The sequence below is a fragment of the Streptosporangium sp. NPDC051023 genome, from assembly GCF_040689595.1.
Lineage (GTDB): Bacteria > Actinomycetota > Actinomycetes > Streptosporangiales > Streptosporangiaceae > Streptosporangium.
This window is the reverse complement of sequence record NZ_JBFBCE010000057.1, coordinates 1-55,029: the sequence shown is the minus strand read 5'-3', so window position 1 is coordinate 55,029 and position 55,029 is coordinate 1. Positions and strand designations below refer to the sequence as shown.

At 70.1% G+C, this 55,029-nt stretch carries 55 protein-coding genes and 1 pseudogene (1 of these 56 only partly in view); 31 read left to right on the top strand and 25 right to left on the bottom strand.

The window, feature by feature from the left end; translation table 11 throughout:
• A protein-coding gene (locus AB0395_RS31100; RefSeq protein ID WP_366287222.1) for an FUSC family protein crosses the window boundary here: on the top strand, positions 1 to 1,610 show its 3' portion. The gene continues 478 nt to the left of window position 1, outside the view; only the last 1,610 of its 2,088 coding nucleotides appear in the window; its start codon lies beyond the left edge, outside the window; it ends in the stop codon at positions 1,608 to 1,610.
• 52 nt (positions 1,611 to 1,662) lie between these two features.
• On the opposite strand, the gene serB is transcribed toward AB0395_RS31100, so the two are convergent.
• Positions 1,663 to 2,889, bottom strand: coding sequence for a phosphoserine phosphatase SerB (gene serB / locus AB0395_RS31095; protein ID WP_366287220.1), 1,227 nt, complete (start codon positions 2,887 to 2,889; stop codon positions 1,663 to 1,665).
• Positions 2,890 to 3,004: 115 nt separating this feature from the next.
• On the opposite strand from serB, the gene AB0395_RS31090 reads away from it, so the two are divergent.
• Both AB0395_RS31090 and AB0395_RS31085 read left to right on the top strand, forming a co-directional pair.
• A complete protein-coding gene (locus tag AB0395_RS31090; protein ID WP_366287218.1) occupies positions 3,005 to 3,727 on the top strand; it encodes a GNAT family N-acyltransferase in 723 nt (240 codons plus the stop codon).
• Positions 3,724 to 4,587 carry a lysophospholipid acyltransferase family protein gene (locus tag AB0395_RS31085; RefSeq protein WP_366287216.1) on the top strand — a complete coding sequence of 288 codons (864 nt, stop codon included), beginning with the start codon at positions 3,724 to 3,726 and terminating at the stop codon, positions 4,585 to 4,587. Before AB0395_RS31090 ends, AB0395_RS31085 begins: the two co-directional genes overlap by 4 nt.
• A gap of 147 nt (positions 4,588 to 4,734) precedes the next feature.
• Here the strand turns inward: AB0395_RS31085 and AB0395_RS31080 are convergent, their stop codons facing one another.
• Entirely contained in the window at positions 4,735 to 5,016 is a 282-nt protein-coding gene (locus AB0395_RS31080; RefSeq protein WP_366287215.1) for a PASTA domain-containing protein, read from the bottom strand.
• 270 nt (positions 5,017 to 5,286) lie between these two features.
• On the opposite strand from AB0395_RS31080, the gene AB0395_RS31075 reads away from it, so the two are divergent.
• Complete coding sequence (locus tag AB0395_RS31075; protein WP_366287213.1) at positions 5,287 to 5,742, top strand: hypothetical protein; 456 nt, start codon at positions 5,287 to 5,289, stop codon at positions 5,740 to 5,742.
• A complete protein-coding gene (locus AB0395_RS31070) occupies positions 5,739 to 6,377 on the top strand; it encodes a TetR/AcrR family transcriptional regulator C-terminal domain-containing protein (protein WP_366287211.1) in 639 nt (212 codons plus the stop codon). The genes AB0395_RS31075 and AB0395_RS31070 overlap by 4 nt, the downstream gene beginning before the upstream one ends.
• Before the next feature lie 61 nt (positions 6,378 to 6,438).
• Here AB0395_RS31070 and AB0395_RS31065 read toward each other — a convergent pair whose 3' ends face one another.
• The 6 genes from AB0395_RS31065 to AB0395_RS31040 form a co-directional block, all read right to left on the bottom strand.
• Positions 6,439 to 8,028, bottom strand: a complete 1,590-nt coding sequence (locus tag AB0395_RS31065) for a hypothetical protein (protein WP_366287209.1) — start codon at positions 8,026 to 8,028, stop codon at positions 6,439 to 6,441.
• Positions 8,029 to 8,261: 233 nt separating this feature from the next.
• Entirely contained in the window at positions 8,262 to 8,942 is a 681-nt protein-coding gene (locus AB0395_RS31060; RefSeq protein ID WP_366287207.1) for a response regulator transcription factor, read from the bottom strand.
• Positions 8,943 to 9,218: 276 nt separating this feature from the next.
• A complete protein-coding gene (locus AB0395_RS31055; protein WP_366287205.1) occupies positions 9,219 to 9,776 on the bottom strand; it encodes a hypothetical protein in 558 nt (185 codons plus the stop codon).
• A 217-nt stretch (positions 9,777 to 9,993) separates the two neighbouring features.
• Positions 9,994 to 10,536, bottom strand: coding sequence for a hypothetical protein (locus AB0395_RS31050; RefSeq protein WP_366287203.1), 543 nt, complete (start codon positions 10,534 to 10,536; stop codon positions 9,994 to 9,996).
• A 91-nt stretch (positions 10,537 to 10,627) separates the two neighbouring features.
• On the bottom strand, positions 10,628 to 11,644 hold the full coding sequence (locus AB0395_RS31045) for an S-adenosylmethionine:tRNA ribosyltransferase-isomerase (protein WP_366287201.1): 1,017 nt from the start codon (positions 11,642 to 11,644) through the stop codon (positions 10,628 to 10,630).
• Positions 11,641 to 12,306 (bottom strand): SDR family NAD(P)-dependent oxidoreductase, encoded by a 666-nt coding sequence (locus AB0395_RS31040; protein ID WP_366287199.1) that lies wholly within the window; start codon positions 12,304 to 12,306, stop codon positions 11,641 to 11,643. The genes AB0395_RS31045 and AB0395_RS31040 overlap by 4 nt, the downstream gene beginning before the upstream one ends.
• Positions 12,307 to 12,711: 405 nt before the next feature.
• On the opposite strand from AB0395_RS31040, the gene AB0395_RS31035 reads away from it, so the two are divergent.
• Complete coding sequence (locus AB0395_RS31035) at positions 12,712 to 13,842, top strand: GAF domain-containing sensor histidine kinase (protein WP_366287197.1); 1,131 nt, start codon at positions 12,712 to 12,714, stop codon at positions 13,840 to 13,842.
• Positions 13,839 to 14,480 (top strand): response regulator transcription factor, encoded by a 642-nt coding sequence (locus AB0395_RS31030; protein WP_366287196.1) that lies wholly within the window; start codon positions 13,839 to 13,841, stop codon positions 14,478 to 14,480. Before AB0395_RS31035 ends, AB0395_RS31030 begins: the two co-directional genes overlap by 4 nt.
• Before the next feature lie 21 nt (positions 14,481 to 14,501).
• Here AB0395_RS31030 and AB0395_RS31025 read toward each other — a convergent pair whose 3' ends face one another.
• Positions 14,502 to 15,221: a hypothetical protein gene (locus AB0395_RS31025; protein ID WP_366287195.1), complete on the bottom strand. Its 720-nt coding sequence runs from the start codon at positions 15,219 to 15,221 to the stop codon at positions 14,502 to 14,504.
• Between the two features lie 66 nt (positions 15,222 to 15,287).
• Here AB0395_RS31025 and AB0395_RS31020 point away from each other — a divergent pair, with 66 nt between their 5' ends.
• From AB0395_RS31020 to AB0395_RS31005, 4 genes are all read left to right on the top strand, one after another.
• A complete protein-coding gene (locus AB0395_RS31020; RefSeq protein ID WP_366287194.1) occupies positions 15,288 to 16,082 on the top strand; it encodes an ABC transporter ATP-binding protein in 795 nt (264 codons plus the stop codon).
• Positions 16,083 to 16,177: 95 nt separating this feature from the next.
• Entirely contained in the window at positions 16,178 to 17,092 is a 915-nt protein-coding gene (locus AB0395_RS31015) for an SPFH domain-containing protein (protein ID WP_366287193.1), read from the top strand.
• A gap of 76 nt (positions 17,093 to 17,168) precedes the next feature.
• Positions 17,169 to 17,924 (top strand): sulfite exporter TauE/SafE family protein, encoded by a 756-nt coding sequence (locus AB0395_RS31010; RefSeq protein WP_366287233.1) that lies wholly within the window; start codon positions 17,169 to 17,171, stop codon positions 17,922 to 17,924.
• Between the two features lie 29 nt (positions 17,925 to 17,953).
• Complete coding sequence (locus AB0395_RS31005; protein WP_366287192.1) at positions 17,954 to 18,181, top strand: hypothetical protein; 228 nt, start codon at positions 17,954 to 17,956, stop codon at positions 18,179 to 18,181.
• Between the two features lie 94 nt (positions 18,182 to 18,275).
• On the opposite strand, the gene AB0395_RS31000 is transcribed toward AB0395_RS31005, so the two are convergent.
• From AB0395_RS31000 to AB0395_RS30985, 4 genes are all read right to left on the bottom strand, one after another.
• Positions 18,276 to 19,097, bottom strand: coding sequence for a Rieske (2Fe-2S) protein (locus AB0395_RS31000; protein WP_366287191.1), 822 nt, complete (start codon positions 19,095 to 19,097; stop codon positions 18,276 to 18,278).
• Positions 19,098 to 19,232: 135 nt separating this feature from the next.
• Positions 19,233 to 19,787 (bottom strand): HD domain-containing protein, encoded by a 555-nt coding sequence (locus AB0395_RS30995; protein WP_366287231.1) that lies wholly within the window; start codon positions 19,785 to 19,787, stop codon positions 19,233 to 19,235.
• 325 nt (positions 19,788 to 20,112) lie between these two features.
• On the bottom strand, positions 20,113 to 21,564 hold the full coding sequence (locus AB0395_RS30990; RefSeq protein WP_366287189.1) for a catalase: 1,452 nt from the start codon (positions 21,562 to 21,564) through the stop codon (positions 20,113 to 20,115).
• A gap of 22 nt (positions 21,565 to 21,586) precedes the next feature.
• Positions 21,587 to 22,006, bottom strand: coding sequence for a Fur family transcriptional regulator (locus AB0395_RS30985; protein WP_366287188.1), 420 nt, complete (start codon positions 22,004 to 22,006; stop codon positions 21,587 to 21,589).
• Between the two features lie 124 nt (positions 22,007 to 22,130).
• Here AB0395_RS30985 and AB0395_RS30980 point away from each other — a divergent pair, with 124 nt between their 5' ends.
• Positions 22,131 to 23,234 carry a CapA family protein gene (locus tag AB0395_RS30980; RefSeq protein ID WP_366287186.1) on the top strand — a complete coding sequence of 368 codons (1,104 nt, stop codon included), beginning with the start codon at positions 22,131 to 22,133 and terminating at the stop codon, positions 23,232 to 23,234.
• A gap of 80 nt (positions 23,235 to 23,314) precedes the next feature.
• On the top strand, positions 23,315 to 23,959 hold the full coding sequence (locus tag AB0395_RS30975) for a TetR family transcriptional regulator (protein ID WP_366287184.1): 645 nt from the start codon (positions 23,315 to 23,317) through the stop codon (positions 23,957 to 23,959).
• On the opposite strand, the gene AB0395_RS30970 is transcribed toward AB0395_RS30975, so the two are convergent.
• Entirely contained in the window at positions 23,935 to 24,507 is a 573-nt protein-coding gene (locus tag AB0395_RS30970; RefSeq protein WP_366287182.1) for a hypothetical protein, read from the bottom strand. The genes AB0395_RS30975 and AB0395_RS30970 overlap by 25 nt on opposite strands.
• 170 nt (positions 24,508 to 24,677) lie before the next feature.
• Here AB0395_RS30970 and AB0395_RS30965 point away from each other — a divergent pair, with 170 nt between their 5' ends.
• Positions 24,678 to 25,217: a hypothetical protein gene (locus AB0395_RS30965; RefSeq protein WP_366287180.1), complete on the top strand. Its 540-nt coding sequence runs from the start codon at positions 24,678 to 24,680 to the stop codon at positions 25,215 to 25,217.
• 158 nt (positions 25,218 to 25,375) lie between these two features.
• Here AB0395_RS30965 and AB0395_RS30960 read toward each other — a convergent pair whose 3' ends face one another.
• The 6 genes and pseudogenes from AB0395_RS30960 to dnaK form a co-directional block, all read right to left on the bottom strand.
• A complete protein-coding gene (locus AB0395_RS30960) occupies positions 25,376 to 26,227 on the bottom strand; it encodes a hypothetical protein (RefSeq protein ID WP_366287179.1) in 852 nt (283 codons plus the stop codon).
• Between the two features lie 88 nt (positions 26,228 to 26,315).
• Positions 26,316 to 28,901 (bottom strand): ATP-dependent chaperone ClpB, encoded by a 2,586-nt coding sequence (gene clpB, locus AB0395_RS30955; RefSeq protein ID WP_366287177.1) that lies wholly within the window; start codon positions 28,899 to 28,901, stop codon positions 26,316 to 26,318.
• Between the two features lie 154 nt (positions 28,902 to 29,055).
• Positions 29,056 to 29,331 (bottom strand): annotated as a pseudogene (locus AB0395_RS30950) (helix-turn-helix transcriptional regulator); the annotation flags it as partial.
• A 3-nt stretch (positions 29,332 to 29,334) separates the two neighbouring features.
• Positions 29,335 to 30,525, bottom strand: coding sequence for a molecular chaperone DnaJ (gene dnaJ, locus AB0395_RS30945; protein ID WP_366287175.1), 1,191 nt, complete (start codon positions 30,523 to 30,525; stop codon positions 29,335 to 29,337).
• 34 nt (positions 30,526 to 30,559) lie between these two features.
• Positions 30,560 to 31,144 (bottom strand): nucleotide exchange factor GrpE, encoded by a 585-nt coding sequence (gene grpE, locus AB0395_RS30940; protein WP_366287173.1) that lies wholly within the window; start codon positions 31,142 to 31,144, stop codon positions 30,560 to 30,562.
• A 28-nt stretch (positions 31,145 to 31,172) separates the two neighbouring features.
• On the bottom strand, positions 31,173 to 33,044 hold the full coding sequence (gene dnaK / locus AB0395_RS30935; RefSeq protein ID WP_366287171.1) for a molecular chaperone DnaK: 1,872 nt from the start codon (positions 33,042 to 33,044) through the stop codon (positions 31,173 to 31,175).
• A 205-nt stretch (positions 33,045 to 33,249) separates the two neighbouring features.
• On the opposite strand from dnaK, the gene AB0395_RS30930 reads away from it, so the two are divergent.
• Together AB0395_RS30930 and AB0395_RS30925 are read left to right on the top strand one after the other, a co-directional pair.
• Positions 33,250 to 33,825, top strand: coding sequence for an RNA polymerase sigma factor (locus AB0395_RS30930; RefSeq protein ID WP_366287169.1), 576 nt, complete (start codon positions 33,250 to 33,252; stop codon positions 33,823 to 33,825).
• Positions 33,818 to 34,954, top strand: a complete 1,137-nt coding sequence (locus AB0395_RS30925; protein ID WP_366287167.1) for a CU044_5270 family protein — start codon at positions 33,818 to 33,820, stop codon at positions 34,952 to 34,954. The genes AB0395_RS30930 and AB0395_RS30925 overlap by 8 nt, the downstream gene beginning before the upstream one ends.
• Positions 34,955 to 35,046: 92 nt before the next feature.
• Here the strand turns inward: AB0395_RS30925 and AB0395_RS30920 are convergent, their stop codons facing one another.
• Positions 35,047 to 35,523: a hypothetical protein gene (locus tag AB0395_RS30920; protein ID WP_366287166.1), complete on the bottom strand. Its 477-nt coding sequence runs from the start codon at positions 35,521 to 35,523 to the stop codon at positions 35,047 to 35,049.
• Positions 35,524 to 35,671: 148 nt separating this feature from the next.
• On the opposite strand from AB0395_RS30920, the gene proC reads away from it, so the two are divergent.
• The 8 genes from proC (at position 35,672) to AB0395_RS30880 (ending at position 43,078) form a co-directional block, all read left to right on the top strand.
• A complete protein-coding gene (gene proC, locus AB0395_RS30915) occupies positions 35,672 to 36,466 on the top strand; it encodes a pyrroline-5-carboxylate reductase (protein WP_366287165.1) in 795 nt (264 codons plus the stop codon).
• A gap of 69 nt (positions 36,467 to 36,535) precedes the next feature.
• The gene (locus tag AB0395_RS30910; RefSeq protein WP_366287163.1) at positions 36,536 to 37,798 is read left to right on the top strand and encodes an MFS transporter; all 1,263 of its coding nucleotides are present in this window, start codon (positions 36,536 to 36,538) and stop codon (positions 37,796 to 37,798) included.
• A gap of 151 nt (positions 37,799 to 37,949) precedes the next feature.
• Complete coding sequence (locus AB0395_RS30905) at positions 37,950 to 39,113, top strand: acetoin utilization protein AcuC (protein WP_366287161.1); 1,164 nt, start codon at positions 37,950 to 37,952, stop codon at positions 39,111 to 39,113.
• 183 nt (positions 39,114 to 39,296) lie between these two features.
• Positions 39,297 to 40,085 carry a phosphatase gene (locus AB0395_RS30900; protein ID WP_366287230.1) on the top strand — a complete coding sequence of 263 codons (789 nt, stop codon included), beginning with the start codon at positions 39,297 to 39,299 and terminating at the stop codon, positions 40,083 to 40,085.
• 322 nt (positions 40,086 to 40,407) lie between these two features.
• Positions 40,408 to 40,611: a helix-turn-helix domain-containing protein gene (locus AB0395_RS30895; RefSeq protein WP_012887307.1), complete on the top strand. Its 204-nt coding sequence runs from the start codon at positions 40,408 to 40,410 to the stop codon at positions 40,609 to 40,611.
• A gap of 294 nt (positions 40,612 to 40,905) precedes the next feature.
• Positions 40,906 to 41,004 carry an AURKAIP1/COX24 domain-containing protein gene (locus AB0395_RS30890; protein ID WP_018654693.1) on the top strand — a complete coding sequence of 33 codons (99 nt, stop codon included), beginning with the start codon at positions 40,906 to 40,908 and terminating at the stop codon, positions 41,002 to 41,004.
• A gap of 23 nt (positions 41,005 to 41,027) precedes the next feature.
• Positions 41,028 to 42,065, top strand: a complete 1,038-nt coding sequence (locus AB0395_RS30885) for an NAD-dependent epimerase/dehydratase family protein (protein ID WP_366287159.1) — start codon at positions 41,028 to 41,030, stop codon at positions 42,063 to 42,065.
• A 5-nt stretch (positions 42,066 to 42,070) separates the two neighbouring features.
• On the top strand, positions 42,071 to 43,078 hold the full coding sequence (locus tag AB0395_RS30880; RefSeq protein ID WP_366287157.1) for a lysophospholipid acyltransferase family protein: 1,008 nt from the start codon (positions 42,071 to 42,073) through the stop codon (positions 43,076 to 43,078).
• Positions 43,079 to 43,129: 51 nt separating this feature from the next.
• On the opposite strand, the gene AB0395_RS30875 is transcribed toward AB0395_RS30880, so the two are convergent.
• From AB0395_RS30875 to AB0395_RS30865, 3 genes are all read right to left on the bottom strand, one after another.
• On the bottom strand, positions 43,130 to 43,996 hold the full coding sequence (locus AB0395_RS30875; RefSeq protein ID WP_366287155.1) for an HAD-IB family hydrolase: 867 nt from the start codon (positions 43,994 to 43,996) through the stop codon (positions 43,130 to 43,132).
• Between the two features lie 49 nt (positions 43,997 to 44,045).
• Positions 44,046 to 44,756, bottom strand: a complete 711-nt coding sequence (locus tag AB0395_RS30870; RefSeq protein WP_366287153.1) for a DUF5667 domain-containing protein — start codon at positions 44,754 to 44,756, stop codon at positions 44,046 to 44,048.
• A gap of 97 nt (positions 44,757 to 44,853) precedes the next feature.
• Positions 44,854 to 45,498 (bottom strand): sigma-70 family RNA polymerase sigma factor, encoded by a 645-nt coding sequence (locus AB0395_RS30865; RefSeq protein WP_366287151.1) that lies wholly within the window; start codon positions 45,496 to 45,498, stop codon positions 44,854 to 44,856.
• Positions 45,499 to 45,702: 204 nt separating this feature from the next.
• On the opposite strand from AB0395_RS30865, the gene AB0395_RS30860 reads away from it, so the two are divergent.
• Positions 45,703 to 47,574 (top strand): antibiotic biosynthesis monooxygenase, encoded by a 1,872-nt coding sequence (locus tag AB0395_RS30860; RefSeq protein ID WP_366287149.1) that lies wholly within the window; start codon positions 45,703 to 45,705, stop codon positions 47,572 to 47,574.
• Between the two features lie 45 nt (positions 47,575 to 47,619).
• Here AB0395_RS30860 and AB0395_RS30855 read toward each other — a convergent pair whose 3' ends face one another.
• Positions 47,620 to 47,868, bottom strand: a complete 249-nt coding sequence (locus AB0395_RS30855; protein WP_366287147.1) for a glutaredoxin family protein — start codon at positions 47,866 to 47,868, stop codon at positions 47,620 to 47,622.
• A 294-nt stretch (positions 47,869 to 48,162) separates the two neighbouring features.
• On the opposite strand from AB0395_RS30855, the gene AB0395_RS30850 reads away from it, so the two are divergent.
• From AB0395_RS30850 to AB0395_RS30825, 6 genes are all read left to right on the top strand, one after another.
• Positions 48,163 to 48,870 carry a redox-sensing transcriptional repressor Rex gene (locus AB0395_RS30850; RefSeq protein ID WP_366287145.1) on the top strand — a complete coding sequence of 236 codons (708 nt, stop codon included), beginning with the start codon at positions 48,163 to 48,165 and terminating at the stop codon, positions 48,868 to 48,870.
• A gap of 133 nt (positions 48,871 to 49,003) precedes the next feature.
• The gene (locus AB0395_RS30845) at positions 49,004 to 50,326 is read left to right on the top strand and encodes a glutamyl-tRNA reductase (RefSeq protein WP_366287143.1); all 1,323 of its coding nucleotides are present in this window, start codon (positions 49,004 to 49,006) and stop codon (positions 50,324 to 50,326) included.
• Positions 50,323 to 51,243, top strand: coding sequence for a hydroxymethylbilane synthase (hemC, locus tag AB0395_RS30840; protein ID WP_366287142.1), 921 nt, complete (start codon positions 50,323 to 50,325; stop codon positions 51,241 to 51,243). The genes AB0395_RS30845 and hemC overlap by 4 nt, the downstream gene beginning before the upstream one ends.
• Positions 51,240 to 52,820: a uroporphyrinogen-III synthase gene (locus tag AB0395_RS30835; RefSeq protein ID WP_366287140.1), complete on the top strand. Its 1,581-nt coding sequence runs from the start codon at positions 51,240 to 51,242 to the stop codon at positions 52,818 to 52,820. The genes hemC and AB0395_RS30835 overlap by 4 nt, the downstream gene beginning before the upstream one ends.
• A 134-nt stretch (positions 52,821 to 52,954) precedes the next feature.
• Positions 52,955 to 53,941, top strand: coding sequence for a porphobilinogen synthase (gene hemB, locus AB0395_RS30830; protein ID WP_366287138.1), 987 nt, complete (start codon positions 52,955 to 52,957; stop codon positions 53,939 to 53,941).
• A 354-nt stretch (positions 53,942 to 54,295) separates the two neighbouring features.
• Positions 54,296 to 54,934, top strand: coding sequence for a bifunctional DNA primase/polymerase (locus tag AB0395_RS30825; protein WP_366287136.1), 639 nt, complete (start codon positions 54,296 to 54,298; stop codon positions 54,932 to 54,934).
• The last annotated feature ends 95 nt before the right edge of the window (positions 54,935 to 55,029 follow it).

The window sequence follows — 55,029 nt, the reverse complement described above, 5'->3', positions numbered from 1 at the left end:
GTCTCCAGCCGCTCCGCGAGGCCTTCGAAGAGGTCGGTGCGGCGCTCGCCGACCTGCTCGTCGCCGCGGGCCGTGCCCCGCTCTCCGACGAGAGCTGGGAGTCGCTACGACGGCGGGTCGTCACGGCCAAGGACCACGCGGCCAGGGCGTTCTCCCTCTACCGGGTTTCGCAGGAGGACGACAGGGCCCTGGAACGGTTGCTGGCCACGCTGGACCGCGTCTTCACCGAGACCGTCGCGCTGCGGGTGCTGCGGGCGGCAGCCGTGCAGGCGGATCTGGACACCGGGTGGACGGAGGAGCTGGACGGGGCGGTCGAGGCTTTGGCCCGGGCGTTGCGGGAGGCGGTCGCGCTCGGTGGCTCCGCGGCGGTGCCCGAGGCCATGGACGCCGCCGGACGGTTCGCCGACCGGGCCGAGCTCGCCCGCAGGGCGGCTCACGCGGGGGAGGCGCCGCTGCCCGCGGCCGTACTGCTCGCGCAGGTCCGCCGGTGCCTTGACCGGCTCGGCACGGCCGCGCGGTCGATCTCGCAGCAGGCGGTCGAGGCGGTCGAGGTCGGGCCGCGCCTGCCCAGGTTCGGCAGGCCGCGCAAGCCGATGTTCTCGACCGGCTACCACCCCCTACGGCTCGGCCTGGCGGTGACCCTGGCCATGGCGCTGATGCTGCTGGCCCACGAGCGCTACGCCAAGTGGTTCGTGGTGACCGTGCTTGTCAGCCTCCGCCCCGCCTACCGGGACACGGTCGACCGGGTGACGCTGCGGGTGCTCGGCACCGCGGTCGGCGCCGCGGGGGCGGCCGTCGTGCTGGCGATCGCGCCGGGCCACGTGTACCTGATCGTGTTCATCGGGGCCTGCGCGGTGCTGGGGTTCGCGTTCAAGGGGGCGAGCTACGGCTACTGGATGATCTTCTCAACCCCGCTGTCGCTGATGCTGTCCGACTTCGCCACGCCGCTCGACTGGGGCGCGGCGGCGGCACGGGTGACCCTCACGGTCGCGGGCGGGGCGCTGGCGCTGGCCTTCTCCAGGATGCTCTGGCCGAGGGGGCACCGGGCCCGGCTGACCGCCAGGATCGTCGACACCCTCGAACGGCACGCCGCGCTGGCACGGTCGCTGATCGACCCGGACCCCGCGGAGGTCCGCGCCGGGATCTCCGCCGCGGGCGACGCCGCGGTCAGGCTCTCGAACTCTCTTGACTGGCTGGACAAGGAGCCGGGCGGCAGCGCGCCGCAGCGGCTCAGGGACGCGGTGACGGCCGCCAGGAGGCTGCGGGACAACGCGCGGGTGCTGCTGGCCGTACCGGAACCGGTCGAGGAGTCGGGGCCGGCGGCGACGGTCCTCGACATGGTCGCCGACCGCCTCGAGAACGTCGCGGATGCGGTCAGGACGGGACGGCCGCAGGCGCGGGCGGACGACCTGGACCGGGTGCTCGACGAGCTGGGCGCGCACGTGGACCTGCTGGCCGCGCGGCGTCTTGACGAGGTCGCCGAGGGGGCGGCCGACCAGATGACCGAGGTGCGGCGGGGGATCAGGCACGCCGCCGCCGCGCAACCCGCCCTGAAGGGCCTGAGCGCCGAGGCGCTCAGGCTGGCCTCGCTCACCGCTCCACGCCGCTGAAACCCGCGGATGCCCCGGAACCGGCGCGGTGCCCGGCTTCCCGGCCTCAGGCTCAGCGGCGTTCCACGACCGTGACGCCGTCCTCGGCGTCCGCGGCCTCGACCTCGGCGCGCGGGATGCCGAGCAGATAGAGGATCGCGTCGAGGTAGGGCACGTTGACCGCGGTGTCCGCCGCCTTGCGAACCACCGGCTTGGCATTGAACGCGATGCCCAGACCGGCCGCCGCGATCATGTCGAGGTCGTTGGCGCCGTCGCCGATGGCCACGGTCTGGCTGATCGGTATGCCCGCCTCTCGCGCGAAGCGCTCAAGCGCCCGCGCCTTGCCGGGACGGTCGACGATCTCGCCGACGACCCGCCCGGTGAGCACGCCGTCCACGACCTCCAGGGTGTTGGCCGCGGAGTAGTCGATCCCGAGTTCCTCGACGAGGGCGTCGGTGAGCTGGGTGAACCCGCCGCTGACGATCGCGAAGCGGTAGTCGAGCCGCTTGAGCGTGCGCACCAGCGTGCGGGCGCCCGGGGTGAGCACGAGCTCCTTGCGGACCTTCTCGAAGGTCTCCTCGCTCAGGCCCTTCAGCAGCGCGACCCGGCGGCGCAGCGACTCGGCGAAGTCGAGCTCGCCGCGCATCGCCTCCTCGGTGACCCGGGCGACCTCCTCCAGGCAGCCCGCGTGCGCGGCCAGCAGTTCGATCACTTCGGCCTGGATGAGCGTGGAATCGACGTCCATCACGATCAGCCGCTTGGCCCTGCGGTGCAGGCCGCTGCGCTGCACGGCGACGTCCACCTGCTGGGCGTACGCCTCGGTGGCCAGCTCGGCGCGGAGCGTGTCGGGGTCCGCGCCGGAGACGGCCAGCTCGAAGCAGGTCACCGGGTAGTTGGACAGCCGTTCGATCCGGTCGATGTTGGCGCCCGCCGCCGCGATCCGGCCCGCGATGCCGGCCATCGCGGCGGGCTGCAGGGGCGATCCGAGGACGGTGACGTGCAGTCGTCCGCGTCGCCGCTTCTCCTGCAGGTCCGAGCCGGTGGACAGCTCGACCTCCAGGCCCAGGTCCCCCGCGGTCCGCTCGACGGCGGTCCAGAGGGCGCCGAGGGTGCCGCCGGTCCCGGTCGGGGTGTCGCCCGCGTAGGCGACGAGGACGCCCAGGGTGAGCCTGCCGCGGATGACGACCTGCTCGACGTCGACGACGACGACGGGAAAGCCGGACAGGACGGAGAAAAGCCGCGAGGTAACCCCCGGGCGGTCCGGGCCGGACAATGTGATCAGAAGCGTGCGCTGGTTCATCGGTATCTACGCTACTTGGCCCCGGAAACGATCGTGAATGCGGTTCATCATCCGGACGCCTGAAGTTCGCGGTGACCTCCCGTTCGGCGTCACCTGAACCTGGCTTCATGTGGTCATGACGACCATCCCCGCAGAGCAGCGGGTCGCTCGCTATATCGTCGGGCTGGCCAGTACCGCGGCCGACATGCGGGAGGCCCAGCGCCTGCGTCATCGGGTGTTCGCCGAGGAGATGGGCGCTCGGCTGGACACCCCTATCACCGGCCTCGACGTCGACCCGCTCGACGCCTACTGCGACCACCTCCTCGTACGGCACGGCGAGACGGGCGAGGTCGTCGGCACCTACCGGCTGCTTTCCCCCCGAAGGGCCGACCGCCTCCACGCCGACTCCGGCTTCGACCTCGGCGCGCTGGCCGGGGTCAGGGCGAGCATGGTCGAGGCGGCCAGGGCCTGCGTGCACGCCGACCACCGGTGTGGCGCGGTGATCGGGCTGATGTGGACGGCCATCGCGCGCTACATGGTCGCGGGAGGGTACCGGTGGGTCGCGGGGTGCTGCTCGGTTCCGGCCGCCGACGCCGCCGGAGTCATGGACCGGCTGCCGCTCTCCCCGCCGGAGTACCGCGTCACCCCGCGCCTGCCGTGGCGTGCCGGCCGAGGCTCGGCCGGGAAGGGCCGCAGGCCGATCCCCGCCCCGCTCAGGGGCTACACCCGGCTGGGCGCCTGGGTCTGCGGACCGCCCGCGCACAACCCCGACCTCGGCACCGCGGACTTCTTCGTGCTGCTCTCGATGGCGAACCTGGACCCGCGCTACCTGCGGCACTTCCTGGGAGCCCCGGCATGACCCCGTGGGCCCCCGAGGCGCCGTGCGGGGCCGCCACCTGTCTCACGCCTGCGGGCCCCACGGTCAGCGGACCGCTCAAGGCTCTGCGGCTCGCGGGGATCTCGCTGGTCATCCTCATCGGGGCGATGCTCGCCCTGCTCACCCGCGGGTTCGGTACGGCCGCCCGCCTCCGGCTGGCGAGCACGTGGTCCCGGGTCGCGCTGAGAACCCTCGGCGTCCGGGTCGAGGTACGGCACGGCTTCGCCTTCCTCGGGGGATCCGCCGCCGGACTGCGGGCCCTGCCCGGATCCAAGGCGGCCCCGCTGATCGTGTCCAACCACGTGTCCTGGCTGGACCCGCTCGTCATGATGGCCGTTCTGCCGTGCCGCCCTGTGACCAGGCGCGAGGTGGGGAACTGGCCGCTGATCGGCGCGATGGCCGCGGGCGCGGGCGCGCTGTTCATCGACAGGGACCGGTTGTCGACGCTTCCCGAGGCGGTCGCCGGGATCACCAGGGCGCTCGGCGACGGCGAGGCGGTGGCGGCCTTCCCCGAGGGCATCACCTGGTGCGGCAGGGAGATGGGGGCGTTCAGGCGCGCGGTGTTCCAGTCGGCGCTGGACGCGGGGGCCCCGGTCAGGCCGGTCGCGGTGAGATATCTGGGGCCTGACGGGGTCCCGGCGGCCGAGGCCGCCTACGTCGGTGACGACGCGTTGGTCGCCTCGATCCGCAGGGTCGCCGGGCTCCGGCGGCTGACCGTCGAGGTGACGCTGCTTCCACCCGTCCAGGCCCGCGACCGCAGATCGCTCGCGTGGGCGGCGGAGTCCTCGATCGCCTCCGTGGTGATCGCCCCGAGCGTCCACGGCGCTCGGGTGGCCGCCTGACCCCGGCGGTTCGTGACCCGGCTCCCCGCGTGCGAGTGCCCGAGCGGTGCCACAGGGGGGAGCCGGAAGGGGAGGCCGCGGGGAAACGGCCCGCGGGGGTGCCGGGAGAGGACGTCGAGCGGCGCCCCGGAGTCGTTGGGGCGGGATTTAAGCGGGCTCCCCGGGGAGCTCGGTCCTGAGCGCTCCGAATGGCGGCGCGGGGCGGCGCGGTTCGCGGACACCGCTTCCCCCGCCGTCATGACGGACCCAGACGGTTACCGTTCCCCACCGCTTGACCCGGCTTCCCGGAGGCGGTTCCTGCGCCACCACGATGCCGTTCATGACCGGTTGTGGGCTGTCGGGGTCGGGCCCCTGCAGGAGTACCCCGATGTCATGCCCTGCTAGCCAGGCGTTCAACGCCTGTTTGCCGCAAAAGTTGGGAATTACCACTAGATCAGTCAAGTCGCATCACCGCGTCGATGGTACGTCTGATGCTCTGTCTCGGACATACCTGGTAAGGCGGTTGTATTTCGCGGTTTCACGTCATCCGCCCCGCCGGTGAAGACCGTTCCGGCTGGACCCTCCCGCCGCCCTCGGGTGGGCCGTACCCGATCTGGCGAGCTTGGGTGCCCGGCCATGTCCACTCTTGCACTCAGTTTGCGTACATCGTAAGCTTACGATGTACGCAAACTGAGTGTGCGGAAACCAAGGGAGTGCACCTTGACCACTGTCGCGATCATCGTTCCGCTCGTCTGGCTCGCCTGGCTGATCCTGACCGAATGGGTGCCGATGTTCCCGCTCAACGACCTGACGCCGGGCAACCTCCGTCACCGGGTGATAGCGGCGTCGATGAACTACCCGATCCCCCTGCTCGTCGCCGGAGGCGTCGCCCTGCACCAGACCTGGTCGCTGATCACGGCCACCGCCGTCTGCTGCCTGATCATCGCCGGTCACGTGCAGAGCTGGTGGCTGCCCTACTTCGGCGTCAGCTCCGCCGCCCAGCGGGAGCTGTACCGGACCGACTACGCCCGCACCCTGAAGATCCTGCCGACCGAGGGCCGTGACGTCGTCATCGACGTCCAGCACATGGTGGTCGGGGTCCTGTCCGTGGTGATGCTGGCCACCACGCTGGCCACCACGCTGGCCACCATGCTCGCCGCTACCCTGACCACATGACCCAGCCAGCCCGTCGCCGGAGCCAGGGGAGCGGCCGTGGAGGGAGACCCGCCACGCTCACCCCCGAGCGCATCGTCGCCGCGGCTGTCGAGGTCCTGGACGCCGAGGGACTTGAGGCCCTGACCATGCGCCGCCTCGGCGCGCAACTGGGCGTCGCGGCGATGTCCCTGTACCGGCACATCCCCAACCGTGACGCCCTGCTGGCCGAGGTCGTCACCCATCTCTTCTCCGAGGCCGTGGTCGAGCTTGAGGTGACGGGCCCGTGGCCCGAGGCGCTGCCCCGCTTCGCCGCCGCCTACCGCGGGATGCTGCTCGCCCACCCGCACGCCGTACCGCTGCTGGCGACCCACCCCGTCGACACCGAAACCGGTCTCGCCCTGCTGACCGGGCTGCTGGACCGCTTCGCCGCCTCGGGTGTCTCCCATCAGGACGCCCTGACGGTCATTCAGTCCGTCGCCGTCTACGTCCTCGGTCACGCCCTGGCCCAGGTCGGCACCCCGCCGGGGACGGAGGGGCCCGCACCGGTCGCCGATCCTGACGCGACCGCGTTCTACGACCGGTGGTTCGAGACGGGCCTGCTCGCCATGGTCTCCGGATTCGAGGGACAGCTCGCCGGACAGCGAGCCCGCCACTGACGGCCGGCACCGGCCGGTCGCCGGGAGGCGCGAGGCCACACGCCGACCGGCCGGTCCGGGATCACCCTTCGGCTCGCTGCCCCGTCGGCGGCGTGCAGGCGGCGCACCGATCCGGGGCGCAGCTCCGGCATGGCGGCGGGAGCTTGACACAGACTTCGACGGCGTCCAAGTCGTTCGCCGGGTCAAGATCCTTCTCGGTTCCGCGAACGATCGCGGTGTTGGTCGTCCTGCCGGTCGCCGTGGCCTTGGCGTGGATCGTCAGGGTCGCGGCGGCACCCTTGGGCAGCCCGCCGACCGTCCATATGCCGGTCGCCGGGTCGTAGGCGCCTGCGGAGGGCGTCGCGGAGACGAAGGTCAGCCCTGGCGGCAGCGCGTCCTGGACGGTGACGCCGGTGGCGTCGTTGGGTCCCGCGTTGCGGACGGAGACGCGGTAGGTGACGGTCTGGCCGACGACGGCCCTGATCTGGTCGGCGGACTTGATCACGCTCAGGTCGACGGCGGGGTTGACCTTGGTGGTCGTGTCACCGGAGGTCGAGGTCAGTGGTTCCGGGGTCTCGCCGAGACGGTTCTCGTAGCCGACGCTGCCCCGGTTGATGATCTGGCCACCCGCCGCGGCCCGGTCCACCTTCACCTGGAACTCGACCGTGGTGCCGTTGGGCAGGCCGTCGGTGTTGGGCAGCGTGCCCGGTGCCGAGCCGGTCGCGCCATCGCCCAGCAGGAAGGAGACCTCGTTCGCCGCGGGGTCGAAGCTTCCCTGGTCGTCGCCGGGCTGGTCGGTCTTGTCCCCGGTGTTCGGGCCGTCCACGACGCGCAGCGAGCCGGGGACGTAGGAGGTCCCGGCCGGGACGGCGTCGGTGAGCTTGACGTTCTCCGCGGGCGCGCCCCCCTCGTTCCTGGCGGTCAGCCGGTAGGTGACCACGTCCCCGACGTCGACCGGACCGTCGGGGGACGCGGTCTTGGTGACGACGACGCAGGGCGCGGTGCCGAAGAAGACGTCGTCGAGGAAGTTGCCGATGCCCCGGTTGCCTCCTGCTGCAGAGATGGAGCGGAAGGAGAACCGGGTGATCGTCTGCCCTGCGGGTACCGTGTAGGTGCCGGTGTAGGTGCCCCAGCTCGCGGTGCCGTCGGACACCGTCCGCTGCCGGACCGGCGAACCGGGCGCGCCGATCTCCAGGGCCATCGTGTCGACGCCCAGGCGGCCACGGTGCGAAAGCCGCCAGTACAGCGTCGCCCCCGGCGTGGTCGGATGGTCCTGGTAGAGCGTCGAGACCTGGTTGGCGTTCAGCTCGGCGAACTGCCTGCCCTCGGCGGGCGGGGTGTTGGTCGGGTTGGGCGGTGCCGTCCAGAGCTCGATCTGGTGGTCTGTCGCGGTCGTCAGCCAGCCCGGCACGCCGTTCTGCGAGGCGTCGGGAAAGAACCCGACCGATCCGCCGGTGACGGCCGGCCGCTCGAAACCGCCGTTGACCAGCGCCACCCGCTGGGGGCACGAGGCGGGGGCGGGGTCGGCGAGCGGGAGCGCGCCGAACGGAGCGGCCTGTACGGCACCGCCGTACGCGGCGTCGGCAGGGGTGGCGCTGAGCAAGGTCAGCGGCCCGGTCAGCATCGCGAGTGCGGCGACCGGGTAACACATCCGTCGGATGTGCCTCATCATCGACTTCCTCTCCTGGAGGGGTGAACTGTCCTGGCTCACCGGGCCGCGGAGGCGGCACCGGTGCTGAAGGGCAGATTCGCCTGACGGCCTGGCGGAGAGGGCGCGACACGGGCACCCGTTCCAACGCTTGGCAGGACGTTGACCTGCGCGGCCGTACCGAAGGGAAGATCAGACCGGAAACGGGTCTCGGTCGGCGGAATGAGCCGCCGGCACGGCGTGAGCGCCGCACCGGGTCATCGCGGCCCGAGATAGGCGATGACGGCCGCCACCCTGCGATGGGTGTCGGGGCTGTTCTCCAGCGCCAGCTTCATGAAGATCGAGTTCACGTGTTTCTCGATCGCGGAGACCGACAGATGCAGGGCGCGCGCGATGCCGCCGTTCGACAGGCCGTGCGCCATCTCCCTCAGCACGTCCAGCTCCCGGGGGGTCAGCTCGGCGGGCGGCGGGCTGTCCCTGACCCCACGTTTCGCCAGCAGGCCCTCGACCACCTTGGGGTCGATCACCGACCCGCCCGCGGCCACCGAGCGGATCGCGCCGAGCAGCTCGTCGATGTCGCCGACCCGGTCCTTGAGCAGGTACGCCCGGCCCTCAGTGCCGTCCCTGAACAGGTCCAGCGCGAACAGCGCGTCGGCGAACTGGGAGAGCACGACCACCCCGATGTCCCGCGAGGCCGCCCTGATCCGATGCGCGGCGTCGATGCCCTCCATTCCGGCGCGCACGAGATCGGCGGAGCCGGGCATCCGGATGTCGGTCACCACCACGTCAGGACGCAGCCGCCTGGCGGCGTCCAGCAGTTCGTCGGCGGTTCCCACGGCCGCGACCACGCTGATCTCGCCGGAGGCCTCCAGCAGCCTGCGAGTGCCCTCGCGCACCAGATAGTGGTCCTCGGCCAGGACGACCCTGAGATCAGCCATGGGCCGCACGGTGTCGGGAAACGGTCATGAGGGAAATCCTGCCCGGTGGACGGGCGTGCCGTATATGTGGCTGCCCGCAATCTCTTTACGAATCAAGAAGATCGGATGGCCCCTCTCAAGGGCTCCTCAGGGGCCCTCAGAAGGCTTTGTAGGCCCAGAAGCGGACCTCAAGGGCCGAACTCCGCAGAACGCGGGGAGCCCCCGTCCCTGGGGACGAGGGCTCCTCGTGACGGCCCTCCGCGGATCCTCGCCATGGCGCGGATCCGTGTACGGGTCCTAACGCACGATCTTGGTCTTGACCTTCTTCACGAAGTACCAGCTCTTGATGCCCATGCGCTCGAACTCATCGCGGTTCAGAGTCTCCGCGCCCTGCGGAAGGTCGACCGTGTCCACACCCAGGGTGGCGGTGGCGGTGCCACGGGTCTTCCTGTCCAGCTTCACGACGAGGTCGAGGGTGTCATAGTCGTTGATCTCGAGCGCGTTCGGCGTGATGCACCAGAAGCCGTCATCGTAGACGCCGCACTCGGTGCCCTTGTCGGCGTACACCCGCGTCAGCTTCGAGCCCTTGGGCAGCACACCGCCGATCCAGTACGAGTCGGCGAGGTACGGGCCCTTGTTCGTTGCCTTGATTCTGTAGGTGATCTTTCCGCCAGCCTTGACCTGCTTCGGGGCCACGACCGTGATGGCGAAGGAGGAGTAGGGGTCGTCGGCCTTCTTGACGACCCCCGCCGGTGCCTTTGCGGGAGCCGCCGAAGCCGGTGCGGCGAGCAGCATCGTGCCCGCGAGCGGAGCGACCAGGGCAAGAGATGCGATCTTGGCGATCGGGTGGCGCATTAAACGTCTCCCAGTTGAGGGGCACGAGGACGCTGCGATAGTCCCCGTTAAAGTCCGCAGCGTTTTACCACAGGCAACTAGGAAAGTAAATTTATGCGGATTAAGCGCTATTTAACGGAGCGCCCGGCGCGGTCGCCGTACCGAATGGGCCGGGGTCCCGCACCGACCGGCACATCGGCACCCACCGCCTCCGGGCGCTCCGGGTCCTGGAGGGCGGCTACCGCAGGATGCGGGTCCTGACCTTGACGTACTTCAGGTCGACGCCCGAGTCGATGCCGTGGATGTTCAGGGTGTCGATCCCACCGGCGGGCACGTCGATCGACGCCGTGGCGAACTCGGCCGTCGCGGTGCCCCTGGCGCTGCCCCTGAGCCACACCTTCACCTTGACGGTCGCGGTCCTGCCGGGCTTCAGAGTGTCGAGCAGACAGCCGACCTCGCGCCCGTCGGCCTCGCAGTAGGAGCCGGAGGGACCGGTGATCTGGACCTTGCGGGCCTGCTTGGGGACGTAGCCTCCGACGTAGGCGATGTCGGTCGGCCAGTCGCCCACGTTCCTGCTCTTGAGCGTGTAGACGATCGTGTCACCCGCCCATGCCCTGCGCGGGTAGTAGGCGGTCAGTTTCAGCGGTGAGAGTGGGGGAGTCGCGAGGGCCGCGGTTTGCGGCGCGGTCTGCGGCGCCGTGGCGGCGTTCGCGCTCTGTGGGACAAACAGCAGGCCTCCCGCCATGGCGATGGCGGCGAAGGCGGTCAGATGCCGGCGCATTTCATACTCCAGTCGGAATTTTGTGTTCCCCCGTTAATTGCTGGTATCAGCATGCGGAGGTCCACTTGGAAACTCCTTGTGACTGACTGGGTCAACCGAAAATCAGATGGAGGTCGCCGAACTCGTGCCAGAGATAGCCTTCGCGGAGCGCCTCGGCGTACGACCGTGACAGCAGGTCGCCCCCGGTGATCGCGGACAGCATCAGCAGATGGCTTGAGCGGGGCTCGTGCAGGCCGGTGATCAGGCCGTTCACCACCTTCACCCCGGCGGAGGGGGTGACGATGTGGGAGGTCCAGCCCCGTGCCGCCCTGACCTCGCCGGCGGCAAGCCCGGCCGTCTCCAGCGCTCGCACCACGGTCGTGCCCACCGCGATCACCCGTCCTCCCGACGCGCGGGTGAACGCCACCTGCCGTGCCGTCGCCTCCGACACCTCGAACCGTTCCGGATAGGGCGGCTCGTCCTTCTCCGGGGAGGCGACCCCGGTGTGCAGGGTGATCGGCACGACACCGATCCCGCGCGTCACGAGCCGGGTCACCAGCTCGGCGGTGAACGGCCGTCCCGCGCTGGGCATCTCCGCACTGCCCGGCCGTGCCCCGAACACGGTCTGGTAATGCGACAGCGGCCAGTCGCGGTCCACGTAGGAGTAGCGGATCGGCACGCCGTACCGGCGCAGGTAGGCGGGGACGTCGCGGTCAAGCCTGGCCCGCCAGAGCCGCGGTGTCTCCCGCTCGAGCAGCCGCAGCGTGGCTCCGCCCGGCAGCGGCAGCCACTCCCCGGGAGCGCCGCCCCTGTACGGCTCACCCCGGCGGCGCAGCTCGACCAGCCAGGTCCCGTCCTCGCGCTCGGTCGAGAAGTGCACCGCGAGCCGGTCGAGCCGGACCGCGGCGGGGAGGGTCGCCGAGTCGTTGACCACCAGGAGGTCACCGGGGCTGAGCAGGCCGGGCAGGTCGGCGAACCTGTGATGGCCGATCTCGCCCGTGCCGCCCCGCGAGACCAGAAGACGTACCCCGTCACGAGCCAGCCCCCGTTCCTCCGGTGGCTCGTGCGCCTCAAGCTCCTGCGGGAGCACGAAGTCCGCGGCCATGGCGTTCGTCACCGGTGCGTTCACGGGCGGACCACCCGCCCGCTCGCCGGGCGTTCGTCGATCAGCCGCCGCAATGTGGGGAGGACCGTTTCCGGACCGGGGGCCGCCGCCGCGTCTCCGGTGCCGACCGCCGCGGCGAGCATGGCCGTGTTCATCTCTCCCGGATCGACCCACCAGACCGCGACGGTGGGCTCCTCGACGGCCAGCACGCTGGACAGCAGCTCCAGCGCGGCCTTCGTCGCCCCGTAGCCGCCCCAGCCCTCGTAGGCCTCGGTCGCCGCGTCCGAGGAGATGTTGACGATCGCGCCCCGCCGCTGCCTGAGCCAGGGCAGCGCCGCCTGGATCAGCGCGAGCGGTGCCAGCGTGTTGACTCCGAACAGATCCTTGAGCGCGTCGAGCGGGTAGCCGGCGAGCGGGGGAAGCGGGACGGCGCCCAGCCCGGAGGCGTTGTTGACGAGCAGGTCCAGGCCACCCTCCTCCCGTACGGCGCGCGCCAGCCGTTCCCTGTGGGCCGGATCGGCGACGTCCCCCGCGAGCGCGAGGGCGCCGAGTTCGCCCGCGACGGGTTCGAGCGCGTCCGCGCCCCGCGCGGTGAGGATGAGCCGCCAGCCGTCGGCGGCCAGGGAACGGGCCAGCGCCAGGCCGAGTCCACGGGAGGCGCCGGTGATGAGTGCGGTCTTCGTCATCGAAACTCCTTAAGCGTGGAGACCCGGTCCTTCAGGGCCGGGAGGAAACGCGGCACGACGCCGCAGGTTTCGTTAATGTGTTCGGTGGCGGCGATGACCAAGCCGCCACTCGCACGATCGGTTCCACCCTCGCCGCCGGGCCGGCGGAGAGGTGAAACGCCTGCGGAGCTGGTGTAAGACCCCAACGAAAGATCCTTTTCGGGCGGGCGGCCGGCGGTGAAACAGGAAACCCTGCGGGCGACCGCGGGAATCTCCTCCCCTCGGGGAGGGGAGGAGGTCAAGCCTTGACGCTAGGAAGTGGGCGGCCCGCCCACATCGGTCACAGGACCCGCTCCCGTCTGGGCTGATGGACCTAGGACCGATGGCGTAACGCGGCCACCCACCGCCTGCGCCTAGAGTTTCTCCGTGGGATCCGTTGGGGATGACCGGGACGCCGTCCTGCACGCGGTCAGCTCCGCCGTTCTCGCGGTGACCAGGCACCTGTCCGTCCGGGAGGTGCTCCAGGTCATCGTGCGCTCGGCGCAGCAACTGCTGGACGCTCGCTACGCCGCGCTCGGCGTGCCCGACGACGAGGGGGCGTTCGCCGAGTTCGTCGCCGAGGGCATCTCCGAGGAGGAGTGGGACGCGATCGGTCCGATGCCGCGCCAGCACGGCATGCTCGGCGCGATGCTGCGCGAGGGCACGCCGGTCAGGCTGCCCGACATCCGCAAGGACCACAGGTTCGAGTACTGGCCGAGGGCGCACCCGGTGCTCAAGGACTTCCTCGGCGTGCCGATCCGCGACGGCGATCAGGTGCTCGGCATCATCTTCCTGTCCAACAAGCGGTCGCCGGGTGGTTTCACCGAGGCGGACCAGAGCCTGCTCACCATGTTCGCCGCGCACGCCGCGATCGCCCTGACCAACGCGCGCCTCTACGAGCGCGGCAGGGAGCTGGCGCTGGTCGAGGAACGCACCCGGATGGCCAGGGAGCTGCATGACGCGGTGACCCAGAAGCTGTTCTCGCTCAGGCTCACCGCCCAGGCGGCGTCCTCCCTGGTTCGCCGCGACCCGGAACGGGCGCTGTGCGAGATCGACCGGGTCGAGCGGCTGGCCGGAGAGGCACTGGCCGAGCTGCGCGCGGTGATCGTCGAGCTCCGTCCCGCCGAGCTCGACCGGCACGGCCTGGCGGAGACGCTCCGCAAACACGTCCGCCTGCTGGACCGGCTGCATCCGGCGTCGTTCACGTTCGAGGAGTCGCCGGTGTGCGAGCTGGAGCCGATGACCGAGGTCGCGGTGCTGCGGGTGGCCCAGGAGGCGCTGCACAACGCCTCACGGCACTCGAAGGCGCGCGCCGTCGGTGTACGGCTCGGCTGTGAGGCGGGCAGGGTCGTCCTCGAGGTGCGTGACGACGGGACGGGCTTCGACGTGGCCGCCGCGACGGGCCGGGGCCTCGGCATCGCGTCGATGGAGGACAGGGCGCAGGCCCTGGGAGGAAGCGTGCACGTCAGGTCGGACCCGGGTCTCGGGACGTTGGTGCGGATGGAGGTGCCCGTGTGATCCGGGTGCTCATCGCCGACGACCACCCGGTCGTCAGGCAGGGGCTGCGCACCTTCCTGGACCTGCAGGACGACCTCGTCGTCGTGGGGGAGGCCGCGGACGGCGCGGAGGCCGTCGCGCTGACGGAGTCACTGGATCCGGACGTGCTGCTGCTCGACCTGAAGATGCCCGTCCTGGACGGGCACGGAACGCTGCTCCGGCTCAGGGAGCGAGGACTTTCGCCCCGCGTGCTGGTGCTGACCTCGGTCGCCGACCGGCAGGACGTCGCCCCCGCCATGCGGGCGGGCGCGGCCGGGTTCCTCTACAAGGACGTCGATCCCACGGCGCTCGTCCAGGCCATCCGGGCGGTTCACGGTGGCCAGGTGCTGCTGGCCGCCGAGGCCGCGGAGGCCATGCTGTCGGGTTCCCCCGTCCCCGCCTCCGTGTCCACGACGGCCGGGCAGGTGATGCCGCTCACCGAACGGGAGCGCGAGGTGCTCGCCCTGATCGCCTCGGGCCGGTCGAACCGTGAGATCGCCCGCGAGCTGGCTGTGGCGGAGAAGACCGTGAAGACCCATGTCTCCAACGTGCTGATGAAGCTGGGGGTCCAGGACCGGACCCAGGCGGCCCTCTACGCGGTACGGCACGGCCTGGCCTGAGCCCGGAGGGCTCGTGCCCGGTCAGACCAGTTCTGAGATGGCGTGGTGGGCGGCCACGCGGGCTCGCCGTACGGCGCGGTCCAGGGCGCGCAGGGCCTGGCTCCTAACCGCGACCTGGCCGGAGGTGAGCCCCCGCTCGTCGGCGATCTGGAGCACCGCGGTGAGTCGGGCGGCCAGGGCGGCGACCCGGTGGGCGCGGGCGGGGTAGCCCGGCGCCAGGCCGTCGTCGACGGTTCTCACCCGCTGGTGCCCCTGGGCGGGGCCCTCGACGCCGACCAGGGCGTCCGTGGCCTCGCGCATCGCCAGGGTCAGGGCGTGCTCGGCCTCGGAGAGGGAAGGAATGTCCGGAATGTTCACGCTGGCCGCAAGCACGCTCCAGCGCACCCCGGCGTACGATGATCCGCGGCGGTCCCGAACCGGGACCATGCCCAGGCATCTGCCGGGGAACACGGCTATCGCCGCCTGCCCGGCCTCGATCGCCGCGGAGTTGAAGGAGGGCGGGCCGGTGAGTCCGAGCGGGTCGCCCGCGACGGGAAGCGCCAGGCGCAGCGAACGCATGCCCTCGACCCGCAAATCGGCGAGGAAGCCGCGCAGGGGGACATCGCCCGTCTCATCGGCGACGAGTTGGGGGCCTGCCTGTCGTTCCACGCGGTCGGCGGCCTCGTCGAGGCCGACCTGCCCGGTGAGCCAGGCGTTGCCCCAGCAGACCAAGGTGGCCGAGATCTGTGAATCAGGGTGCACCGATCCACGATATGCGCTTGCCCTGCAATAGGTTTTGTTCCAGCGACTCTCAAGGAGGGGTAAGGGATGGGCGGTCAGGTGCTTCGGCTACAGGACGTCACCGTCCGCAGGGACGGGGCGGCCCTGCTGCGGGACATCGACTGGACCGTTCACGAGGACGAGCGGTGGGTCGTCATCGGTCCCAACGGCGCGGGGAAGACGACGTTGCTGCAGGTCGTCGGGGCGATGCTGTTCCCGACCGAGGGCGTCGTCGAGATCCTGGGCGAACGGCTCGGCCAGAGTGACGTGTTCGACCTGCGTCCCCGCATCGGCCTCGCGAGCGCCGCGCTCGCGGAGAAGGTCCCGCCGGAGGAGAAGGTCATCGACCTGGTGCTCACCGCGTCGTACGCGATCCTCGGGCGCTGGACGGAGGAGTACGACTCCAACGACGTCACCAGGGCCGTCGAGCTGATCGACCAGCTCGGCTGCGCCCACCTGATCCGGCGCCGCTTCAACACCCTGTCCGAGGGGGAGCGCAAGAGGGTGCAGATCGCCAGGGCGCTCATGCCGGATCCCGAGCTGCTGCTGCTCGACGAGCCCGCCGCGGGCCTGGACCTCGGCGGCAGGGAGGACCTGGTCCGCCGCCTGTCGGCGCTCGCCCACGACCCGAAGGCGCCGACGATGGTGCTGGTCACCCATCACGTCGAGGAGGTGCCCAGCGGCTTCACCCACGCGCTGCTGCTGCGGCACGGCTCGGTCGTCGCCCAGGGGCCGATCGATCAGGTGATGACCGCGGAACACCTTTCCCGGACATTTGCCGTCCCGCTCACCCTCGAACGCGGGCGCGACGACCGGTGGTACGCCCGCGCGCACCAGTTCTGAGCCTGTTTACGCTGTTCAGAGGTCGGTAACGAGAAAACCAAATATCATTTCCGAACGAGAGAGATCCACTTGACTCGACCGTCCGGGAGTGGCTCATGGAACCGTTTCTTGCCGCGCTCGTCGTGGTGGCCGCCGTCGGCTTCGCCCTCTTCCGGGCGATCCATATCGTTCCACAGGCCACCGCGGGGGTCGTGGAGCGACTGGGGCGCTACCACCGGACACTCTCCCCTGGCCTGAACCTCGTGGTCCCCTTCATCGACCGGCTCAAGCGGACGGTCGACCTGCGCGAACAGGTCGTCTCCTTCCCGCCGCAGCCCGTCGTCACCTCGGACAACCTCCTCGTCTCCGTCGACACGGTCGTGCACTTCCGGGTCGCCGACCCGCGGGCCGCGACCTACGAGATCACTGACTTCCTGACCGGGGTCGAGCAGCTCACCGTGACCACGCTGCGTAACGTGATCGGCGGCATGGACCTGGAGCGGGTGCTGACCTCGCGCGAGGAGATCAACTCCGAGCTGCGTGAGGCGCTCGACGGGGCGGGGAGCTGGGGGGTCAGGGTCGGTCGGGTCAGGCTCAAGGCGATCCAGCCGTCGGCTGCCATCCAGGAGTCGATGGAGCGCCAGATGCGCGCCGATCGGGACAAGCGGGCAGCCGTGCTCGTGGCAGAGGGGCAGAAGCAGGCGGCCATCCTGACCGCGGAGGGGCACAAGCAGGCCGCGGTGCTCAAGGCGCGCGGCGAGGCGGAGGCCGTCGTGCTCAGGGCCCAGGCCGACGCGGAGGCCAAGGCGATGCGGGCGAAGGGCGAGGCGGACGCGATCGGCATGGTCTTCCGCGCAATCCACGAGGGCAAGCCGGACCAGCGGCTTCTCGCCTACCAGTACCTCAGGACGCTCCCGGAGATCGCCAAGGGCGACGCGAACAAGGTGTGGATCGTTCCATCCGAGATGGCCAAGGCGGTCGAGAGCCTCGGTGGCCTGTTCAGCGGTAAGGAGACCCCCGCCGCCGACTAGGTCGTGTCCTCCTCCTAGCATCCGGTGAGTGCCGTGCACCGTTCACGGGCGCGAGCCGTACGAGCAAGGGAGAAGGATGACGCCGTGGGAGGCGGTCGCGATCTTCGCGGCCGGAGTCGGGGCCGGGGGCATCAACGCCGTCGTGGGCTCGGGGTCGTTGCTCACATTTCCGACGATGGTCGCGGTGGGGATACCGCCGATCGTCGCGAACGTCTCCAACAACATCGGGCTGGTGCCGGGATCGCTGACCAGCGTGCTCGGCTACCGCGCCGAGCTGAAGGGGCAGCGGACGAGACTGATCCGGCTGGGGACCGGATCCGTCCTCGGCGCGGTGATCGGCGGCCTGCTGCTGCTGTACCTGCCCGCCAAAACGTTCAACGTGGTGGTCCCCATCCTGATCGGCCTGTCGTGCGTGCTGGTGGTGATCCAGCCCAGGCTCAACAGGTGGCTCAACGCCCGGCGGGAGGGCTCCCACCCGCACGGCGGCCCCTGGCTGTGGCTCGGGGTCCTCGGTGCGGGGATCTACGGCGGCTACTTCGGCGCGGCGCAGGGAGTGCTCCTCATCGGACTGCTCGGCAGCGTCCTGGACGAGGACCTGCAGCGGGTCAACGCCGCAAAGAACGTGCTCGCGCTGCTGGTGAACGGCACCGCGGCGCTGCTGTTCATCATGGTCGCCGAGGTCGACTGGCGCGGGGTCGCGCTGGTCGCGCTCGGCGCGACGATCGGTGGTTTCTTCGGTGCGAAATTCGGCAGGAAGCTGCCCGCGCCGGTGCTGCGGGGGATCATCGTCTGCGTCGGCATCGTGGCGATGGTCAAGCTGATCTACGCCTAAATTCTCCCACTTTTGGGCATAAAGCAGACATGAAAGGCGACAGGGTAGAGATCGTCATCGACGCGGGTGACAGCTCGCGTACCTACGAAGTCGTCGCCACCAGGGCGGGCCGCCGGGTAGAGGTGGCGAACCGCCGCGGTGGCGTGGTCGAGGTGAGCGAGGTCACCCGGAGCGGTACGGCGGTGCGCACCGCTCGCTTCATGTCCAGCCGGATCCTCGCCCTGGTCGAGCACCCCGCGGACGGCAGGCCCGACTGAGCGGACCGGCCCGATCGGACCGATCGGGCCGATCGGGCCGGATCGGGCTGAGCCGACCGGGCCGGGTCCGGCCGGTCAGAGCGGGGCTGGCCGGTCAGAGCGGGGCCGGCCGGACCTGGAGCACGCCGTCGCGGCGGATCCGGGTCTCGAAGTACGGCTGCGGGGCCGTGGCGGGACCGTGCGCGACCGTGCCGTCCGTCAGCCGGAAGGCGCTGCCGTGCCACGGGCACACCACGCAGGTCGTGCCCTGGTCGGAGACCAGCTGTCCCTGGTGCAGCGGCCCGGCTAGATGGGAGCAGTGGTCGGCCAGCACGACGGCCCCCTCACCGATCCGCAGCACGAACAGGTCGATGTAGCCCAGCCGTCTGGCCACCGGGCGCCCCTCGGGTAGGTCCTTGAGCTCGCACAGGTCGTGCCAGCCCAGCGGGACCAGGTGGGTGACCGACTCGGCGTGGTTGGCCCCCGCGGCCTGCCGGTAGGCCAGGTGGCCCCCGAGATAGCCGCCCGCGCCCGCCGCGCCCAGGCCGGCGAACGACAGCAGCTTGCCGCGTCTGTCGTCCCCGGCGAGCCGCAGGGCCAGGGAACCGGCGTACAGTCCCAGAGCGGTGAGGTTGGCGATCGCGTGCACGAACCCGACTCGTTGCTGCTCCCGATGGAGCGCCGACCAGTCGGTGATCCCAGCCGCGGCCGCGGGAATCGCTCCCGCGATGCCCGTCGCGAGCACCGCGCGCGCCGCGCGGGGATCGGCGCCGGTCAGGTCGAGCACCGCGGTCGCCAGCCAGCAGCCCAGGCTGAGGTCGGTGAGCGGTGGGTGAAGTGGTTTGCCGGTCGGAACCCCGTGTAACACGTCGCGCAGCCATCCGGGGCCGATGCGCCGCCGTACGGCCTTGGCCAGCACCCGGATCGGTCTGTCCATCCTGTCCGATCGTTCGATCCGCCCTGCGACGTCGACCGGGGGTACGAGATGTCTGAAGCTACGGCGTTTCGTTTTGACTGTTTCCTTCACGATCGCCCCCTTCTCAACCCAGTAGGGACCTACCCGGGAACCATGTCATGCACGCGCTAGATGCCCCCGGCTGACGGAGAGCTCGATGATCTCTGTGGCATAGGAGCCGAGCGTCGGCGACCCCTCCTCGATGATCTTCACCTTCTCCAGGACCTGCTCGGCCGTCACCTTGTACAGCGACCAGGTGCCGCCCTCGTTGTGGTGGTTGGCCATGATTGGCGCGATCCTGTCGAGCGCCTTGGCGAACCGTGCCTCCGGGGTCTTGCGCTCCTCGAACTCGTCCCACAGTGCGCGGAGCCGTACCGCCTGGTCCTCGGGGAGCAACCCGAAGATCCGGTCGGCCGCCTTGCGCTCGATGCCGAGCTGCGCCTCGACGGCTCCCGCGTCGTAGATGAACGTGTCTCCGGCGTCGATCTCGACAATGTCGTGGACGAGCAGCATCGCGATGACCCTGTCCAGGTCGGTGCCCGGCGGGGCGTGCTCGGCCAGGATCATTGCCAGCATGCCCACGTACCACGAGTGCTCGGCATCGTTTTCCCGCCGGGACCCGTCCATGAGGGTGTTTCGGCGGACGACGCGTCTGAGTTTGTCGATCTCCATGGCGAAGGCGAGCTGGGTGTGCAGGCGGTCCTGTTCTGGAGGGGTGGTCACCTGCGCAAGCCTAATGCGCGCCGATCCTTGTTTTTCGAACAGTCAGGCAATGGTGCGGAACCGAGAGTTACGGGGACCCCGTTGAACACGGGTTTCCTCGGGGAAGGCCGGTCGCCGAATCGTTCGGCAGCGTGTCGCCGCCGCTTCCTTTCGGTGGCGTCCCGAGCTGCTGGAGGGCTCCCCGGAGAACCGGAAGGACCCGCGCGCACGCGCGCGGGCCCCACAGGAGGCTCACGGTCCGCCCCGGATCATCCGGCGTGGACCGCGAGGGTGCTCACTCGCTGACGCCGAGGCCCTGGGCGACGCCCTGGCCGAGGTCCTTGTGGATGTTGGTCCAGTACTCGACGACGCGCTTCTTCGTCTCCGCCGTCACCTCGGGGGCCGAGGCGTGGCCGACGATGTTGCTCACCAGGTGGGAGCGGTCGGTGTCGGACAGGACGTTCTCCCACAGGGCACGCGGCTGGACGTAGTCGTCGTCCTCGCTGTGCAGGGTGTAGGCGGAGCGGATGATCTCACCGCTCACGTGGTAGTCCTCGCCCTTGAACAGCGCCGGGTCGGCGACGGGGCCGCCGACGGTGTTCGGGGCGTAGACCGGGTCGGCGGGGTTGACGAAGGTCATCTGGCCGTCCTTGTTGTAGCTGTGGACGGGCGACAGCGGCCGGTTGATCGGCAGCTGCAGATAGTTGGTGCCGATGCGGTAGCGGTGGGCGTCGGGGTAGGAGAACAGACGGCCCTGGAGCATCTTGTCCGGGGACGGCCCGATGCCGGGCACCAGGTTGGCGGGTTCGAAGCCCGACTGCTCGACCTCGGCGAAGTAGTTCTCCGGGTTCCGGTTCAGGACGAACTTGCCGATCGTGATCTCGGGGTAGTCGGCGTGCGGCCACACCTTGGTCAGGTCGAACGGGTTGAACCGGTAGTCAGCGGCGTCCTCGAACGGCATGACCTGCACGTTCACCGTCCAGGACGGGTGGTCGCCGTTCTTGATCGCGGTGTGCAGGTCACGGATGTGGTAGTCGGCGTCCTGCGCGGCGAGCGCGCCCGCCTCGGCGTCGGTGAGGTTCTTGATGCCCTGGTCGGTCTTGAAGTGGTACTTGATCCAGAACTTCTCGCCCGCCGCGTTGTACCACAGGAAGGTGTGCGAGCCGAAGCCGTGCACGTGGCGCCAGGACGCCGGGGTGCCGCGGTCGGTCATCAGGAAGGTGACCTGGTGGGCGGTCTCGGGTGAGAGCGTCCAGAAGTCCCACTGCATGTTGTGGTCGCGCAGGTTGGTGTCCGCGCGGCGCTTCTGGCTGTGGATGAAGTCGGAGAACTTCTGCGGGTCGCGAATAAAGAAGATCGGCGTGTTGTTGCCGACGATGTCGTAGTTGCCCTCTTCGGTGTAGAACTTGATCGCGAACCCGCGCGGGTCACGCCCGGTGTCGGCGCTGCCGAGCTCACCGGCGACCGAGGAGAAGCGCAGGAAGAGCGGGGTCTCCTTGCCCTTCTGGAACAGGCCCGCCTTGGTGAACTGGCTGACGTCCTCGGTGATCTGGAGGATGCCGTGCGCGCCGCCGCCCTTGGCATGGACCACGCGCTCGGGCACCCGCTCCCGGTTGAAGTGGGCCATCTTCTGGATCAGGTAGTGGTCCTGCAACAGCAGGGGCCCGTTCGCTCCGATCGACTGGGAGTGCTCGTCACTGGGGGCGGGAATTCCGGCGTCGGTCGTGGTGGTGGGCCTGGTGCTCATGATCGGTCCTCCGGGGTTCTCTTCATCGAGCGTCTTCGGAACGACAGTCGGGACACACGCCCCAGTAGATGACGTCCGCCTCGTCGACCAGATATCCGGCGTCGGAGACGGGGTCGAGGCACGGAGCGTGTCCAACGGCGCAGTCAACGTCGGTGACCCGCCCGCACTGTCTGCAGACGAGGTGGTGATGGTTGTCACCGACCCGCGTCTCGTATCGGGCCGGGCTGCCCGCGGGTTCGATCCGCCGTAGCAGCCCGCCTCGATGCAGCGCGTGCAGGGAGTCATAGACGGCTTGCAGGGAGACCTGACCGACCCGCCTCCGCACGCCACGGTGGACGGCGTCCACGTCCAGGTGGTCGCCTTCCCGCACGGTCTGCATGATCGCCAGTCGTGCCGCGGTCACCCGCAGTCCTGCCTGGCGGAGCCGGTCCTCGTCCTCCATGGGCCCACGCTATGCACTAAACCGGAATGATTCAAGTATTTGAGTCATTCAAACTTGATGGAATCGGTTCTTCACGGCCTGGTTGTTCCACACATCGCGGGTGGGGTGGCATCCTCGGATAGCGATGGACACGTATATCCCCCGCCGCCTCGTCGTGGCCGCGGCCGTCGCCGCCTCCGCCCTTTTCGGCACGGCCTGCTCGGCGGCCGAGTCCGCGACCCCCACGGCCACGTCGGACGTCGTCGAGAAGCCGACCACCCCAACCTCCGCCGAGCCGACGCCTGAGCGTGAGCGCCTGCCGTACACCATCTCCTTCGGGGGCGACGTGCACTTCGAGGGGGTGCTGCGCAACAGGCTCAACGCCGACCCGAAGACCGCGCTCGGCCCGATCGCCAAGGTGCTCGGCGCCTCCGACCTCGCGATGGTGAACCTGGAGACCGCGATCACCACCGGCGGCACCCCCGCCCCCGGCAAGCAGTTCACCTTCCGCGCCCCCGCGACCGCGCTCACCGCGCTCAAGGCGGCCGGGGTCGACGTCGCGTCCATGGCGAACAACCACGGCATGGACTACATGCAGGGAGGACTCGCCGACTCCCTGGCCGCGATCAAGCGCTCGAAGTTCCCCGTCGTGGGCATCGGCGGGAACGAGGACGAGGCCTACAAGCCGTGGCGGACGACGGTGAACGGCAACCGCGTCGCCATCATCGGCGCCACCCAGGTGCTCGACGCCGAGTTCATCCAGGCGTGGACCGCGACAGACCGGCAGGGCGGGCTCGCCTCCGCGAAGAACGAGGCGCGGTTGCTGCAGGAGGTGCGCAAGGCGCGTAAGAACTCCGACACCGTGATCGTCCACCTGCACTGGGGTACCGAGCTGCAGAAATGCCCGAACGAGGCCCAGCGTGCCCTGGCGCCCAAGCTGATCGCGGCGGGCGCGGACGTCGTCGTCGGCGGCCACGCGCACATCCTGCTCGGCAGCGGCTACCTCAGGAACGGCTACGTCAACTACGGCATGGGCAACTTCGCCTTCTACAACTGGGGCCCGGACACCGGCAGGACCGGCGTGCTCACCCTGACGATCAACGGGCGCAAGGTGCTCAAGGACCGCTGGACCCCGGCCACCATCCAGGGCGGCGTGCCGGTTCCGGTCGCCGCGGCGGGCAGGCAGCAGGCCGTGGCCAACTGGAAGGCGCTGCGTGGCTGCGCGGGCCTGGCCGCGACCCCGAGTTGACGGGGACGCGCGGGCGGGAAAATCACACGATTGGCAGAGAGGGACTGACCGGGAGGGGGTCGGGCGGGCAAGATGGTGGGGTGACCTTGCCTGCTGAGGAGCCGTGCGAAGCCCCGCTGCGGCGTCAGCCGACCCAGCGACGCAGCGCGCGCCGCGTCGAGAGGATGCTTGACGCCTGTGCCGACCTACTGGACGAGATCGGCTACGAGGCGTTGTCCACCACCAGGATCGCCGAACGCGCGGGTGTCGCGATCGGCTCGATCTACCAGTTCTTCCCCGACAAACGGGCCATCACCCAGGCGGTGACCAGACGCCACGTGGAGCAGTTCGTCTCCCGGGTCGGACGGCGCTTCCTGTCAGAGGACTACGGGGGCTGGTGGGACGCGGTCGACGCGATCATCGACGAGTACGTCGACATGCACAGGACCGTTCCAGGTTTCCGCGTCCTGCACTTCGGCGACGTCGTCGGCCTCAACCTGCTCGACGGGGTCTCCGACAACAACGCGGTGATCGCGGGCAGACTGCGCGGGCTCCTGCTTCAGGAGTACGGCCTGGCGGACAGCGAGGAGCTCGACCTGGCCATCCTCGTCGCGGTCGAGGCCGGAGACGCGGTGCTCAAACTGGCCTTCCGTCGTGACCCCGAGGGCGCGCCCGAGATCGTGGCCGAGGCGAAGCGCTTGGTCCGGGGTTACCTGAGCCGTCAGTTCACGGGAGCCTCCGCCTGAGAGGGGTCGGAGACCTCCCCGTCGGTCGTGGAGCCCTCATCGGTCGGCGAGGAGGAAGGGGAGGGGGTCTCGGAGGCCGTCTCGCACTCGGAGGCACCCGCCTGCTCCCGGTTCTCCCTGTGCCTGCGCCTGTGCTCGTGGTCGGAGTTCTGCGACTGCCTCCCGGCCTCCTCCTGGCCCGCGGCGACCCCGGCTCCCTCGGAGGCGGGTCTGCGCGCCCCGGACCCGCTCCTGGGAAGGCTCTCGGGGGCCTCGGAGGCACGGGCCAGCGCGGCGGCCCTTGGCTCTCTCCGGTCCCCCTGCCGGGACCGCGGCGTCATGTCGCAGAGAACCGTGCCCGGTACGGCGACCGTCTCGTTCCGATCTCCGTCCGCTTCTCGGGCCGGTGCGGTGAGCTGCTCCTGCCGTATCCGGCTCTCCAGGGAGACGAGTTCGCGGTGCGCCCGCTCGACGGCGTCCATCCTCGCGGAGAGGTAACCGGCGCACCCCGGAACGATCACCGAAAGTCCCGCGAGGAAGGTCAGAGTGAAGGTCGTCTGCTTGGACATGCCCATCGCAGCCCCTCCAAACATAACGCTCCACGAGGCAGGAGACGCCTGCCATATGCCCGCTTTCCTGGCGAAACACGCGGATGGTAGTCAATCGTTTACAAGTGGTTGTGGAAGGAATACCTGCCGTTGTGCGGACGAAACCGAGCGGCGCTCGCTACTCTCGCGATGTGGCGCATGTGACACGTGAGCAACTGGATCGGTTGCTTGAGCAGGCACTTCTGGCCGACGATCACGAGGCCCTCGCCCGGCGGCTGGAAGCGCTGGTCGGGGCTTACGTGTCAGGAGACATCTCGCGGGCCGCGATTCTCGTGCTCGCCGCGGAGGAGTGGCGGCAGGCGGGACAGCCCGCCCACGCCCTTGACTGCTTTCAGCGGGCGGTTGACGACGGCGGGGAGGTGAGCGTCGATCCGAGGGCGGGGATCGCCGACACCCTCTTCGAGCTCGAACAGCCGGACGAGGCACGGCAGGTCATCGAGGCGATCAGGACCGACGACGAGGTGACCGCGGCGACCGCCCTCACGGTCGCCGAGACCCTCGTCGCCTATGGGGACCTGCGGCAGGCGCACCTATGGGCCACCGAGGGGGCTCACAGGGCGGTGCGGGACAGCGGGGAGCACACGGCGCTGCTCCGTGCCCGCTATCGGATCAGAGTGGACCTGGGGCTTCCCGAGGACGAGCTCGACGCCCTGCTCGACGTGTCGCGCTGACGGTCTCGGCGACCCGCCCTGCGTGTCGCTCCCGAGGTGCCCGAAGATCCGTTCGACGTGTCCTGACGGTCGGTGTCCGCGTCCGGTGTGCCACGGCGGTCCGTGCCCGGTGTGTCGCGCCGGAGGTAGCGGCCGTGGTTCTGGGCACGGCCCAGGGGTCAGTGCCGGTCGAGTCCGAGATCCTGGACCAGCGTCCCGGCGCCGGGAAGCCCGGAGGCCCCTTTCTCCCCGATCACCCGGGCGACACCGGAGGACGGAGCCTTGTGCCCGCCCCCGGCCGCGGGGGCGCCAGGCCCGACCGGGGCGGGGAGGCCGTCCGTCACGGTCTTCACCAGGCCGGAGCGCGGCAGCACCGGCGCGGTGCCGTCCGGCCACGCGTCCGCCGGGTCGGTGAGGCCCGGCGTCGAGGGCACCGCGGAGACGGGGATCCTGGTGAACCCACTCGTGGCGTCCTGGAGGCCGTGGAGATCGGCGGTGAGGGGCAGACCCGGCGCGTCCGGCATGTCGGTCAGGACGCCGACCCAGGCGAGCCTGGGAGAGGCCGGGGCGCCGAGCGGCATCGCGGTTACGCCGGTGCCCGCGGCGACACCGGCGGTGTCGGCGAGGCTGGTTACCGCGGAGGCCCGGGAGAGCCCGGGCAGGCCCGCGGTCCGCGCGAGCCTGTCCGGCCCGTCGAGGGCTGTCACGCCCTTGTCCGGTCCGTCGATGGCCGTCGTGAGCGTGCCCGGCCCGTCGAGGGGCGCCGCGCCCCTGTCCCGCCCGTCGAGGGCTGTCGCGAGCCTGTTCGGTCCGTCGAGGGCCGCCGCGATCCCGGCGGCGCCGGTCCTGTCGCAGACGGTCACCGTGGACCCCGGGGCCGTCACCATGTCCCGCCCCTGACAGGACGTGGCCGCCTCCGCCGGGACCGGAGCGGTCAGCGGCAGGCCGAGACCGGCCGCGATCCCGGTGGCGAGGGCAGTGGTGAGCGCCGCCGTGAGGATTCCTCGGACGTTCCGTGACGCGTTCGACATGCACGTCCCCCTGTTGCGTTTGGTGGTCGGAAGACTGCCGAACGTAACAGGGGGAGTCGGGTGAGGGGCGCGCTTGACCGGATGCTGGTCAATTCCTTACCGCAGGGCCGATCGCCAGCGTGTCGCTCGTCTCGTCGAGGTCGACCAGGACCTCGTCGCCGTCCTGGACCTCACCGGAGAGCACCTCCTTGGCCAGCTTGTCGCCGATCGCCGACTGGACCAGACGGCGCAGCGGGCGCGCGCCGTACAGGGGGTCGTAACCGGTCAGCGCCAGCCAGTCGCGCGCCGCCGGGGTCACCGTCAGCGTCAGCCTCCGGTCGGCCAGGCGCTTGGCGAGGTGCGCCACCTGCAGGTCCACGATCCTGGACAGTTCCTCGGTGCCGAGCGCGTCGAACAGGATCACCTCGTCGAGGCGGTTGAGGAACTCCGGCTTGAAGGAGCCCCTGACCGCGTCCATCACGGCCTTGCGCTGGGTCTCCCTGTCCAGGCTCGGGTCCACGAGGAACTGCGAGCCGATGTTGGAGGTGAGGATCAGGATCACGTTGCGGAAGTCGACGGTCCTGCCCTGCCCGTCGGTGAGCCGCCCGTCGTCGAGCACCTGGAGCAGGACGTCGAAGACCTCCGGATGGGCCTTCTCGACCTCGTCGAGCAGCACCACGCCGTACGGCCTGCGCCGCACCGCCTCGGTGAGCTGGCCGCCCTCCTCGTAACCGACGTATCCGGGCGGGGCGCCCACGAGGCGCGCGACGCTGTGCTTCTCGCCGTACTCGCTCATGTCGATGCGGACCATGGCCCGCTCGTCGTCGAACAGGAAGTCGGCCAGCGACTTGGCCAGCTCGGTCTTGCCGACGCCGGTCGGGCCGAGGAACAGGAAGCTGCCGGTCGGCCGGTCGGGGTCGGAGATGCCCGCGCGTGCCCGCCGTACGGCGTCGGAGACGGCCTGGACGGCCGGTTTCTGGCCGATCAGACGCCTGCCGAGCTCGTCCTCCATGCGCAGCAGCTTCGAGCTCTCGCCTTCGAGCAGGCGGCCCGCGGGGATGCCCGTCCACGAGGAGATGACCTGGGCGATGTCGTCCGGGCCGACCTCCTCCTTGACCATCGGGTCCTCGGGCTGGGAGGCCGCGGTCGCCGCGGCCAGCTCGGCCTCGAGCCTGGGCGCCTCGGCGTACATCAGCCGGGACGCGGCCTCGAAGTCGCCGTCGCGCTGCGCCCGCTCTGCGGCGCCGCGCACCTCGTCGAGCTGCTTCTTCAGGTCGCCGACCCGGTTGAGCCCGGCCTTCTCCCGCTCCCAGCGTCCGACGAGGCCGTTGAGCTCCTCCTGCCGGTCGGCGAGCTCCCTGCGCAGCCGCTCAAGGCGCTGGAGGCTGCTCTCGTCGGTCTCCTTGGCGAGCGCCAGCTCCTCCATCTTCATCCGGTCCACGTTCCGCTGGAGCTGGTCGATCTCAACGGGGCGGGAGTCGATCTCCATGCGCAGCCGGGACGCGGCCTCGTCGACGAGGTCGATCGCCTTGTCCGGCAGGAACCTGGAGGTGATGTAGCGGTCGGAGAGCGCGGCGGCGGAGACGAGCGCGCCGTCGGAGATCTGGACCTGGTGGTGCGCCTCGTAACGGCCCTTGAGACCACGCAGGATCGCGATGGTGTCCTCGACCGTCGGCTCACCCACGTAGACCTGCTGGAAACGTCGCTCAAGCGCGGGGTCCTTCTCGATCCGCTCGCGGTACTCGTCGAGGGTCGTCGCGCCGATCATCCGCAGCTCGCCCCTGGCCAGCATGGGCTTGAGCATGTTGCCCGCGTCCATCGCGCCCTCGCCCGCGCCCGCGCCGACCATGGTGTGCAGCTCGTCGATGAAGGTGACGACCTGCCCGTCGCTCTCCTTGATCTCACTGAGCACGGCCTTGAGCCGCTCCTCGAACTCGCCGCGGTACTTCGCCCCCGCGACCATCGCCCCCAGGTCCAATGCGACCAGGCGTTTGTCGCGCAGGCTCGAGGGCACGTCGCCCGCGACGATCCGCTGGGCCAGCCCCTCGACGACGGCGGTCTTGCCGACGCCGGGCTCACCGATGAGCACCGGGTTGTTCTTGGTCCTGCGGCTGAGCACCTGGATCACCCTGCGGATCTCCGAGTCACGGCCGATCACCGGGTCCAGCTTGCCCGCCCTGGCCCGCTCGGTCAGGTCGACGCCGTACTTCTCCAGAGCCTGGTAGGTGTCCTCCGGCGTCTCGCTGGTCACCCTGGCGTGCCCGCGTACCTTCTCGAAGGCGTCCAGCAGGGCGTTCGGGGTCGCGCCGCTCGCCTTGAGCAGCCCGGCGACCGGGCCGCCGTCCGCGGCGAGACCGACCAGGAGGTGCTCGGTCGAGACGTACAGGTCCTCCAGCTGGGTCGCCCGCTGGGCCGCCGTGTTCAGCACCGTGAGGAGCTGTCGCGAGCTCGCGGGGGCGCTGACCGTCGACCCCTGCGCCTTCGGCAGGGCCGCGAGCTGCGTCTCCACCTCGGTGCGCAGCTGCCGCCAGTCGGCGCCGACGGCTTCGAGCAGGGGTACGGCGGTGCCCCCGGTCTGGGCGAGCAGCGAGGTGAACAGATGGGCCGGGGCGACCTCGGGGTTGCCCTCCGCGGAGGCGCGCCTGATCGCGGAGGAGAGGGCCTCCTGGCTCTTCTTGGTGAGCTTGTATTCCATGCTGATCTGCCTTGCTCCGTTCGGCGGCTGTGGCACCGGTGACCGGCGCCGTGTGATCCCCCCGGCCTTCGAGATGGAGTGGTCAGGCGGGCGGCAGTTGGTACTGGATCAGCGCGCGGATCATGGCCATCTCGGCGCGCAGGCGGTGGTTCTCGTCACGCAGGCGCAGGGCCTCGGTCTCCAGCGTCAGGATCCGCTTGATGCCCGCGAGGTTGATGCCCTCCTCCTGGGAGAGGCGCTGCACCTCGCGGAGCATCACGATGTCGCGGGTTGAGTACAGGCGCCCGCGCCCCGCCGTACGGCCTGGGCTGACCAGGCCGAGACGGTCGTACTGGCGCAGGGTCTGGGGGTGCAGGCCCGATAACTGGGCCGCCACCGAGATCACGTATACGGGAGTGTCGTCCGACAGATCGAAGTAGTTGGCGTCCATGGGCTACTCACTTCTGGCCAGTTCGATGAGCTCGGCCCTCGGGTCACCACCCGTGGTGGCGTCGCGGAACTCCTCCAGGGCTCCTCGCGCCTTGTCCTCGAGTTGCTGGGGGACGAGAACCTCGACCGTGGCGAGCAGGTCGCCCTTCGTGCCGTCCTTGCGGGCGACGCCCCTGCCCCGCACTCTGAAGGTGCGGCCGTTCGGGGTGCCCTCGGGAATGCGCAGCGTGACCGGCAGTCCCTTGAGGATCGGCACCTTGATCTCGGCGCCGAGCGCGGCCTCGGTGAAGGTGACGGGCACGGTGATCGTCAGGTTCTCGCCGGTCCTGCCGAAGACAGGGTGCGGCTTGACGTGGATCTGGACGTACAGGTCACCCGCGGGGCCGCCGTTCTCGCCGGGCGCGCCCTTGGCCTTGATCTTGATGCGCTGGCCGTCGCCGACTCCGGCCGGGATGCGTGCCTGGATCGTGCGGGTGCTCTTGCCCCGCCCGCTCCCCTCGCACACCGGGCACGGGTCGTCGACCAGCAGGCCCCTGCCCTTGCAGTCGCGGCACGGCTCGGAGAAGGCGAAGTTGCCCAGGTTCCGGCTGGCCGCGCCGGTTCCCTCACAGGTCGGGCAGACCCGCGGGGTCGTTCCGGCCTTGGCTCCCGTGCCCGTGCACGCCGTACAGGCGGAGGAACTGGTCAGGCGGAGCGAGACCGTGCTGCCCTCGACGGCCTCGCCGAAGGAGAGGGTGACCTCTGTCTCCACGTCCTGGCCGCGCCGCGCCCTGGTGGTCGCCCCCCCGGTGCGGGGCGTGCCACCGCCCCGGTTGAAGATGCCACCGAAGATGTCGCCGATGCCCCCGCCGCCCGTGCCGCCCTGCTGGTGGGTGCCTCCGAACAGGTCTCCCAGGTCGAAAGGGAACCCACCCCCGCGAGAAGCCCCCCCGGCTCCCGCGTAACCGCCGAGCCCCGATCCGAACAGCGTCCGCGCCTCGTCGTACTCCTTGCGGCGCTTGGTGTCGGACAGGACGTCGTAGGCCTCCGAGACCTCCTTGAACTTGGCCTCGGTCTCGGTGCTGCCCTGGTTGGCGTCCGGGTGGTACTGCCTGGCCAGCTTCCGGTACGCCTTCTTGATCTCTTCGGCGGTGGCGGTCTTGGGCACACCAAGGACGGCGTAGTAGTCCTTCTCCAGGTAGTCCTTGGTGCTCATCTCAGTTCCTTTTCAGATCTCAGATATGGGGGATTCAGCTGTCGCTCGCGACAGGTTCTTCTTCGGGCTCGGCCACCGCGACCCGCGCCGGGCGAAGCACACGCTCGCCGATTCGGTACCCGGGCTGCAGGATCTCCACGCAGGTCGGCTCGGTGACGTCGGGGGAGTAGCTGTGCAGCAGGGCCTCGTGCACCGTCGGGTCGAAGGGCTCGCCCTTCGTGCCGAAGGTGCTCAGTCCCAGCTTCCCCGTCGCCGCCTCCAGCGACTCGCTCACCTTGGCGAAGCCGCCGGTGAGCTCGCCGTGGTCGCGGGCCCTGCCGATGTCGTCGAGGACCGGCAGCAGCTCGGCCAGCACGCCGGCCACTGCCTGCTCCTTGACCGCGGCCCTGTCACGATCGACCCGCTTGCGGTAGTTGGAGTACTCCGCCTGGAGACGCTGCAGGTCAGCGGTCCGCTCGGCGAGCTGGGTCGCCAGCTCGACCGAGGCCAGGTCAGAGGCGGGAGCGGGCTGGTCGGCCTGCTCCTTGCCCGTCTCACGTGCCTGCCCCGTCTCCGGGTCGATCTTGCGGTTGTCGCGGATCACCGGCTCCTGCTCGGAACCGTTCTCACGCGTGTTCACGCTTGTGCTCCCCTCGGCTTTCTCGCCGTCACTTCGCGCCGTTCTCGCGCTTCGGCTCGTCGTCCACGATCTCGGCCTCGACCACATCGTCGTCGGCCTTCTGGCCCTCGGCGTTCTCCGCGCCCGGAGCGCCGCCCTGGGCCTCCGCGCCCTGCGACTGGGCGTAGATGGCCGAGCCCATCTTCTGGCTGACCGTGGCGAGCTTCTCCGCGGAGGTGCGGATCGCGGCCGAGTCGGTGCCCTCGAGCGTCTTCTTCAGCTCGGCGAGCGACTCGTTGACCTCGGCCTTGATGTCGTCCGGGACCTTCTCGGCGTTCTCGCCGAGGAACTTCTCGGTCTGGTAGACGAGCGAGTCGGCGTTGTTGCGCGTCTCGGCGTCCTCGCGGCGCTTCTTGTCCTCCTCGGCGTAGGACTCGGCCTCGCGCATCATGCGCTCGATGTCGTCCTTCGGCAGCGCCGAGCCGCCGGTGATCGTCATCGTCTGCTCCTTGCCGGTACCGAGGTCCTTGGCGGAGACGTTGACGATGCCGTTGGCGTCGATGTCGAAGGTGACCTCGATCTGCGGGATGCCGCGCGGCGCGGGGGCGATGCCGGTCAGCTCGAAGGTGGCCAGCTTCTTGTTGTAGGCCGCGATCTCGCGCTCACCCTGGTAGACCTGGATCTGCACCGACGGCTGGTTGTCCTCGGCCGTGGTGAAGACCTCGGAGCGCTTGGTCGGGATCGTGGTGTTGCGCTCGATGATCTTGGTGAAGATGCCGCCCTTGGTCTCGATGCCCAGCGACAGCGGGGTCACGTCGAGCAGCAGGACGTCCTTGACCTCACCCTTGAGCACACCGGCCTGCAGGGCGGCGCCGATGGCCACGACCTCGTCCGGGTTGACGCCCTTGTTGGGCTCCTTGCCGCCGGTCAGCTCCTTGACGAGCTCGGCGACGGCGGGCATGCGGGTCGAGCCGCCGACGAGCACCACGTGGGCGATGTCGGAGACCTTGATGCCTGCGTCCTTGACGACCTGGTTGAACGGGCCCTTGCACCGCTCGAGCAGGTCGGAGGTGATCCGCTGGAACTCGGCGCGGGTGAGCTTCTCCTCCAGGTGGAGGGGGCCCTCGGCGGAGGCGGTGATGTAGGGGAGGTTGATCGAGGTCTCCGACTGGCTGGAGAGCTCGATCTTGGCCTTCTCCGCGGCCTCACGCAGGCGCTGGAGGGCCATCTTGTCCTTGGTCAGGTCGACGCCGTGGGCGTTCTTGAACCTGTTGGCCAGCTCGTCGACGACGCGCTGGTCCCAGTCGTCACCACCGAGGTGGTTGTCGCCGCTGGTGGCCTTGACCTCGACGAAGCCGTGGCCGTCCTCCTGGCCGACGTCGAGCAGGGACACGTCGAAGGTGCCGCCGCCGAGGTCGAAGACGAGGATGGTCTCGTCCTTCTCCTTGTCGAGGCCGTAGGCGAGCGCGGCCGCGGTCGGCTCGTTGATGATGCGCAGCACGTTGAGGCCGGCGATGGTGCCCGCCTCCTGGGTCGCCTGGCGCTGGGCGTCGTTGAAGTAGGCGGGAACGGTGATCACCGCGTCGGTGATCTTCTCGCCAAGGTAGGCCTCGGCGTCCTGCTTGAGCTTCTGCAGGACGAAGGCGCTGATCTGCTGCGGGGAGAACTTCTTGCCGTCGATCTCGACGGACCAGTTGGTGCCCATCTCCCGCTTGACCGAGCGGATGGTCCGGTCGACGTTGGTGACGGCCTGCCGCTTGGCGACCTCGCCGACGAGGACCTCGCCGTTCTTCGCGAAGGCGACCACGGACGGCGTGGTCCGCGAGCCCTGAGCGTTGGCGATGACCGTGGGCTCACCGCCCTCGAGGATCGAGACGACGGAGTTGGTCGTCCCCAGGTCGATACCTACCGCACGTGCCATGAGTACGTCCTTGTAGTCAAAGTTGAGTGGGTCAGACTCATAGTGGAGCTTCGTGTGACGTTTGTCAAACGACTTGAGTCTATGCCGCTCAACCCTGGAGGGCGTGAAAGCATTCCCGCCTTCCGGGAAACAAGGGGCGTTCCGTGTCCCCTAACGAAGGAACGCGTGTGATCGATCCTGTTGATCTCGGGTCGCGGGCCGAGACGTGATCGGCTCTCCCGGCCTCAGCCCGCACGCCGGAACCGGTGAGTGGTCGCCGCGCGATGATTTCGACCGGGTGTTCGACGCCCACTTCGCCGAGATCCATCGCTACATCGCCCGGCGCCTGGACACCCACGCGGCCGACGACCTCGCGGCGGAGACCTTCCTCATGGCCTTCCGCGACCGGCATCGCTTCGACGCCGCGCGGGGCGCCGTCCGTCCCTGGCTGTACGGCATAGCCACCAACCTGCTGGCCAGGCACCGGCGAGAGGAGGTGCGCCGCTGGAAGGCGCTCAGCCGTACCGGCACCCGTGACGAGGAGAGCCACGAGGACGCCGTGGCGGCCAGGGTCACCGCGGGGCGGGTGACCGGCAGGCTCGCGGGGGCGCTTGCCGGTCTGGCCAAGCGGGACCGCGACGTGGTGCTGCTCCTGGCGCTCGGCGGCCTGGCACACGCCGAGGTGGCCGAGGCGCTCGGCATCCCCTACGGAACCGTGGCCTCCCGGCTGAACCGGGCCCGCAAACAGCTACGCAAGGCACTGGGCGACGTCAACCCGCTGGAGGAGGCCCACGATGGATGAGATCACCCTGCTGGCGTCCTGCCTGCCCGACGCGCCGCCCCCCGCTCCCGAGGTCGTGGCCCGGGCCAGGGCGCGCCTGAAAGGCCCCGGGCCCCGTACGGCCCGGGCCGGATCGCGGCGGTGGACGCCGGTCGCCGGGCTGGCCACCGCAACCGCGACCGTCGCGGTCGCCGTGGCGGTCACGGTCGTCGTGGCCGGCCTGGGCGACGCAGCCCCCCCGACCGTGGCTGTCCCGGCGAAGAACGGGCAGATTCTCCTGAACATCGCGGACAGGGTGGAGAAGGCGCCTGTGGAGACCGGCGCCTACTGGCGGCGCCGTTCCGTCATCGGGTCCATCACGTCGGTGGACGCCGCCTCCGACGGCATCGGGATCAGGACCGACGAGATCACGCTCTGGGCGCCGCGCGAGTCCGACGACCCCGTTCTCGTCACCTCCAAGATGCTAAGAGGCCGCTTCCTGGCCCTGCCACGCGGGACGGAGCGCAAGCCGTGGAACCCGGCTGAGAAGTACGACTACAAGCTGGGTGAGGCATTGAACAACACGTGCCGCTACTCATGGAAGGTCGAACCCAAGGGAGTCTTGTACGACCGCAGGGCGGCCGATCTGACCTTCGCCGATCTGGAGGCGCTGCCGACTGACCCGGCGGCGCTGCTCGAACGGCTGAAGATCCTGTGGGCCGACCAGAGCGAGACGTTTCCCGCGTCCGGAAGCACAGCCCGGAGAGGACTGCCCAGGGACACGGAGAAGGAGAAGTATCTGAGCTTCGCCGCGGTCTCGCTGCTGAACCTTCCCAGTCCCCCCGCCCTGCGGGCCGCGGCGCTCCGGATCCTCGCCGACCGTCCGGGTACGGAGGTGGTCGGGGAGGTCGTCGACGCGCTCGGCCGTACCGAGGTGGCGGTGAGGGTCAACGCGGACGAGCCTTCCGACGCCGGGATCCCCGCCGCCTACCAGGTCATGGTCGATCCCCGGACGGGAGAGCTGGCAGGTGACCGGAGCGTCGCGGTGACGGACCGCGGCGGCCTGCCCCGGGGCACCGTGCTCAACTACACGGCCTACGCCGAACAGGGCTGGACCGGTGAACGGCCCGCGCGCCCCCGGGGGTGTGAGCGGGTCGCCTCCATCCCCTGAGGCCAGACCCTCTCTCCCACGGTGAGCGGCGTCCCCGGAGGGGCGGGCTTTTCGACAGGCCCGTCTCTCCGGGGCCGGCAGGCTTCCCAGGATCAGGGCTTGGCGCCGTCGACGACCTTGCGGTGGCCGAGGGGGGCCTTGAGCTTGACGATCGTCGACTTCTTGATGGCGATGTCGATGCAGGCCACATTCTGGGCCTTGCTGCTCTGGCCCTCCCAGAGGGTGACGGTCACCCGCTTGGCCGTCTGCTTGACGGTCACCCGGTCGAGCACGTAGCAGGGCTCGACCCCGGACCACCAGACGATCCGCAGGCTCCTGCGGTCCTTCGACGGTTCGGCGGACAGCCAGGTCACCTTGTGGGGGTTCTCGGTGTGGCCCTCGGGCCTGACCGGCTTGGGCACGTCCTTGCCGGTCGGCTCGACCCGGGGCGCGACGGTGTGGCTCACGAGTTGGGAGGGGACGGTGACGCCGGCGACACCTCCCACGGCACCGGGGACGGTGGCGCTGTGTTCGGTGCCACAGCCGGCGGCCAGCAGCAGACTTCCCGCCAGAACGGGGATCGCGATCATACGCATACCCTGTTAACGGCTCGCGCCCCCATCCGGTTCAGGGCACCTCGACACCGCGCCGCCGTCCGCATAGTGGCCTGCTTTGGCGGCTCATCCTGCCAGCCCCGTAGGCTGGTCATCCGCTTTTTCTCATGCAAGGTGTGCTGTCATGATCGCGATTCTGGGAACCGGGAAGATGGGCGAGGCCCTGCTGTCCGGGCTGCTGCGGGCCGGGTTCGAGCCGGACGGCGTGCTGGCGACGGCGCGGCGTCCGGAGCGGGCGGCCGAGCTGGGAGAGCGGTACGGCGTGCAGGTCGTCTCGAACGCCGAGGCGGCCAAGAGCGCCGAGACGATCATCCTCGCGGTCAAGCCGCAGGACATGGCCTCCCTGCTGACCGAGATCGCCCCGCACGTCCCCGCCGACCGCCTGGTGATCTCGGCGGCGGCCGGCATCACGACCTTGTTCGTCGAGTCGAGGCTTGAGGCCGACATTCCGGTCGTGCGGGTCATGTCCAACACCCCGGTGCTGGTCGACGAGGCGATGAGCGTGATCTCGGCGGGCGCCCACGCCTCTGAGGAGCACCTGAGGCGGACCGAGGACCTGCTGCGGCCGGTCGGCAAGGTGCTGCGCATCCCCGAGTCGCAGCAGGACGCCGCGACCGCGCTCTCCGGCAGCGGTCCCGCCTACTTCTTCTACCTCGTCGAGGCCATGGTCGACGCGGGCATCCTGCTCGGCATGCCCCGCGCCGCCGCGCTCGACATGGTCACCCAGTCGATCGTCGGCGCGGCCATCATGCTGCGTGACTCCGGCGAGCACCCGGTCATCCTCCGCGAGGCGGTCACCTCTCCCGGCGGCACCACCATCGCGGCCATCGCCGAGCTGGAGCGCCACAGCGTTCGCGCGGCCTTCCTGGCCGCCATCGAGGCCGCGCGGGACCGCAGCCGCCAGCTCGCGGGCGGCTGACCCCTCCTTTAATAAAGTTTCCTACGTAAGGCATCATTTCCCTGGAACTTCGGTGGGAATGGGGCAATCGTGGGGCAGGCCGTACGAACTGGTGATCGAGGAGGACGGCAGGGACCGGCGGTCTGGTCGCGGAGTTTCACACTGTTCTTCACCGCGCGGTCTGTCTCCATGCTCGGCGCCGCGATGGTCCCGTTCGCGACGGCGGTCGGCGTCGGCGCGCTGGGGTACGGCCCGACCGGGGTCGGGCTGGCGCTGGCCGCGTGGATGGCGCCCTTCGCGGTGCTGATCCTGTTCGGCGGGGTGTTCGCCGACAGGTTCACACCGCGCCGCATGATGATCGGTGCGGACACGGTCAGGGTGGTGACCCAGGGGCTCCTGGCCGCGCTGTTCATCCTCGACAGGCCGCAGCTGTGGCAGGTGCTGGTCATCTCGGCGGTCAACGGCGTCGCCGCCGCCATGTACCAGCCGGGCGTCTCCAGCACGGTCCCCCGTGTGGCCGGGGACGTGCAGAAGGCCAACGCCACCCTGCGCGTCTCCGAGTCGATCATGCTGCTGGCCGGCCCAGGAGTCGCGGGGGCGATCGCGGGCTTCTCCAACGTCGGGGTCGTCTTCGCGCTCGACGCCGCCGGGTTCGCGATCAGCGCGACCTGCCTCCTGCTGCTGCGCCTGCCCGTGGTCGCCGCGGCCCCCGCAGAGGACTCGATGTGGCGCAACCTGCGCGGTGGCTGGCACGAGTTCAGGTCCAGGACCTGGATGTGGTCGGTGATCCTGATCTGGATCATCTTCGGCATCACCCTGTTCGGCCCGATGATCCCGCTCGGCTCTGTGCTGATCACCGACGGCCTGGGCGTGCGCGCCTACGGCCTGGTCATGTCCGCCTCCGGCGCGGGCACGATCGTGGGAGGCCTGATCGCGATGCGGATGCGCCCCGCGCGGCCGTTGATGGCCGGGGCGGTCGGCCTGTTCGGCCTGACGCTCGAGCCGCTCTCGATCGCCACCGGGATGCCGCTGTGGGCCCTGATGGCCGCGCACGTGGTCGGCGGCGTTGGCTGGGCATTCTGGTCGGTCATGTGGGCCACGAGCGTCCAGACCCAGGTACCGGCCGAGGCGCTCAACCGCGTCACCGCCTACGAGGTCGCGGGATCGACGATCGCCGTCCCGATCGGCCAGGCGCTGGCGGGCCCGCTGGCCGCCGTGGTCGGCGCGCGGGAGATGCTGGTCGTCTCCTCGGTCGTCGCGGTGTGCGGCTGCGCCTCGCTGCTCCTGGTGCCCGCCGTCAGGAGGCTGAGCCGGGTGCAGGAGTCCGTGCCCGTCATGGAGACGGCCGCGTAAACCTGCATGGGCGCACGTGCGGTAACGTCGGCCAGGGTGGGAGATCCGGCCGCGAGGTCGCGCCGGTGAGCCGGGTTCCGGGCGCGGGAGCGCCGGATCGCCCCGTGACCGCGGCGCGACGAGCGGTGTCACGATCGAACAGGGAGGGCGCATGAGCCGGTCCGTGCGGGTCGTCTGGGACGATGCGCTCACCTCGTACAACTTCGGGCCAGGGCATCCCCTCGCGCCCGTGCGGGTCGAGCTGACCATGGCGCTTGCCAGGGAGCTCGGTGTGCTGGACGCGGTTGAGGTGACCGGTTGCGCGCCCGCGACGGACGACGAACTGGCGCTGGTCCACAAACGTGACTACATCGAGGCCGTCAAGCGGGCCTCGGCCGCGGGGGAGCCCGACCGGGTCCACGGGCTCGGCACCGAGGACACCCCCTCCTTCGCCGGGGTGCACGAGGCCTCCGCGCTGATCACCGGCGCCACCCTCGCCGCGGCCCGCGCCGTGTGGAACGGCGAGGCCGAGCACGCGGTCAACGTGGCGGGAGGCCTGCACCACGCGATGACCGAAGCCGCGAGCGGCTTCTGCGTCTACAACGACCCCGGGGTGGCGATCGCCTGGCTGCTGGGCCAGGGCGCGACCAGGGTCGCCTACGTGGACGTCGACGTGCACCACGGGGATGGCGTCCAGGCCATGTTCTACGACGATCCCAGGGTTCTGACGATCAGCCTGCACGAGAGCCCCCGCACCCTCTTCCCCGGCACCGGCTTCCCGGAGGAGCGCGGGGCGGAGGGGACCGCGGTCAACGTCGCGCTGCCCGCGGGATGCGGTGACAGCGGCTGGCTGAGGGCCTTCCACGCGGTCGTGCCGCCGCTGCTGCGGGAGTTCGCCCCCGAGATCCTCCTCACCCAGCACGGCTGCGACAGCCACGCGCTGGACCCGCTGGCGCATCTCATGCTCAGCGTGGACGGCCAGCGCGCCGCCTACGCCGCGCTGCACGAACTGGCGCACGAGACCGCGGGCGGCCGTTGGATCGTGACCGGCGGAGGGGGATACGAGCTCGTGCAGGTGGTGCCCAGGGCGTGGACCCACCTGATCGCCGAGGTCTCCGGCCACCCGCTCGCTCCGGGGACCGCGACCCCGCAGGAGTGGCGGCGGTTCGTCGCTGAGCGGACGGGGGAGACGGCGCCGCTGACGCTGACTGATGGCAGAAATCCGGAATTTCGTGATTTTTCTGCTGGTTATGATCCAGCGGACCCCATCGACCGGGCCATCATGGCGACGAGGAAGGCCATCTTCCCCTTCCACGGGCTGGACCCCCACCCGTGATGGTGGGGAGGGCGCCGGTCGCCGGCGCCCGGCCGTGACACGCGGCGTCGCGACCGGCGGGAGCGTCCCGGCGGAGGGACGCCGTGACAAGGGAACGAGCGGATGAACGACGAGGGAATCCAGCAGGCGGCGGGACGGATACCGCCGATGACAGGCGATGGCCGCCGCCCGATGGCGGGGCGGGTGGCGCCGATGACGCGTGACGACCTCCGCGAGCATCTGGTCCGCACCCGGATCGCCGGTGACGTGGCGACCAGCAGGGAGAACAACCTCGACCACTACCGGTCGCTGGCCAACCGGGACCCGTACCACATGTTCGGGCTGACACCGGAGGGCCGCTGGGCCTACCGGGACGTCCTGGAGCTGATGGCCAAGTCCGCCGGGGTCGTGGCCGATCCCGGGCACAGGCAGGGCCAGGACACCATCGACCCCGACCGCACCATCGACGCCATCGAGGCGATGGGCGACACGGTGGCCGCGGTGCTCAGCGGCGGCGCGCCCAGGATCCTCCTCGCGACCGGCCACCCCACAGGCCTGCTCACCATTCACATGGCCCTGGCCAGGCTGCTCAGGGAGCGCGGCGCGACGCTGATGGACACCGCGGAGGGCTGGTCCTACTGGAACCAGGGGTTCGGCCGCAGGCGCAAGATCCGCTACATGGACGACGTCGCCATGCTGGACGACCGGGGCGCCTTCGTGCACACCCACGACGCGACCCCGATGGAGGCCATGATCGCCGAGTTCGGCGACGAGCGTCCCGATCTGGTGATCGCCGACCACGGCTGGGCCGGGGCGGCGGGCGAGGCGGGGATCCTCACGGTCGGGTTCGCCGACAGCAACGATCCGGCGCTCTTCGTCGGGGAGGCCGAGGGCAAGATCGCGGTGACCGTCCCGCTTGATGACAATGTGCTACCAAGGTATTACGCTCCGCTGACTGATCACCTGGTCGAGAGGGTCGTGCGAGCCCTCTGAGGCGGGCGTTGCGCAAATCGGTCCGTCCCTATACGGGCTTTTCGCGCCTGCATTCCACGCACCTCGCCGACCGTTTGCCAACTTTTTGGCTGTTGTGGGCGACTCTAATAGGAGACAGTTGGTCCGTTCCAAGATCGAGGCGAGGGGCACGGTCCGGCTGCTGGCCAGCGACTTCCTCCGTTTCGCTGACATGGGACTGCGAAGACTGAGACAGTAGGGGGTTTGCACACTCGGAGTCCCGACTTACGCTGACGGCAGTACACGTGCGTGAGCAATGGCACCAGTGGGGATAACCCGGAAACACGTGCGGAAGAGGCGTCCGATGGGTGCAGGCGAAAGACCTCTCAGTGAGGTGAAGTTCCTGACGGTGGCAGAAGTGGCCACTGTCATGAGGGTGTCCAAGATGACGGTGTACCGACTCGTGCATTCGGGCGAGCTGCCGGCCATCCGGGTCGGTCGATCTTTCAGAGTGCCTGAGCAGGCGGTTCACGACTATCTCAGGGATGCCTACATCGAGGCGGGTTGAAGCGGTCCGAGCCCGACGAGCGAGTGAGGCGGTGGGGTCCAGGTGACCCGGCCACCAGGCAAGCGAGGAACGGTGAGCGACCGACGGGCCCTGACCCTCCGGGTGAGACCGGTGGTATGGGCCCGGCCTTCGACGAGATGGCGGCGAGGTAGCGACGTGTTCGTCACGTCGTGAGTTCCAGTACCCGGGGTCCCCCCAGGGGGCGATCTACCATGGATCGCCGGTAGTCTGTTGAGCCGGTGTGCTTTTCGCGCACCGGTCGACAATCTCGGCTACCAGCTACCTGGGGGTCCCGTGGGCTCTGTGATCAAGAAGCGCCGTAAGCGCATGGCGAAGAAGAAGCACCGCAAGCTTCTCAAGAAGACCCGCATCCAGCGGCGTAACAAGAAGTAGCGACGCGGATCTGCGAGGCGCGCATGACCCATACCGTGCTTGTCACCGGGGTCTCGCGCCACATCGGCGCCCGAGTGGCGAGCGTTCTCGCGGCTGACCCGGACATCGATCGGGTCATCGGAGTGGACACGGTGCCGCCGCCCTCGCTCTCACGTGATGGCGGCGTACCTCTCGGCCGGACCGAGTTCGTCCGCGTCGATCTGCGCAGCCCCGACATCGCCCAGGTGATCGCGGCCGCCGACATCGACACTGTGGTTCACATGAGCCTGGTCAGCGCTCCCCCGAGGAGTGGTGGCAGAGCCCTCATGAAAGAGCACAACGTCATCGGCACCATGCAACTGCTCGGTGCCTGTCAGCGGTCCGCGACGGTCCGCCGTGTCGTCGTCCGCTCAACCACGGCGGTCTACGGCTCGTCCCCGCACGACCCGGCGGTCTTCACCGAGGACACCGAGCCGGGTGAGCCGCCGGGCCATGGCTACGCCAAGGACGCATCGGAGGTCGAGGGCTACGTTCGCGGCTTCGCCAGGCGGCGTGCGGACGTGGTCGTCTCGATGCTCAGGTTCGCGAACTTCATGGGTCCCGGCATCGACTCGCCGCTGACCCGTTACTTCACCCAGCCCGTCGTGCCGACCGTGCTCGGCTTCGACCCCCGGCTGCAGTTCATCCATGAGGACGACGCCGTCGAGGTGCTCAGGCGGATGGCGCTGGAGAACCACCCCGGTACGTTCAACGTGGCGGGGGACGGCGTGCTGCTGCTGTCGCAGTGCGCCCACAGGGCGGGCCTGCCGTCGCTGCCCATCCCCTCCCCGGCGTTCCGGTTCATGGGTGATCTCGTCCGCGGCGCGGGACTGGGCGGTTTCTCCTCCGAACAGATCCGCCTGATGCGCTATGGCCGAGTGGTCGACACCACCCGGCTCGTCTCGGCCCTCGGCTGGAGACCCACGTTCTCGACCGCGGCCGCCTTCGAGGACTTCGTCCGCGCGAGGGACCTCGCGGGCGGGCTGCCCTCGGCCATGATGGACCTGCTCTCCCAGACGGTCGAGCAAGCAATGAAAAGGTGACCGAGATGGCCGGAGAGCCGCGGGACGCGCGAGTGATTCCCATCACACGCGCCCGCTCGGCGGGGGAGCCCGGCGGCGGGGCCGCGCACGAGCCTCCTGACGCGTCCAGGCACGAGCCTCAGGGTAGGACGGCGTCCGGGGGCGACCGTTCCGCGCACGAGTCCCCGCGCGGCGGCCGTGACCTCGCGGAGCTGCTGGCCTTCCTGCGCCGCCGTGTCACCGGGCAGTACGACGTCGACGAGTTCGGATTCGACCCAGAGCTCACGGACAGGGTGCTGCTTGAGCTGATCCGCCCGCTGTACCGGCACTGGTTCCGTGTCGAGACCGTCGGCATGGACAACGTGCCCGGCGACTCCGGCGCCCTGGTCGTGGCCAACCACTCGGGCACGATCCCGCTCGACGCGCTCATGCTCCAGGTGGCGCTGCACGACGAGCATCCCGACCGCCGCGCGATCCGCCTGCTCGGAGCCGACCTGGTCTACCAGCTTCCGGTGCTCGGCCACCTGTCCCGCAAGACCGGCCACACCCTGGCCTGCCGTGAGGACGCCGACCGCCTGCTCCGCAAGGGCGAGCTGGTGGGTGTCTTCCCCGAGGGCTTCAAGGGTGTCGGCAAGCCCTTCTCCGAGCGCTACCGGCTGCAGCGCTTCGGCCGCGGCGGTTTCGTCGCCTCGGCCATCCGCGCGGGAGTGCCGATCGTCCCCTGCTCGATCGTGGGAGCCGAGGAGATCTATCCCAAGATCGGTGACCTGCGCCTCCTGGCCAGGGCGTTCGGCCTGCCGTACCTCCCGGTCACCCCGCTGTTCCCCTGGCTCGGTCCGCTCGGTCTGGTGCCGCTGCCGTCCAAGTGGGTGATCGGCTTCGGTGAGCCCATCCGCACCGACGAGCTCGACCCCGTGGACGCCGAAGATCCCATGCTGGTCTTCAACCTCACCGACCAGGTCCGCGAGGTGATCCAGCAGCAGCTCAACGAGCTCCGCCTGCGGCGGGGGCACGCCTTCCCGCCCTTTTTCTGAGCCCGCCACGCCTGGCCGAGGCCGCCGCGTGTGCCCGCGCCGTACCGGCGGTCACCTGGAACGGTAGAAACGGCGCAGGGCGACGGCGGCGGCCACGCCGCCCGCGAGCGCCCCTGCGCCCGCGGCGATGGGCAGCCCGATCATGGTGGCTTTACGGCCCGTGCGAAAATCCTTGATCTCCCACCCGATCCCCCTGGCGTACTCGTGGAGTTCGGCGTCCGGGTTGATCGCGGTCGCGTGGCCGACGAGCGAGAGCAGCGGCAGGTCGTTGGCCGAGTCGCTGTAGGCGGAGCAGCGGCTCAGGTCGAGGCCCTCCCTGCGGGCCAGGGCGCGTACGGCCTCCGCCTTGGCGGGACCGTGGAGCAGGTCGCCGACCAGGCGCCCGGTGTAGACGCCGTCTCTGGTCTCCGCCACCGTGCCGAGGGCGCCGGTCAGCCCGAGACGCTGGGCGATCACCCGGGCGAGCTCGATCGGCGTCGCGGTGACCAGCCACACGCGCCTGCCCGCGTCGAGATGGCTCTGGGCGAGGGCGCGGGTGCCCGCCCAGATGCGGTCGGCCATCACCTCGTCGTAGATCTCCTCGCCGAGCCTGACGATCTCCTCGACCTTGCTGCCCGCGACGAACGCCAGCGCGGTCTCCCTCGCCTTGGCGATGTGCTCGGGGTTCTCGTCGCCGCGGATTCGGAAGATGATCTGGCCGACCGCGAACCTGACCAGGTCCTTGGTGGTGAACAGGCCGCGCGAGGCCAGGCCCCTGGCGAAGTGGTAGATGGAGGCGCCGCGCATCATCGTGTTGTCGACGTCGAAGAAAGCGGCCGCCGTCGGGTCGGGCTTCGCCATCGGCAAGGCCACCGCCGCTGCGGCCGCTACCTCTCCGGCTGTCTCCGGTTCGTCCCGCCGTCGTAGTAGCCGCCTCATAGCACCTCAGCTTAACCGCCGGGCATGGGTGAAATCGGTGTACGAGCCGTTAGTCCCGGGTGACATCTTGTGAGTCGGTTGTCGTTTCCGGCTGGGTCAGTCCGTCGATGTAGTCGAGGTAGCCGCTGGCCCTGCGCCGGTCGTCCTCGTCCATCTTGGGGAGCATGATCTGGATCTGGTCGCGCTGCTTCTGGACGAAGCGTCTGAGCTGGCCCGTGCTCCTGGCATCACGGCGCTGCACCCGGGTGAGAGAGGTGACCGCGGAGCGGGTGGTGTCCTCCATGTCCTTGAGGGTCTTGTCGATCAGGCCGTCCTCCCGCTTGGTCGCGCCAAGGAGCTCCTCGACCTCGTGCGCGCGGGTCTCCGCGTAGCCGAAGGAGCGGTCGGCCCGCTCCGCGTCGTCGGTGCTCAGGTGGAACAGCGTGCTCTCCGCGGCGCGCTTGAGCGGATAGAGGGCGTCGCCCGGCATCGACTGGTAGGTCCCCAGGCCCGCCGCGACCATCGCGCCCGCCAGAGCCAGGCTCAGAAGCTGGGGGAAGAGGGTCGCGCGGCGCCTGGGCCGCGCGGGGACGACGGGCACGGAAGGCTCAGAAGGCTCGGAAGACAGGTCCTCCTGCTCCGTCGCGTTCATGAGGCGCTCGCGCAACTCGGCGCGGAACTCGGGCCGGGGATCGCCTCCCATCCGGGCGCCGAGCTCGGACACGCGATCCTGGATGTGCGTCTGCGATCTGCGTGAGATTCCGGGCAGCCACTTACCCATGAACGCTCCCTGCCGCCCCCAGGTCATGATCCGTCTGTGCACTTGCCTAACGACAGCCCCGCGTGCCAGGTTACGCGATACCTCACGATCGGCATGGTCAGCCGAGATCCGAGGGCAGAGCGCGGGCGAGTGCCCGGATCGCGCGAAACTGCAGGGCCTTGATCGCCCCGCTCTTCTTACCCATGACGAGTGCGGTCTCCGCCAGTGACATGCCGTGCAGGAACCTCAGAACCACGCACTCCTGCTGTTCGGGGCCCAGGGCGCGGACCGCGCTGAGCACCCGGTCGTTGATCATCGCGGTGACGACGGCGTTCTCCGGGATGTGCGGGCCGTCGAGGGGGATGTCGATCACCTGGGCGGTCGAGACCTCCAGGCGGTACCTGCCCGACTTGAAGTGGTCGGCGACCAGGTTCCTGGCGATGGTCACGAGCCAGGCTCCGAAGTCGCGCCCCTGCCAGGTGAAGTCGGCGATCCGGCGAAGGGCCCTCAGGAAGGTCTCGCTCGTGAGGTCCTCGGCCAGCGGGTGGGAGCCGACGCGGAAGTAGACGTACCGGTAGACCAGGTCGAGATAGCGGTCGTAGAGCGTGCCAAACGCATCCGTGTCTCCGGTTTTGGCACGCAGAACAAGCCTCCGGAGTTCCTCCGAGGCGTCCTCGCGCGTGGCGAGCTCGTTGCTGCGGACAGGCTGGGCCACCCCGGTGGTTGTGGGGAGGGGCCCGGCGAACCGCCACGTGTCTGGCATCCGGTATCCCTGTGGGGGAGGGGGTACGGCGTGCTCGAACACTCTAGGAAACTAAGCTGAAATTCCACAATCCACTTCGGAATGTCGTGACTAGCGGTAATCAGCCGATACGGTATGGCGCCGGTTGTTTCACACCGGTCCGGACAGCCCGTCATCAGTTCGGCTACCGGTTAGGGGGTAATGTCCGGCAGCATTGGAGGCACCATGAATCTCCTCGTCGCTGTCATCGCGTTCGCGGGTGCACTGCTCGCGGCCATCGCCACCATCGCTCTCGTTAGCCGTCTCCGGGATGAGCGCAAAGGGTGGCTGATCGCCTGGAGCATTACAACGACGACGCTGTGCGTGTCACTCGGAGTAATCGGAACCGGTTGCCTGATCGGGTTTGGGGCGACCACATTTCGCATTTACCAACTGACCGGCTCACTGCTCGCCCCGCTGTGGCTGGCCGTCGGAGTCGTCCAGCTCGTCGGACGGAAGTCCGCGGCCAGGTTCGCCTCCTGGCTCCTGGGGATCGCGTTCACCATCGTCGGACTGGTGATTATGATCTCCGACCGGGTCGACCTGGTGCAGGAGTTCACGACCAGCCTTCCGGTCGGCAGCCGCCACTGGGATGTCTTTCCCGCCTACTTGCTCTGGGTGACCCACGCGGGCGCGGCGCTCACCCTGCTGGGCGGGCTGGTGTTCGCGGTGCTGCGCTGGCGCGGCGGCGACGACTATGACGCGGACAACATGCACGCGCTGCTCGTGCTCGGGCCCACGGGTCTCGCCGCGCTCGGAGCCGTGAGCTTCGCGGTTCCCGGGATGTTCACCATTCTCCTTCTTAGTGTCACCGTTGCCGCGATCTGGTACGTCGTGCTCCGTCCGCTCGCGCCCTACGAGGACGAGGACGAGGAGACGGGGGCCGAGGCGCGGAGTGATTCCCGCCCGGCGCCCCGCAGGGCGGCCCCCGCGCAGCCCTTCCAGGACGTCCAGGTCGCCGGACGCCGCGCAGCGCCGCAGGAGCAGCAGGCGGGCAGGGCGCTGCCCGAGGACTCCTCCCGCCGCTCCGGGCTCGGTGACCTGGTGGCCGAATACCGTGCCGGAGAGCAGGACGTCGACTACGCGGCGCGCATGCGGCAGGGACCTCCCGCCCAGGACGACCCGTTCGGTGGCCCCGCGACGGGCATGTTCATGGCGGGCGAGTACGGCATGCCGCCCGCGGGCGGCCAGCAGGGCAGGCCCCCCGGTGCCGACTACGCCTCGCAGCCCCCCGTGACCGGTCAGTTCGGCATGACGTCAGGCGGTTTCGCGACCGGCGAGTATGACATCCCGGCCAACGAGTACGGCAGGCACGCGGGCCCCGGCGCCCAGCACGGCAGGCCCCCGGCCCAGGGCATCGGCGAGTACGGCAGGCCCGGCGGCCCCGTCACGGGCGAGTTCGCCATGCCCGACCCCGCGTACGGCGGGCAGCGGGACGGCAGCCTCAGCCCCATGCCCGCGGACCAGGCGTTCGGCGGTCCGGCCATGCCCGGAGGCCCCGCCGCCTTCCCTCCCGGCGGCCAGACGCCCCCGCAAGGCCTCGGCGGCGCCTCCAGGCACGCGCAGCTCCCCGACTGGGGGCAGGCGAGCCAGAGCGGGCACGGCCAGCCGCCGGCGGGCGTTCCGGGGTTCCCCGCCTACGGCGGTCCGCAGGGCGCTCCCCCCGAGACCGGCGCCCTCTACCCCGGGGCGATCGCCGAGCAGGCGGGCGGGTCCAACCGCCCCTCCCCGAGCATCTACGGCCTGCTGACCGTGTTCACCCTCCTCGACGGCACCGGTGAGATGTTCGACCGGCTGGCGGAGGAGACGCTCGAAGCCGTCCGCCGCGCCGAGCCGGACACCCTGATCTACGCGTGCCACTCGGTGAAGTCGGCCCCGCTCCAGCGCATCGTCTACGAGCTCTACCGCGACGAGGTGGCCTACACCGACCACCAGCGTCAGCCCCACGTGGAGCGTTTCGTCACGGAGCGGCAGAACATGGTGCTCGCGACCAACGTGATCGAGCTCAACGTCAACGCCGCGAAGGTGGTGCCGCTGCCCATGGTCTTCGGGATCTGAGCGGCGCGCGGCGGCCGTACGCGATCCTGGCGGCGGCCGGGACCCTCAGGACGCGAGCGCGGCGCGCAGGCGGCCCTCGTCGACGCGCCAGAAGTCGTGCTGGACGCCGTCGATCAGGGTGACCGGGATCATCTCCCAGTATTTGGCCTGCTCCTCCTCGGAGAGGGTGATGTCCCGCTCCTCCCAGGGAACGCCCAGTTCCGTCGCCACGCGCTCTATCACCGCTCGTGCGTCGTCGCACAGGTGACAGCCGGGCTTGCCGAACAGTGTGATGCGGTGATCCTGCGGTGCCATGTCCGCCACGGTAGCCCAGCAAGGGGGCGGTCCCCGCGGCGCTCCCAAGGGGTGGCGGCCGGCGACGGGGCCGCCCGCCGCGGGCGCGTCCGGCGGACGGCCGTCAACGGACGATCCCCACGGGACAGGAGAGCAACCTGGGAGATCTCCCAGGCCCATCCCATGGACGAAACTGTGAAGACCCACTTTGTGCACCGGTTCACAAAGGGACTAACCTGAAAGACAGTGGCCTCACCTCGTCATCCGTCGCGTCCGGGCCGCGCCGGCCGCCTGTCCCCCTGGAGCTCCGGCAACGTGATTCGCCGTCTTTCCCAAGCTCGTGAACGTGGCATTCCCGAGGCGACCGTCGCCCGGTTGCCGCTCTATCTGCGAGCGCTCAACGGCATGGCCGAGCGGGGCCTGGCGACCGTGAGCTCGGAGGACCTGGCTGTCGCCGCGGGGGTGAACTCGGCCAAGCTCCGCAAGGACCTCTCACATCTGGGCTCCTACGGCACCCGCGGGGTAGGCTACGACGTCGAGTACCTCATCTACCAGATCTCCCGCGAGCTGGGCCTCACCCAGGACTGGGCCATCGCCATCGTCGGAGTGGGTAACCTCGGGCGTGCGCTCGCCAACTACGGCGGGTTCGTCTCTCGCGGATTCCGGGTGGCCGCGCTCCTGGACGCCGACCCCGAGGTGGTCGGCGACCACATCGCGGGGCTGAACGTGGAGCACATCGATGAGCTGGAGGCCGTGATCAGGCGGCGGGGAGTGTCGATCGTGGTGCTCGCGACGCCCGCGGCGGCGGCCCAGCAGGTGGCCGACAGGGTCATCGCCGCAGGTGTGACGAGCATTCTGAACTTCGCGCCGGTCGTGCTCGCTGTACCCGACGGCGTCGATATCCGTAAAGTCGACCTATCGATTGAATTGCAGATCCTTGCGTTCCACGAACAGCGCAAAACGGATCGGATGACTGGGGGGCCCGCGATGGCCGAGGAGTGGCCCGAGGCGGTGGACTTGTGAACGACAGAGCCCGAGGAAACGGTGCCTCCCGATCGGAGGCGACCGGCGCGGGTGGTCGGGTCCGTCCACCGGGAGCGGGTTCACCGGAAGTGAGCTCGCCGAGAGCGGGCTCGCCGGGAGCGGGGGAGGGCCGATGAGCGTCCTCGTCGTCGGTCTCAGCCACAGGACCGCTCCGGTCGCCCTGCTCGAACGGGTCTCCGTCTCCGGCGACGCGCTGGTCAAGCTGCTCCACGACGTCCAGCAGGACGTCCGGGTCGCCGAGACCATGGTCGTTTCGACCTGCAACCGGGTCGAGGTCTACGCCGTCGTCGACCGTTTCCACGCGGCGGTCAACGCGATCTCCGAGCTGCTCGCCGTCCACTCCGGTGTGGCCATGGAGCGGCTCGCGGGTCACCTCTACGTGCACTACGAGGATCGGGCGGTCGAACACCTGTTCTCCGTCGGTTCCGGCCTTGACTCGATGGTCCTCGGCGAGGGGCAGATCCTCGGCCAGGTCCGCTCGGCGCTCAAGCTCGCCCAGGAGCAGGGCACCGTCGGCTCGACGCTCAACGAGCTGGTCCAGCAGACGCTGCGGGTCGGCAAGCGTTCCCACACCGAGACCGGCATCGACAGGGCGGGCGCCTCCCTCGTCGGCGTCGGACTCGCCCTCGCCGAGCGCGCTCTTGGCCCGATCCAGGGCAGGCGCGCCCTGGTGGTCGGCGCGGGCTCGATGAGCGCGCTGTCGGCCGCGACCCTGCAGCGGGCGGGCGTCACCGACATCGTGGTGGTCAACCGGACCCACGAGCGCGCCGTACGGCTGGCGCAGGCGGTCGGCGGCAGGGCCGCCGAGTTCGACAACCTCACGGCAGAGCTGGCCGAAGCCGACCTGGTCATCTCGTGCACCGGCGCGACCGACGTGGTCGTCACCGCCGACATGGTGTCCGCCAGGGAGATGTTCCTGCTCGACCTCGCCCTGCCCCACGACGTCGACCCTGAGGTACGGCGGCTGCCCGGCATCACCCTCGTCGACCTCGAGTCGATGCAGGACGGCAGCGCCGACGCGGACACTGACGACGGCGGGCGCGCCGAGGCGGTTGCCGCCGTGCGCGAGATCGTCGCCGGCGAGGTTGCGGCCTACCTGTCGGCCGAGCGCGTTGCGCGGGTCACGCCGACCGTGGTCGCGCTGCGCAGTAAGGCTGCCGACGTGGTCGAGGCGGAGCTCGGGCGGCTCACGGCGCGGGTGCCCGGCCTCGACGGACGGGTCCGCGACGAGGTCGCGCAGACGGTCAGGCGTGTGGTCGACAAACTGCTCCACGAGCCCACCGTGCGTGTCAAACAGCTCGCCGAGTCTCCGGCAGGAGATCATTATGCGGAGGCGCTGCGTGAGCTTTTCAATCTGGATCCGAAGGTGCCCGACGCGGTGAGAAGGGTCGAGTCGGCGGACCTTGAGACGAGTAAGAAGGAGGTGGGCAGATGAACGACGTCGCTCCTCCGCTCAGGCTGGGCACGAGACGCAGCCTCATGGCGATGACCCAGTCGGGCCTGGTCGCCGCCCGCCTCACCGAGCTGACCGGCCGCGCTGTCGAGCTGGTCGGCGTCACCACCTTCGGCGACGTGACCAAGGCCAACCTCACGCAGCTCGGCGGGACCGGCGTCTTCGTCAGCGCGCTGCGCGACAAGCTCATCGAGGGCGAGATCGACATCGCGGTCCACTCGCTGAAGGACCTGCCGACCACGCAGGACCCGCGCGTGGTCATCGCGGCCATCCCGCCTCGCGACGACCCCAGGGACGCGCTGGTCGGCACCACGAAGCTGGCTGACCTGCCGCCGGGAGCCAAGGTCGGCACCGGCTCCCCGCGCAGGGTGGCCCAGCTCCGGATGCTCCGCCCCGACCTGGAGTACGTCCCGATCCGCGGCAACGCCGACACCCGCATCGGCAAGGTGACCTCCGGCGAGCTGCAGGGCGTCGTCCTGGCCGCCGCCGGGCTCGGACGCCTCGGCCGTGAGGCCGAGATCTCCCAGATCTTCGAGGTCGAGGAGATGCTCCCCGCCCCGGGGCAGGGAGCGCTCGCCGTCGAGTGCCGTGCCGACCGCGCCGACCTCGTCGAGTTCCTGAGCGTGCTCGACGACGCCAAGACCCGCGTCGCGGTGACCGCGGAGCGCGCGGTGCTCAACGCCCTGGAGGCGGGGTGCGCGGCCCCGGTCGGTGCGTACTCCGCCGATCACGGGCAAGATCTGTTCCTGACCGCCGCTGTCGTCGCCGTCGACGGCAGCAGAGCGGTGCGCAAGTCCACCGCCGGGACCTCTTCGGCGCCGATGGATCTCGGCCGCGACCTCGCGGCCGAGATGATCGCCGAAGGGGCAGGCACGTTGATAGGGGAGCGAGCACATTGAGCTCCGGAAGTACCACCTTTGAGCGCCCGAGCGGGTTCGTCGCCTTCGTGGGCGCCGGGCCCGGTGACGAGGGCCTGCTCACGCTTCGCGGCGCCGACCTGCTCTCGAAGGCCGACGTCGTCGTGCTCGACCGGGAGTCCTACGGCGCGCTGTTGCGTCACTGCAGGGAGAACGTCGAGGTCGTCGACACGGCAGAGGAGGAGACAGCCTCGCTGAGGGCCGTCACGGCGGCCAAGGGCGGGCGCGGCGTCGTACGGCTGTGCGCGGGCGACCCGATGTTCTTCTCCTCGATCACCGAGGAGGTCGCGGCCTGCGCCAAGGCCGAGGTGGATTTCGAGATCGTCCCAGGCGTGCCTCCGGCGACGGCCGTCCTCACCTACGCGGGCATTCCCGCGGCGGTCTCCGTCCCCGAGTTCCGGGTCGTCGACGCGACCCAGGTCGAAGACTGGTCCGTCCACGCGGCGGGCGCGGGCACCCTGGTGATCTACAACGGCGTCGCCCAGGCCGTCGCGATCGGCAAGGCGCTGATCGCCGCGGGCCGTCCCGACTCGACGCAGGTCGCGATCAGCAGCGCGGGCACGACCACCGAGCAGTACACCGTGGTGACGACCCTCGGCCGGATCGCGCCCGACCTCAAGCACGCCGGGATGACCGAGCCCGCGCTGATCGTGGTCGGCGAGGCCGTCGCCATGCGTGATCGCCTGTCGTGGTTCGAGACCAAGCCGCTGTTCGGCTGGCGGGTTCTCGTGCCCAGAACCAAGGAGCAGTCGGCCGGGCTCGTCGAGCAGCTGCACTCCTACGGCGCGGTGCCCGAGGAGGTCCCCACGATCTCCGTCGAACCGCCACGCACCCCGCAGCAGATGGACAGGGCCATCAAGGGCCTGGTCACCGGCCGCTACGAGTGGGTGGTCTTCACCAGCGCGAACGCCGTCAAGGCCGTGCGCGAGAAGTTCGAGGAGTACGGCCTCGACGCCAGGGCCTTCGCCGGGCTCAAGGTCGCCGCGGTCGGCGAGGCGACCGCGCGGGCACTGGTCAGCTTCGGGGTCAAGCCCGATCTGATGCCGTCGGGCGAGCAGTCCTCCGAGGGCCTGGTCGCCGAGTGGCCGCCGTACGACTCGATGCTCGACCCGATCAACCGGGTCCTGCTGCCGCGCGCGGACATCGCCACCGAGACCCTGGTCGCCGGGCTGACCGAGCTGGGCTGGGAGTGCGACGACGTGACCGCCTACCGGACCGTCAGGGCCGCGCCTCCGCCCGCCCCGACCCGCGAGGCCATCAAGGGCGGCGGGTTCGACGCGGTGCTGTTCACCTCGTCGAGCACCGTGCGCAACCTCGTGGGCATCGCGGGCAAGCCGCACAACGTCACGGTCATCGCCGTGATCGGGCCGCAGACCGCGAAGACCGCGGAGGAGTTCGGGCTCAGGGTCGACGTCATGGCCGACAAGCCGTCGGCCTCGGCCCTCGCCTCCGCGCTGGCCGAGTACGGCGCCAAGCAGCGGCAGGCCGCGCTCGCGGCCGGAGACGTTCCCCGCAGGCCTTCCCAGACCCGGCGGGGAGCCCGGCGCCGCGCCAAGTAACCTGAAATGGCAGTCACGGGTGCCGTGCGGCGGCAGGTGCCGGCGGCACCCGAAAGGCCATGAACCAACCGAATACGTCCCCCGGCTCCTCCACCTCCGTGGTGCCCGTGTGGCCGGGGGGAGGGGGAGACACCATGACCGCCCAGTTCCCTGTCGCGCGCCCGCGAAGGCTTCGCCGTACGGCGGCAATGCGCAGGATGGTCGCAGGAACCAGGCTGCACCCCGCGGAGCTGGTGCTGCCGGTGTTCGTCAAGGAGGGCATCGACGAGCCGAACCCCATCAGCTCGATGCCCGGAGTTCTCCAGCACACGCGTGACTCGCTGCGCAAGGCCGCCCACGAGGCGGCGGAGGCGGGAGTCGGCGGCCTGATCGTGTTCGGCGTGCCCGCGGTGAAGGACGCCCGCGGCTCGGCGGCCGACGACCCCGACGGCATCGTCCAGCGTGCCGTCACCGACCTCGTCGCCGAGGTCGGCGACGCGCTGGTCGTGATGACCGACACCTGCCTGGACGAGTTCACCGACCACGGCCACTGCGGCATCCTGACCCCTGCCGGGGAGGTCGACAACGACGCGACCCTGGAGCGCTACGCGTCCGCCGCGGTGGCCCAGGCCAGGGCCGGGTCCCAGGTCATCGCGCCGAGCGGCATGATGGACGGCCAGGTCGCCGCGATCCGCGCCGCGCTGGACGCCGACGGCTTCGAGCAGATCCCGATCCTGGCCTACTCGGCCAAGTACGCCTCGGCGTTCTACGGCCCGTTCAGGGAGGCCGCCGAGTGCGCGCCGCAGTTCGGCGACCGCAACGCCTACCAGCAGGACGCGGCGGGACCGGTCGGCGAGGCGCTGCGCGAGGTGCGCCTCGACCTCGAAGAGGGCGCGGACGCCGTGATGGTCAAGCCCGCGCTCGCCTACCTCGACATCCTGCGCCAGGTGCGCGACCTGGTCGACGTGCCGGTGGCCGCCTACCAGGTCAGCGGCGAGTACTCCATGGTCGAGGCGGCGGCGGCGAACGGCTGGATCGACCGGGACCGCGTCATCATGGAGTCCCTGATCGCGATCCGCAGGGCGGGGGCGGACATGATCCTCACCTACTGGGCGACCGAGGTGGCCAGGAAACTCGCCTGAGCCGGGCACCCGCGCGCCCCGTAGGCCCCGTACCCGCCGGGCCTGGCGGGTACGGCCCAGCACGTCGGCCCTGTCGTCCGGGCGGCGAGGGCCGGATCCGCGGACTCGATGTGACTCGGAAAAGCTCGTATCCGAGACCGTCGACGGTTCCGGGGGCGGGGTGAGACGAGAGGCACACGCTGAGAACTGGGGGTTTGCCGCTTGCGTCTGGGGTCTGTGCGTTAGAGTGCGAGGACCGGTGCGGATGTGTCCCAGGTGGTGTAGACCCTGGCTGTCTGACTTCTCTCGCTGACCCAGTGTGGGCATGTCGTCGCATCCGAAGGCACGCGGGACGCGCGGACGACGGAGGACACGATGGTGGGGGTACCGCTGACTCGTCGTGGCAAACGACGTGCTCATCCGAAACAGATGATCAACTCGGTGCTGGAGTACGCCGCCCTCGGCTGGGCGAGCTGTCCCGGGGCGCGCCCGCTGCACAGCGGTTCCCGCGCCTGCTCGTGCGATCGCATCGGCTGTCCTGACGCCGGTGCCCACCCGCTCTCGCGTGCCTGGCAGATGCAGGCGACCACCGACCCCACTCTGCTGAGCCACTGGTGGCATCGCGACCCCGAGGCGAACGTGATCCTCCCCACAGGCAGGGTCTTCGACGTCTTCGACGTGCCGCTCGCCGCGGGCCTCGCCGCCTTCGCGAACATGGACTCCACCGCAGCCGCACAGGGCCCGGTCGCCGCCAACGGCGACCGGGCCCTGTTCTTTGTGGCCACCCGCAACGCCTCGGACGACGAGGACGAGTGGTGGTCCTGCCCCCTCGACTACGGTCCCTCGACCATCGAGGAGATGCCGGGCCTGCGTTGGCACTGCAGTGACAGCTACGTTCTCGCCCCGCCGTCTGTCCTGCCCACCGGCAAGGCGGCCTCGTGGCTCCGTCCCCCCGACGGGCGCCCGCTGCCCGACCCGCTGCTCGTCCTGGAGCAGCTCGCCGACACCTGCTGATTGCGGCTGTGCTTATTTGCGACGCCTGGCGGCGTCGCGGGCCTGGGCGCCCCAGTGCCGGTGCCTTCCCTCGTCGCTCAACACCCTCGCAGCAG

What these genes read in the sequence shown, in the direction of transcription:
- AB0395_RS31000 (WP_366287191.1), bottom strand. Translation starts at nt 19,097, where the DNA reads ATGGACAGACCGATCCGGGTGCTGGCCAAGGCCGTACGGCGGCGCATC.
- AB0395_RS30885 (WP_366287159.1), top strand. Translation starts at nt 41,028, where the DNA reads ATGACCCATACCGTGCTTGTCACCGGGGTCTCGCGCCACATCGGCGCC.
- AB0395_RS30990 (WP_366287189.1), bottom strand. Translation starts at nt 21,564, where the DNA reads ATGAGCACCAGGCCCACCACCACGACCGACGCCGGAATTCCCGCCCCC.
- clpB (WP_366287177.1), bottom strand. Translation starts at nt 28,901, where the DNA reads ATGGAATACAAGCTCACCAAGAAGAGCCAGGAGGCCCTCTCCTCCGCG.
- AB0395_RS30875 (WP_366287155.1), bottom strand. Translation starts at nt 43,996, where the DNA reads ATGAGGCGGCTACTACGACGGCGGGACGAACCGGAGACAGCCGGAGAG.
- AB0395_RS31020 (WP_366287194.1), top strand. Translation starts at nt 15,288, where the DNA reads ATGGGCGGTCAGGTGCTTCGGCTACAGGACGTCACCGTCCGCAGGGAC.
- AB0395_RS30925 (WP_366287167.1), top strand. Translation starts at nt 33,818, where the DNA reads ATGGATGAGATCACCCTGCTGGCGTCCTGCCTGCCCGACGCGCCGCCC.
- AB0395_RS30895 (WP_012887307.1), top strand. Translation starts at nt 40,408, where the DNA reads ATGGGTGCAGGCGAAAGACCTCTCAGTGAGGTGAAGTTCCTGACGGTG.
- hemB (WP_366287138.1), top strand. Translation starts at nt 52,955, where the DNA reads ATGACCGCCCAGTTCCCTGTCGCGCGCCCGCGAAGGCTTCGCCGTACG.
- hemC (WP_366287142.1), top strand. Translation starts at nt 50,323, where the DNA reads ATGAACGACGTCGCTCCTCCGCTCAGGCTGGGCACGAGACGCAGCCTC.
- AB0395_RS30870 (WP_366287153.1), bottom strand. Translation starts at nt 44,756, where the DNA reads ATGGGTAAGTGGCTGCCCGGAATCTCACGCAGATCGCAGACGCACATC.
- AB0395_RS31070 (WP_366287211.1), top strand. Translation starts at nt 5,739, where the DNA reads ATGACCCAGCCAGCCCGTCGCCGGAGCCAGGGGAGCGGCCGTGGAGGG.
- AB0395_RS30985 (WP_366287188.1), bottom strand. Translation starts at nt 22,006, where the DNA reads ATGGAGGACGAGGACCGGCTCCGCCAGGCAGGACTGCGGGTGACCGCG.
- AB0395_RS31085 (WP_366287216.1), top strand. Translation starts at nt 3,724, where the DNA reads ATGACCCCGTGGGCCCCCGAGGCGCCGTGCGGGGCCGCCACCTGTCTC.
- dnaK (WP_366287171.1), bottom strand. Translation starts at nt 33,044, where the DNA reads ATGGCACGTGCGGTAGGTATCGACCTGGGGACGACCAACTCCGTCGTC.
- AB0395_RS31060 (WP_366287207.1), bottom strand. Translation starts at nt 8,942, where the DNA reads ATGGCTGATCTCAGGGTCGTCCTGGCCGAGGACCACTATCTGGTGCGC.
- AB0395_RS31040 (WP_366287199.1), bottom strand. Translation starts at nt 12,306, where the DNA reads ATGACGAAGACCGCACTCATCACCGGCGCCTCCCGTGGACTCGGCCTG.
- proC (WP_366287165.1), top strand. Translation starts at nt 35,672, where the DNA reads ATGATCGCGATTCTGGGAACCGGGAAGATGGGCGAGGCCCTGCTGTCC.
- AB0395_RS30970 (WP_366287182.1), bottom strand. Translation starts at nt 24,507, where the DNA reads ATGTCCAAGCAGACGACCTTCACTCTGACCTTCCTCGCGGGACTTTCG.
- AB0395_RS31005 (WP_366287192.1), top strand. Translation starts at nt 17,954, where the DNA reads ATGAAAGGCGACAGGGTAGAGATCGTCATCGACGCGGGTGACAGCTCG.
- AB0395_RS30920 (WP_366287166.1), bottom strand. Translation starts at nt 35,523, where the DNA reads ATGATCGCGATCCCCGTTCTGGCGGGAAGTCTGCTGCTGGCCGCCGGC.
- AB0395_RS31055 (WP_366287205.1), bottom strand. Translation starts at nt 9,776, where the DNA reads ATGCGCCACCCGATCGCCAAGATCGCATCTCTTGCCCTGGTCGCTCCG.
- dnaJ (WP_366287175.1), bottom strand. Translation starts at nt 30,525, where the DNA reads ATGAGCACCAAGGACTACCTGGAGAAGGACTACTACGCCGTCCTTGGT.
- AB0395_RS30905 (WP_366287161.1), top strand. Translation starts at nt 37,950, where the DNA reads ATGAGCCGGTCCGTGCGGGTCGTCTGGGACGATGCGCTCACCTCGTAC.
- AB0395_RS30980 (WP_366287186.1), top strand. Translation starts at nt 22,131, where the DNA reads ATGGACACGTATATCCCCCGCCGCCTCGTCGTGGCCGCGGCCGTCGCC.
- AB0395_RS30845 (WP_366287143.1), top strand. Translation starts at nt 49,004, where the DNA reads ATGAGCGTCCTCGTCGTCGGTCTCAGCCACAGGACCGCTCCGGTCGCC.
- AB0395_RS30960 (WP_366287179.1), bottom strand. Translation starts at nt 26,227, where the DNA reads ATGTCGAACGCGTCACGGAACGTCCGAGGAATCCTCACGGCGGCGCTC.
- AB0395_RS31015 (WP_366287193.1), top strand. Translation starts at nt 16,178, where the DNA reads ATGGAACCGTTTCTTGCCGCGCTCGTCGTGGTGGCCGCCGTCGGCTTC.
- AB0395_RS30880 (WP_366287157.1), top strand. Translation starts at nt 42,071, where the DNA reads ATGGCCGGAGAGCCGCGGGACGCGCGAGTGATTCCCATCACACGCGCC.
- AB0395_RS30855 (WP_366287147.1), bottom strand. Translation starts at nt 47,868, where the DNA reads ATGGCACCGCAGGATCACCGCATCACACTGTTCGGCAAGCCCGGCTGT.
- AB0395_RS30865 (WP_366287151.1), bottom strand. Translation starts at nt 45,498, where the DNA reads ATGCCAGACACGTGGCGGTTCGCCGGGCCCCTCCCCACAACCACCGGG.
- AB0395_RS30995 (WP_366287231.1), bottom strand. Translation starts at nt 19,787, where the DNA reads ATGGAGATCGACAAACTCAGACGCGTCGTCCGCCGAAACACCCTCATG.
- serB (WP_366287220.1), bottom strand. Translation starts at nt 2,889, where the DNA reads ATGAACCAGCGCACGCTTCTGATCACATTGTCCGGCCCGGACCGCCCG.
- AB0395_RS30860 (WP_366287149.1), top strand. Translation starts at nt 45,703, where the DNA reads ATGAATCTCCTCGTCGCTGTCATCGCGTTCGCGGGTGCACTGCTCGCG.
- AB0395_RS31065 (WP_366287209.1), bottom strand. Translation starts at nt 8,028, where the DNA reads ATGATGAGGCACATCCGACGGATGTGTTACCCGGTCGCCGCACTCGCG.
- AB0395_RS31090 (WP_366287218.1), top strand. Translation starts at nt 3,005, where the DNA reads ATGACGACCATCCCCGCAGAGCAGCGGGTCGCTCGCTATATCGTCGGG.
- AB0395_RS30825 (WP_366287136.1), top strand. Translation starts at nt 54,296, where the DNA reads ATGGTGGGGGTACCGCTGACTCGTCGTGGCAAACGACGTGCTCATCCG.
- AB0395_RS31050 (WP_366287203.1), bottom strand. Translation starts at nt 10,536, where the DNA reads ATGCGCCGGCATCTGACCGCCTTCGCCGCCATCGCCATGGCGGGAGGC.
- AB0395_RS31010 (WP_366287233.1), top strand. Translation starts at nt 17,169, where the DNA reads ATGACGCCGTGGGAGGCGGTCGCGATCTTCGCGGCCGGAGTCGGGGCC.